This is a genomic window from Psychrobacter halodurans, from assembly GCF_017498075.1.
GTDB classification, from domain to species: Bacteria; Pseudomonadota; Gammaproteobacteria; order Pseudomonadales; family Moraxellaceae; genus Psychrobacter; species Psychrobacter celer.
Genome location: NZ_JAGBKN010000016.1, coordinates 1 through 57,671, shown reverse-complemented (window position 1 = coordinate 57,671; position 57,671 = coordinate 1). Strand labels below are relative to the sequence as shown.

The following is a 57,671-nucleotide window of genomic DNA, read 5'->3' as shown; positions in this document are numbered from 1 at the left end:
GCTAAAGGCTGGGTTTAGCGCGGATAACATCACCTTTGGGATGGGCGGCGGATTATTGCAGCAAGTCAACCGCGACACCATGAGCTGGGCGATGAAAGCCAGCGCCATTTGTATCGATGGCGTTTGGAAGGATATCTATAAGGATCCTGTGACCAGTCGTTCAAAACGCTCAAAAAAAGGCCGCTTGGCGTTGATCAATCAGACCCAAGGCCAACCAAAAACCATCAAACTCGACGACTTATCGACTGCTGACAACCTACTACGGGATGTGTATGTCGACGGTAAGCTGTTGATCGACGACAGCCTGACCACCATTCGGGAGCGTGCAGGATGGTAGCTTCTCTAAATTTATCCAAAAAAGATATGCTGCTTGCGCCAATTTATCTGTACCAAGGTATCAAGGTCAAACGTGATACGGTACGCCTCCCTGAGCCTACCGGTGAGAGATGTGGCCGGGTCACTCTAGTGTCAGCGACTAAGACGCCCGCCCAAGCATCGAAGCCTGCCCTACAGTTGATGATCGTCGGCGACTCCGCAGCAGCAGGGGTCGGGACGTTGACACAGCAAGAAGCGCTGGCAGGCAAGCTAATCCCCATTCTGCAACAACAGCCAGTTATTCATAGCCAGTTTGCTGAGATTGTCTGGTCGTTGCAGGCGACGACGGGGCACACCAGCTTTGATATTTTGCGGCGATTGTATGTGCTGTCTGCGCCCAGCCAGCCTGTTGATCTCATGGTTTTGAGCGTCGGGGTCAATGACACCACAGCAAACGTCTCCCCCGACCAGTGGCAACAGCAACTCGAGCAGATCATCGCCATTGCTCAGCGCAAGTTTGGCGCGCGTAAGATTGTCTTCTCAAGCCTACCACCGATGGCACAAATGCCAGCACTACCCGCGCCGCTCAACGCCTTTATCGGTGCCAAAGCCATGGCGCTCGATAAGGTATTACAAAACGTGTGTCAGGCTCAGGGCGGTGTACACTACATGGCGGCTGACTTTGCGATGATGGCCGAAATGCACAGCGGCAGCGGCTCCATTGATAGCGCGGCGATGTTTGCCAGTGATGGCTTTCACCCCAGCAGCTTGACTTATGGCTTGTGGGCGCAGCAGCTGGCGGCACTAATCGCACAGCTCCTTGAGCGCTAACAGATGCTGGCTGATTTGACATAAAAAAACCGCTGAATGATCAGCGGTTTTTTTTATACTGCGCCACATAACATGACGCGATAAGCGCATATTACTCAGCAGAGTCAGCCGCTTTTTTGCTACGGCCACCGAATGCACCAAAGCGTTTGTTAAAGCTAGCAACACGGCCTTCAGTAGAGGTTTTACGCTGCTCGCCTGTATAGAATGGGTGCGATGCACTTGAGATATCAAGTGGGAAGTATGGGTATTCTTTACCTTCGTACTCACGAGTGGCTTTTGTGCTGACCGTTGAGCGAGTCAAGAAAAACACATCAGCGTTGGTGTCGTGAAACAAAACTTCTTGGTAGTTAGGATGGATATCTTTACGCATAATAATCTCTCTATGTCCGATGTATGTATCAGGCGGCTTGATGAGCAATCAAACACATGCTGGCATACGTAACTGAGGCACTAAGGACATGTCTAAGAGTGGCAACTGCATCACTGGCTTATTCCAGCACCCAACACCACGCCTCTGTTCACTTAGCCTTTCCCCAGCGGGAAAATCAAACCGCGATTTTAACGGTTTTTGGCATTTGATGCAAGAGCGTGTCCCAACTTTGCGCGGCATCTTTTACCCACACTAGAGCCGTGCTGGCGCTTTTACGCCGATCCCTACTAAATTAAAAACCTGTGCTCAGCCTTCTATATTCAATATATTACATAAAAGCCTTTCTCTTCTTGTTTACCCCTTGGTTTATTGGTATATTCATATATACGGATTTATGAATATAAAGGCAAACCTCTGAGGGAGCAGAAGGATGGATACCGTACAGATAGATTTTCTTAATATCGATCAACAGTGGGACAAAAAGATAAAACACTGTCATTTTGATATATATCATTTATCGGGCTGGGTGGCGGCTTCGGCGATAGTCGATAAAGGCACGCCGATGGGACTGATGGCCACCTATAAAAACAAACAGCTTTTTTTGCCCATTATCATCCGTGAAATAGACTCAGCATACTGGGATGCAACCACCACTTACGGCTATGGTGGCCCACTGATGGACAAGTCGCTTAGTGATGCGCAGGTAGATTATATGCTGCAAGCAGTAAAGGAGCGGCTTTTTGCTAAAGGTTGCGTGTCGTTATTTATGCGCCTGCACCCTATTATCAATAAAGACTGGATACCGACGGTTGGTAAGGCTTTGACTCATGGTCTTACGCTGATGTCTAATCTGAGTCAGTCTGAGGCCGCGCACTGGAGCGAGACGCAAAACCGTCATCGCCGAGGCATCAAAAAAGCCATCAAGCACAATGTCGTGACCAAAATTGAGCGGCTGACCAAAGCCAGTGCGCTGGTGTTTTCTACCATTTATAAAGAAACCATGGCGCATGTGCAGGCCGATCAATACTACTTTTTTGATGACGATTACTTTTTTAATCTGCTAGAAAACCTACAAGAGCGGATACTACTCATCACCGCCTATCAAGACGATACGCCGATTGCGTCTGCTATTTATACCCTCTGCCGAGAGTCTGGCATCATGCAGTTTCATCTCGGCGGCACGTGCGGTGCCTACTCTCATCTGCAGCCCTCCAAGCTAATTACCCATACCGCCCGTAGTTGGGGTAGAGAAAACAACTATCACATTCTCCACCTAGGCGGCGGTGTGGGCGGAGCGCTGGATTCTTTATACGAGTACAAAAAAGGCTTTAGCTCACAAGAGTTGCTGTTTAAGACCTATAGGCTCATCATCAACCCAGACAAGTATGCCAAGCTGGTAGCCGCGCGTAGACTGACCCCAGACGAGTCACATTCAGACTTTTTCCCCTTATATAGAAAACCTGCCACTACCGTGCGTGCGGCAAAAACCGCACCAGCTGAAGCGCTCGCAGATATATAGAGCGCCCTTCACATTCGTCTTTTATACGACCATCATCTGAATCACCATCACCCTAACCGTCATAAGCCAACACAAAAAGCAGCCACCATCATGGCTGTTCTTGACTAGGGCGTATCTTTATTTTAAAAATGTGGATAAAGATAAGACACATTGCTGTCAAATAAAAAAAGTGAAGACCAGTAGCGCTGTCGCTGTATTAAGGTTTGTTCACTATATAGCGCAGGCTAAAAACGCGGCGTTTGTCTCAATGTATACTGTTACAAAAGCCGGATTATTTTACAAACATCAACGCTACTTGCAGCGGTCACCCCTTATCCTTTTGGCTAATTTTTATTCTAAAACCACCAGACTGCCTACCTTTTATACCACGGCGCCTTGTCGCTTTTACAGCCTATGGGTTGTCATGCTCTCGGCTCTACTGACAAAACTCATGCATGTACTTACGTATTTGTCATCTTATGCTCGCCTCAACTTTCGTAAAATATCCCCTTATATTAAAACAGCTTTATATAAATAATCAGCATTGACTAACAATGACGATAAGATGTTGAAGTTGACGATAGGCGCACGCATATCAGAAGCGACCGACCCTATAATCAATAAGTGCAGCCTAAGCGCGGCTCAGGCTATCAAGGATATGACAACGACAATGACGCAATACGTTTATCACAACACCAACTCTAGCCATAGCGGCATACCAGCCAATACAGCCACTGATGCAGCATCGGCGAAGACGGCGGACATGCCGCAACCGGCAAAGCGTGTGGGTATCTTAGGCGGCGGCACGGCAGGCGCGACGATTGCCATTCGCTTGGCTGCATTAGGGCTTGAGACGTATGTGTTTGAAAAAAAACAATCTCTCATCGACGGCCCACCAATGTGCCACTTGCATGCCGGCGGCAACTTGTATCGCGAAATCCCTGATGAAGACTGCGTCGCCTTACTCAAGCAGTGTATCGATATTTTGCGCTTATACCCTTATACCATCGATGTGCGCCCCACCGTGTTTGCCGTCCCGACACGCGATGAAGGCTTGCCTGAGGATTTGTTACCACGCCTTGATATTTTGACAGACGCCTATCGCGAGCTGATTGCGCAGGACCCAAACAATAAAGTCTTGGGCGAGCCCGAGGACTACTATCAGCTCTATAACCATGAGCAGTTGCTGGCGCTGGCCGAGCGTGAGCAAGTCGCCATCCCTCGCACCGTCGATGAGTGGATGATACCAGTTGCCAAGTATCTGGATTTAAACAAAGTCAAGTTCCCGCTTATCGTCGTCCAAGAGTACGGCTGGAATATCTTTCGCCTTGCCGCGTCAGCACAGCTAGCATTGGCAGAGTATGAGCACGCTCATGTGTTTACCGATACGACGGTGACACAGGTCATGCCCGTCGATTGTGAAAACTGTACAAACGCCGATCACCATGTGACCAAATGGCGCATCGACTACCAATCAGCAAGCAGCTCTACAGAGGCGGTGCAAGAAGACGCGATCGAGGTCGACTACCTGATCAATGCGTGCGGATTTCGTACAGGGGTCATCGATGATATGGTCGGTGTCGCCGTCACCCGTATGGTCGAATTTAAGTCCTCCTATATCACCCACTGGGGCGAAGCTGGTGGTCAGATACCCGAGATCATCGTCTATGGCAATCGCGGCACCCCTGAGGGCATGGCACAGCTGACGCCTTATCCTGATGGTTACTTTCAGATTCATGGCATGAGTCATGCCATTACTTTGTTTGATGATGGGTTGGTGGCGTCGAATACTGACAGCGCCCAGCCCAAGCTACCGCAGCAGTACGTACACTACATCGAGGATGGCTGGGACAAAGCGCCGCTACAAGCGCGTAGCCAACAAGCCATCGATTATGTGGCGCAGTTTGTACCGACCTTTCATAGTGCTCGTAGCGTTGGCAATGCCCTGTATGGTGGGCAGCAAATCCCTGGAGAAGACGATACTTTGCGCGTCGCTGACGTCAGCTTGTACGCCGATATCCGCTATGCCCGTGCAGAAAACGTCAAAGCCTCCTCGACCTTGATTGCAGCGGATCAAATCGTCAATGAGCTGGCTGAGCTGGGTTTGGTGACAACAGATACGCCCGCAAACCGTCACCGCTATGCTCATAAATGGCCATATCTGGCGCACAACGATAGCTTAACCATCGATAGTGTGGCTCGCGAGCTGGCTGAGCAGCGCGGTTTTCCAATGGCCATGGCAGGAGTAAACCATGGTATCCGTGAGGCCATACTGTCCAGCTTATGAGGCATCGCTGATCTTGGCTTATTTTTGCTTCTATCCCGCTCACAGCGCAGACGAAGCAAAATTCCTACTCAATAATTCAATAAAAAAGCGCAGACCACCGTTATTGGATAGCCTGCGCTTTTTGGCCTCTGAGCGTCTTGCTCTCTGAGAGCTTGAATCTCTGGGTTTGGCAGTCTGTGAGTCTTTGCACATTTTAGCTTTCGCTGCCCGCCATTTTTTCGGTATCGACAGCATCGTCGATGGTGACCACAGTCTTTAGCATCTCAATCGCTTCACCGATGGTATTACACACCACCAGACGCGCCAAATCTTCTTGCTTCATAAATCCTTGCTCAGCGGTATAGGCCAAGTGCTCTATCATTCGGTCATAAAACCCATTGATATTCAGAATAATCATGGGTTTTTCGTGCTGATAAAGCTGACGCCACGTGGCAATCTCCATGATCTCCTCGAGCGTGCCAAGCCCACCTGGTAAGGTGATAAAAGCATCGGCATACTCTGCCATGACGGTTTTTCGCGTGTGCATGGTGTCGGTCAAATGTAGGCGTGTTAACTGATTGTGAGCGATTTCGTGTTTGAGCATAAAGGTTGGAATCACACCGACCGCTTGAGCGCCGCCGTTGACGACCTCATCCGCCACCGCCCCCATCAGCCCGATGCTAGCACCGCCATAGACCAGACCCATGCCGTTTTTTGCCAGCGCAAGACCCAGCTCGCGAGCAGCTTGCTCATACACTTCATGATTACCTAGGCGCGAGCCACAATACACCGCAACCAGCGGCATGGTCAGTGAGAACTTATCGACGGCTTTTTCGATATTGGTGATATCTTGACTGGTGATTACTTCATAAGTGTCGTTATTGATTTTCATTTGCATAGTGTTTCCTTAATTTTTATATTATTGTTTTTAGGTGAGTGCTCAGTTGACAGATGACGATAAAAATGTGACAAAGCGCCGCTCCAGTCATAGCGTATAGAACTTACAAGTCATCATTGCCCACCTCACCTACCCTCATTTATCTTAACATAAGCGCTGCTGTTACATGAGCTTGATATCATCAAAGCCGCGCATCAGAGCCTCATAACGGACTGACCATCACGCCGTTAGAGCCAGCCGAGCTGCCCAAACCTTGTAGCCGCCACAACCATAAAACGCCAGCCCCCACACTATAGATCAGACCCTAAGGCCGACTCATGGAAGAACCGCAAAACTCCCTACCAACAGACAGCCATGTCATAAAAACCGATGCCCTGAGTATCATGACTGAACGCAATCAGCCGCTAGCCGCGACAGTATATCGCCCGCAACATACAACAAAAGCGGCGGTCATGATAGCGCCTGCCACTGGTATTAAACGTCAGTTTTATCACCACTTTGCCACTTATTTGGCTACCTGCGGTTTTGGTGTAGTGACCTTTGACAACGAAGGTATCGGCGAGTCGTTAAGCACCGAGCTGCCCAAATGTGACGCCTCGTTGATCAGCTGGGGACGTCATGACCTGCCAGCCGTGCTTGATGCCCTGCAAGATGAGTTTGCCGATACCACATATCACATCATCGGTCACAGTGCCGGCGGTCAGCTGATTGGCTTGATGCCAAACTATCAGACCGTACAGTCTGTATTCAATGTCGCCTGCTCGTCAGGGCAAATCAAAAACATGGACATGCCCTATAAGCTCAAGGCCATGGGTTTTATGGATGCTTTTATTCCACTTAGCAGCTTGGTGTTAGGCTATACACCAGCGGATAAAATCGGTATGGGCGAGCCATTACCGCGCGGCGTTGCTCGGCAGTGGCGCGAGTGGTGCAATGGCGCAGGCTATATCAAAACCGCCTTTGGTCACAGCATACATACTCATTTTTATGATGAGCTTAGCATGCCCGCTTTATGGCTGGGGTTTAGCGACGATGATATCGCCAACAGCGAAAATATGGACGACATGATACGTGTGTTTACCAAGATGCCTGTCGAAAAGCGTTTTTATACCCCGCAAGATTTTGGTTTAAGTCGTATCGGTCATATGCGCTACTTTAGTCGCCGCACCCATGTAAAAGCCCCAGCACTATGGCAAATGGCGGTAGACTGGTTGGAGCAGCAGTGTTAGGACATGGTTTTTTAAGGCATACGTCAATCTTTTTGCGCGTTTTCTGCTTTGACGCGTTGGCGTAGAGCAGAGTACAGCGACGGCTGCAAATTATGGATATTACCTAGCATCCACTTGATATAGCCGATGGGCACTTCGGTGATAAGTCGGCCTTTATATTTGCCAAATGGCATCCTACTAGCAGGATTGGCTCGATTGGCGATGGCATGAGCCGCGGCAAAGTCTGTCGGCGCGATTTGTAGACGCGAGCAGCAGGCTTGATACAGCAGGTAACACATACGGGCGTCACCCAGCGCATCATGGGCAGCGCAGGTCAGCTCACTTGCTGCAGACTTACCCAGCAGCTGCTCGATACATTTAGACTGACCGTAGTAGCGCCACTCTGGGAAGGCCACACGGGCGAGGCGCACCGTACAGATCAGCTTGGTAGTCGGACGGCCTATCACGCGCCAGTCAAAGCGCACATTATGGCCGATGAGGTAGGTGGGCAAATCAAACGCTTGTAGATCAAAACGCTCAAGACCCGCCACATCATCGTCGGTGATACCATGTACTTTGATGACCACCGGTGAGATGACGCGGCCACTATTAAAGTACTTCATCCACTCAAACCCCGTCGCTACGTTGATGGTAGCAACCTGAATCGGTCTTGGGTCACGGCCTTGATCGGTTTCGGTATCGATAACCAAAGCAGTATCAGTCAGACTTGGCATATTGAGGCAATCAGTCATAAAACTCGCTGTAGCACGTGGGGTATCCATAATCGATAACAGTCTGTTTTACCCAGCGCAAACAACGCACGGTATCCCATAGACTGCTTTGTTGTTTATGGGGCTAAAATCCAAAGATAACAAGCAGATATAACAATGCGATACAAACCGGATAACGCAGGTCTCTTATAATATCTATGACCATACTGACAAAGGATCGCTATGATCACCGATGGCAACAAGCCACCATCAAGGCCCAATCCACCACCGCGGCCTAGGTTTTTTCGCCGCCTGCTCAAGCTGCTGATCAAAGCAGCAGTATTGTTTATGTTGCTGTTTGTATTAGACAGATTATGGCCCAGCATCAGCCAACAAACCCAATCCTTTGTCGCCGCCAAATGGCAACAGCTCAGCTTATTGCAGCAAGATTTGCCAACAGAAAACAGCCTGCCCTCGCCACTGCCTCAGCAAAACCTAAGCGACACGTGGGGCGCAGCGCGCAGTCAAGGCCGCACACACGAAGGGATCGATATATTTGCCGCGCGGGGCACACCGATACAAGCGACGACAGCAGGCATCGTCAGTAAGGTCGGCGAAAACACCCTAGGCGGGCGTGTGGTGGTCATCGTCGGTCCTGGCGGCGCTGGGCACTACTACGCACACTTAGAGGAGTATGCCGATATCGCCCCCAATGACTGGGTCAATGCGGGTGATGTCATCGGCTATGTCGGCGACAGCGGCAACGCCAAGGGCACACCGCCGCACGTACATTATGGGATTTATATCAAAGGCAATGCGGTCAATCCCTACCCGCTTTTACAAAAATCCGAGCCTGCTCGGTAGCCTGTCATGATAAGCACGACGACTGCTTGCTTATCCATCTGACATTGGCTAATAGCCCTAAAATATTAACAGCCATCAAACCTCAGCTAATGGCAGCAGAGCGCACGTAATTTGGCGGAAATACCGCACTAAATGTCGAGCCGCCGCCTTCTACCGACTCGATTTGTAGGTTGGCTTCATGCTGGTATAAGACGTGTTTGACGATAGCCAGCCCTAAGCCTGTGCCGCCTGTGGCACGGCTACGACCCTTATCGATACGATAAAAACGCTCTGTCAGGCGGGCGATGTGCTGCGGCGCAATACCGATGCCATTATCCTCGACAGCGAAACGGCAACCCTCTGCTGTTTTGGTCCAGCTAACGGTGATATCGCCACCTTTTGGTGTGTATTTAATCGCATTGATCACCAGATTGGATAAGGCGCTGGTCAGATACATCTCTGAGCCGTACAGCCCATCATAGGTATCTATCTGTAGATGGATGCTATGACCATACTCTTGATTGTAGGCCTGTGCATCATCATAGATATGGGTTAGCAGCTTGGTCATATCGATATAATGTAGCTCATGAGTCTCTTCGATTTCGATACGCGATAGCAGTAATAAATCATTGACGATTCTATTCATGCGCGCTGTCTGCTGGGTCATCAGCTCAAAGCCGCGCTTCCAGTGCGGCGGCATGTCTGGCTGATCCGAAAAGTTTTCTAAATACCCCATCATCACGGTCAGCGGCGTACGCAGCTCATGTGAGACGTTGGCCACAAAATCGCGGCGCATCTCTTCTAGATGATGCAGACGCGTCACATCGTAGATGATCAATAGCTTTTCGTCGGCAAACGGGGTCAGTTCACACTTTAAATAACGCTCAGGCGCGCGCCATGACTTTATATGTACACCTTCGTCAGCCAGCGTCGGCGCTTGATAGTACTGGCGAAACTCAGATGCGCCAATAAAGTCAAAAATACATCGGCCTTTATCTGCTGCCTGCAATAATAGTAAATCTTCAGCGGCCTGATTCCACCACTCCAGACCATCACTGTCATTGAGTAAAATCACCGCATCGCGCAGTGCCCGCAGCGCACTTCTTATTTTTTTTAATTGATTGGTGGTGTTTTGTAGCGCTATCGGCTCTGAGATATCTTGTTCGGTACATTGCTTTGACATTATGTTACTCATCCATTTTTCGTGACCTATTTTTTTGCCCTACTTGTTATCTCGTTATCATTATGATGATTATCCCTATCAGCTAAGTGACCCTTACTGATAATCACTTACTGATAACTATGGTGATGATAGCTGGACTGGCAACAGAATTGCGGCGGCTATTTTGGCAGTATGAGCGCCTACTATTTGGCCTCAACAAAGCTTGAGAAGCGATAACCAGTACCGCGCACCGTTTGTATCAGCTTATCGCAGTCATGAGGGCGCAGCAGTTTGCGTAGGCGTTTGATATGCACATCGATGGTTCTGTCTTCGATATAGACATTGCCGCCCCACACTTGATCAAGCAGCTGGGTGCGCGTATAGGCACGCTCAGGATGGCTCATAAAAAACGCCAACAACCGATATTCGGTCGGTCCGACATCGATGATTTGCCCAGACGCCATGACCCGCTGGCTTTTGGGGTCGAGGCTTAACTTACCTATTTCAATGGTCTTGTCGGCGCTCAAAGCATTGCTACGGCGCAACACCGCTTTGATCCTTGAGATCAGCTCGCGCGTCGAAAAAGGCTTGGTCATATAATCATCTGCGCCCGCATCCAGACCGTGCACCTTGCTGTCCTCTTCGCTTTTGGCTGTCAGCATGATGACGGGTATCTCAGCGAGTAGCTCATCACTTTTGAGCATACGACAAAAATCAATGCCGCTTTTGTCCCCAGGCAGCATCCAATCTAGCAAAATCAGCGCTGGCCGATGGTCGACCACTTGTTGGTGCGCCTCTGATACGTCCGTTGCCTGCAAGCTATCAAAACCAGCCATCTCTAGCGTCATGACGACCATCTCGCGGATTGCAGGTTCATCTTCAACAATCAAAATTTGCTCATTATACATAAGGTATTCTCAGTGATAAGGGACAAAACAGACGTATAAAAAAGGGCGATAACCACTCGCCACTGCTTGCCTATTAAACGCGGTAATTGTGACAGTTTGATGACATTTGTCATTTAAGCGGCTGCTATAGACCAAGCCACTTCCCTCAAACAGATGGCACTCACCATCATGATTCACATTTGATGCTTTAGCGCACGTCTAATATAAAATTCAGTGGCCCATCATTGATACTCATAACCTGCATGTCTGCGCCAAACTGACCCGTCGCTACCTGAGGGTGCTGACTGTTGGCATAGTCGACTAGCTGAGCAAACAGTACGCGCGCTGCCTCTGGTGGCATGGCACCGCCAAAATCAGGACGCCGGCCTTTGTCAGTCTTCGCCATCAGGGTGAACTGTGATATCAGCAGCAGCCCGCCAGCGACTTGCTGGACATTTTTGTCCAGTTTGCCATATTTGGCAGGGTCATCGTCGTTTTCAAAAATACGATAGCCAAGGATTTTATCAATCATCCGTTTGGCCGTTTGTAGGTCGTCTTCAGGCCCCAAGCCGATATACGCCAGCACGCCATGCTCGATACGCCCGACACAACCCCCATCGACGCTGACGCTCGCACCATGTACCCGCTGTATCAATGCTTTCATTTATGCTCCCCTTACCAATTATGCTCATACAAACTTAGGCCGTCCATGATAAAATATCATCATTTATTTGCCTATTTATTACTCTCTCACCTTTATTTTGGTCGCCATATTATGAATGTATTCACCACCTTGCAGCAGCTTGTCCCGCAACAAAAGCTCAGTAAAGTCGCTGGCCGTTTGGCTGCCAGTCGCCACCCCTATGTCAAGCGCACCTTTATTCGTAGCTTTGCAAAAGCCTATCATATCAGCTTGGATGAGTATGAGCGCCAAAACTTAGGTGCTTATGAGAGCTTTAATGACTTTTTTACTCGCGAGTTAAAAGCAGATGCGCGCCCTATCGACGCCACGCCGCAGGGGGTTGTCAGCCCAGCTGACGGCATCATCTCGCAGCTCGGTCAGATTGACGATCATAAGCTTTTGCAAGCCAAAGGGCGCTACTATGATATCGGCCAACTGCTGGCCGATAGCGAAGATGGACATTATTTTGCCGATGGCAGTTTTGCCACAGTCTATCTGGCACCCAGCAATTATCACCGCGTGCATATGCCGTTTGCTGGCACCTTGACCAAAACCCGCTATGTGCCGGGCACGCTGTTTTCTGTCAACAACACCACGGCTGCCAACATACCTGATTTGTTTGCGCGCAATGAGCGCTTGGTGTGTCTGTTTGATACCGCCTACGGCAAAGCTGCGGTCGTGATGGTCGGCGCGATGATCGTCGCTGGTATCGAGACAGTCGCCACTGGCAAAATCAGCCGTACCGACGACATTCAAGAAGCCGAGCACGACATAAAGCTTGAAAAAGGCGATGAGCTTGGACGTTTTTATTTAGGTTCAACAGCAATAGTAGTGTTGCCAAAAGGCGCAGAAACAACATGGCAAGACAGCCTGCAAGCCAATAGTATGGTAAAAATGGGACAGTTATTGGGTATGGCTAACGCTAGATAATCTGTCTGTTTTTTTAAGACAAAACCCAGTCAAGCGCGAATAATCACGCTTGGCCGGGTTTTTTAATGGCTATCTATGTGACCATAGTTGATCAATCTAAAATAAGCACAGTGCTACTGGGATGATTTTGGGCAGCATCGAAGGGTCGCAGCACGCCTATTTGTTTTTTGGCATCGTGTGCCAGTTTTGCGCCGCTGCCGATAGGTGCCGCGGCCAGCGTTAGCCGTACCAAGCTGACCCAAGCGAACGATTTTATTGGTCATGCATCGATTAGCCAGCCTTGCTTGGTCGCATAGTCGATACGCTGTGACAGCCAGTCATGAATAGGCGAAAAGCTGTCTTTGATAAAGGCATGCGCGCCAGCCACCTGCGAGCGCGTCACCCCCAGCTCAATCCACGTCTGCCCGTTGGTATTGAGGTTGAGCAAAAACGGCAATAAGCGATCCACCACCCGTAGCAGCTGCGCTTCTTTGCTATCGCCTGTCTCCTGTGCTTCCCAGACCGCTGCTAAGTTAGCAATGCCATTGCCACGCTCCGCTTGCAAACGCGCCATGCCTTGACGCTCCTCGATATGCGCCGTATGACGCGTATTGTCGTATAAAAAAGTATCACCAGCATCAATCTCACCCAAATCATGAACCAGCGCCATCTTGAGCAGCTGCTCGTGATTGACGTCTAGCGCAAACAATTCAGCAATCGACCAACACGCCATCGCCAAATGCCAAGAGTGCTCAGCTGAGTTTTCGCGGCGGGTGGTCTGGGTGACATAGCTGCGCCGATTGACGCGCTTTAGCGCATCTAACTCTAATAAAAAATGCGTCACATCATCCATATTGATATGATCAGCAGGTGCAGTATCCGTTAAGGCATTGTCATTTGAAGGTGTCTGGTGGATTGAATGGTTGGATGGCATGGCTCTCTCTTAAGCAATCAGCAAATGTAGCGCTCATTTTAATACAAAACCCGACCCTAGACGCAAAAATAGCGCTGATAGCCTCAAGCGCTATTTTTCTATCTGACCCACACACTTGCGTCAGCACAAACAAAGCAATTTGGACAAAAGGCTATTTGATCAAATTGCTGATGGTTTTAAACGCTGGATCTTTACTACTGCGGCACAGCTCAAACAAGATAGACTCAACCGTACTGATCACTCCACCTGCACGGCGAATACGGCGAATGGCTTGTTTTTTGTCATACGGAAATCTCGAACCGACAGCGTCCCCGATGATGACCGGCTGCATACCGTTGTCTAACAAATCAAGCGCCGTTTGCATGACGCATACATGTGCCTCTGCCCCAAACAGCAACACAATACTGCGGTTTTGCTGCGCCAAATGGTGCCATGACTCATCGTTATCACACGCACTAAAGGTCACTTTTTCAAAGCTTTTGGCATTGTTATCTGCAAGCACCTCACGAATCTCAGGCAAGGTATCGCCAAGGCCTTTTTTATACTGCTCGTTGAGCATGATAGGGATATCAAGCGCCTGCAGCCCCTTAATCAGTATCACGGTTTTTTTGACGATATTTTCGTGATCATAGATATGCGGGGTAAGGCGCTCTTGGACATCGATCAGCATCGCTTGGGTGTTTTCGCGGGCGATACGATACGTGCGGTCGGTAATCATGGTAGACATAGTACACTCCTTGTATGACTGACAATGATAGCTATATTATAGTGCTGGCTTATAGGTTTTATTCATTTCATACGCTTGTTCGCTTCACTGTTATTTAGTCATAGATTTGTAGGGGCGTCAATGCAGATAATTTTTATTAACAACTTATGCACACGTTATAAACACGTGTTTGTCATACAATTTTTAGCATGCAACCATAAAAAAAACCCCAATCATAGAGATTGGAGTTTTTGTTAAATAAACCAGACTAACATTGCTCGTTAAAAGTCTTATACACGCTCAATCACAGTGGCGATACCTTGGCCAAGGCCGATACACATGGTTGCAAGGCCAAGCTCGGTGTCAGACTGCTCCATAGCGTTTAGCAAGGTAACCGTGATACGAGCACCTGAACACCCTAGTGGATGACCCAGTGCAATCGCGCCACCATTGATGTTGACGATGTCTTGCTTGTCCGTCAGGTTCAAGGCTTTAAGTACAGATAGACCTTGGGCAGCAAAGGCTTCGTTTAGCTCGATGGTTTGCATGTCATCGACGCTCATGCCAGCGCGCTTTAAGGCTTTGTTGGTCGCAGGTACCGGACCATAACCCATGATAGCCGCATCACAGCCAGCGACAGCCATGCTACGAATACGAGCGCGAGGCTTTAGACCAAGATCTTTGGCTTTTTGCGCGCTCATGACCAACATCGCTGACGCACCGTCAGAGAGTGCAGATGACGTCGCGGCAGTCACTGTACCGCCTTTAGGGTCAAAGGCTGGACGCAGTTTTTGCATTTGCTCCATCGTCGCATCTGGGCGAATCACTTCATCGACGGTACATAGCTGCAGACGGCCATCTGCATCATGGCCTTCGATACCGATGATTTCATTATCAAAGCGGCCTTCAGTGGTCGCAGCCCACGCACGGCGATGTGACTCAAGACCAAAAGCGTCTTGCTCTTCGCGGGTGATGTTGTTCATACGGCCCAGCATTTCAGCGGTTAAGCCCATCATGTTTGAGGCTTTAGCATAGTGTTTAGAGGCTGCTGGGTTGAGATCCACGCCATGCATCATACCAACATGACCCATGTGCTCAACACCGCCGATGATAAAGACATCACCTTGACCGGTCATGATTTGAGCGGCAGCGGTATGTAGCGCCTGCATAGAAGAGCCGCATAAACGGTTGACCGTTTGGCCGCCAGCAGTCTTTGGAATACCAGCCAGCAGGCCGATATTGCGGCCGATGTTTAGACCTTGCTCTAGGGTTTGGTTGACACAGCCCCAGATGATGTCTTCGACATCGTTGGTGTCAAAATCGTTGCGCTCTACCAAAGCACGCACCAATTCTGCTGAGAGATTATCAGCACGAACATGGCGGAACATACCGTTTTTAGATCTTCCCATCGCCGAGCGTACGCCATCTACGATGACCACATCTTTTGGACTTAAAGTTGTCATACTATCTTCCTTTTCAATTTTTATTGTCAGTGTTGTCGATTTAATCAGGCTCTATAGCCATCTATCACGCGATCCGTACATCAGTACGATAACTATCTGAATGCTGTCGCGGCAGGCCAGACCTGATGAAACCGACCAAAACGGTGCGTCTGCTATTTTTTATCACCGATAGCGACGTCAGCAAACGCACCCCACTTATCCTAATACGGTATGCTCGTTACGCTGTGGCGTAAAAAGTCTCGCCAGCGGCTGCCATGTCGCGAATCTTTTGCGGCGCTTCATAGGCTTTGCCAAGGTGCGCGTATTTTTCGCATAGTGCCAAGTAGTTATCGAGACCCATTTGGTCGATATAACGGCAAGGGCCACCGCGGAACGGCGGGAAACCAACGCCCATAATCATCGCCATATCGGCCTCACTTGGCGTGCTGACGATGTTGTCCTCTAGGCAGCGTACGGTCTCATTACAGAAAGCCAGCATGGTGCGGTCAATGATGGTTTGATCATCAAACTCTTTTTTGTCGCTATCTGTCGTGGTTTTAAGTAGCTCGTAAGTGGCGTCATCAGCGACTTTCTTTGGCTTACCGCGCTTGTCGGTTTCGTACTTATAGAAACCGACGCCGTTTTTCTGACCTAAGCGCTCGTTTTCATATAGATGCTCGATCGCCCCTTTATAATCAGGCTTCATGCGGTCAGGGAATCCTTCTGCCATCACTTCTGCGCCATGTACACCCGTGTCTAGACCGACAACGTCGATTAGGTAAGCAGGACCCATCGGCCAGCCAAATTTTTCCATGACTTTATCGACATGGACGAAATCAGCGCCTTCTTTGAGCAGCAAATCAAACGCGCCAAAGTATGGGAAGAGGACACGGTTTACCAAGAAGCCTGGGCAGTCGTTGACCACCACTGGCACCTTGCCCATCTTGGAGGCCAATGCCACAGTGGTCGCGATGGCTTCTTCTGATGACTTCTCACCGCGGATCACTTCTACCAGTGGCATACGGTGTACTGGGTTAAAGAAGTGCATACCGACGAAGTTTTCTGGGCGCTCAAGTGCTTCAGCTAGATAAGTAATAGAGATGGTCGAGGTATTAGATGCCAAAATCGCATCGTCTTTTACTAGACCTTCGACTTCTTTGAGTACCGCACGTTTGACGTTTGGATTTTCGACCACCGCTTCGATAACGATATCAGTCTCAGCAAAGTCACCATAGTTCAGAGTCGGACGGATACGGCTTAGCGTTTCGCCCATTTTGGCTGGGGTCATCTTGCCGCGCTCGACCATTTTGCCAAGTAGCTTGCTGGCCTCGCCCATACCCAAATCCAATTGCTCAGACTTGATGTCTTTCATAATGATTGGCAAGCCTTTACTGGCTGCCTGATACGCGATACCGCCGCCCATGATACCTGCGCCAAGCACGGCCGCTTCATTGATTTCATGTGCTTTTTTGCTGTGTTTTTTGGCCAGTTTTTTGACCAACTGATCGTTTAAGAACAAACCGACCAAGCTCTCAGCCTGCGGGGTTTTTGCCGCTTTGGCAAAACCTGCTGCTTCGACTTCGATTGCTTTATCACGTGGCAGATTGACATGCTTTTCGATCGCTTCGATCGCGATCGCAGGCGCTGGGTACTGCTTCGGATTGGCTTTAGAGAAGATCATGCCTTTGGCACTGTTAAACGCCATCGCTTGCTCAAGCTGGTTTAGCTTTACAGGATTCAGCTTCTCTTCACGCTTGGCTTGCCAGTCAAGCTCACCTGAGATACATTTTTTGACCAGGTCAATCGCGGCGTCTTGCAAATCATCAGCAGAGACGGTCGCATCTACCAAGCCTAGTTTTAAAGCTTCTAGTGGTTTTTTTGGCTTACCTGTAGCGATTAGCTCAAGCGCATTGTCGATACCGATGACACGCGTACTACGCACCGTACCGCCGAAGCCCGGGAAGATACCTAATTGAGTCTCTGGCAGCCCGATGATGGCTTTGTCGCTCATGACGCGATATTCACACACCAAGGTCATCTCACAACCACCGCCAAGCGCTGCGCCATTGATGGCAGCTACTTTTGGAAATGGCAAATCTTCAAAGCGGTTAAAGGTATCATTGATACTCACCACCCAGTCTTTGATCTCGTTTTCTGGGTTTTTAAATGAGCCAACAAACTCTGTGATATCAGCGCCCGCGATAAACACGCCTTTGCTTGAAGTGACAATAAGGCCTTTTACGTCATCGGCTTTTTCTAAAGCACTGACCGCTTCGCCAAACTGCTTGTTGGTCTCGGCATCAAACTTGTTCACGCTCTCATTTTCGGCGTTGTATTGCATGTTGGCGATGCCATCTTCTAGCATTGTCACCGTGATGCGATTTCCTTGGTATACCATTTGAAACTCCTTGCTATATAACGAAAGCTACGTTTTGGATTACAATCAATAGCCAGTTACTGTTAGTAAAATGGGTAATAGCACTGTGCGCCGATGCTGCCACCAAGACAAACATCGTCATGACGACAAACCACTAGCGGGCGCACAGTGAAGATATCTTTGTTATCCAGCGCTCATAGTAATGTACTTATTTTTACGTCGCTTGTACAACATCGTTTGGCGCTTTGTTTATATATTACAGGTATCTACTACGGCTGTCGGTGCTGATTGGGGAGCGCCATCGCATGTAGATGCAGCGATGACGGTTTGGGCAGTCCGGCTCACTCACGCCGGCGACTGCCTTTATCAGCCCATTTCCACGGCAATTAGTGTAGGGGATTATGCCCCTCACTGTCACAAGCTAATACCATACTCACAAGTCACTCTTAAGTCGAGACTCGCCTTTACCTAGTGACTAATGTGCTTTAAGTGACCAGTTGTATACTCAGTGGACAGCCGCCTCATCACAACACATTCAATCACTAAATAAAACGGGCAATACGTAACGAGGGTTGGCTGCAGGGCGTACCGCAGTGCAGATGACATTGCCTCTTGTGTTTTTTAGCATGCTCTTTGACAAAAAACTGCCAAAAATTTGGCGCGGATATTACGCGCTTCATAAGCAGGGCCAGCTATCATGCTACACTATCGCTATTTTTCTTGTCTCTTTTATAAATGGTTGGATTATGACTGTCTCTCCTACTTCTGGCTTTATGTCTTTTTTGCGTATAAATGACGGCGCGCATGATAATACTGATCACCATATCAATAATAAAACCAAGCAATTTCATCAGATTGTGCGCACGCAGATTGCCAAAGATATCGAGGTGTTATTTGCGTATGCCAAGCTGCCAAGCCCGCTGCTGGATGCCTGCCAATATGTGATGACGGGGCAAGGTAAGCTGGTGCGTCCGCTACTGGTCGCCAGCGCCTTCGCCAGCGTGAATGATAATCGCTGGCATGGCGAGGCACAGCCTATCAGCCCAGATACCTCTGAGACCATGACGCAAGGCCGCACGGCAAACCCTCTATTAGAAAGCCTGTTAGAAAACGACTCCGATTATGATATGGCGCGCCGAGCAGCATTGGCCGTCGAGCTATTACATACCTATTCATTGGTGCATGATGACTTGCCCTGTATGGACGATGATGCGCTGCGTCGTGGTCAGCCAACCGCACATATTGTCTTTACCGAGGCAACTGCCCTACTGGCAGGGGACGTGCTCCAAACCCTCGCCTTTGAGGTACTGACCGCAGAGCTGCCGACTTTTGCGCCATTTGATGCCGCGATTGCCAGTCAGCTGCTCGCGGTATTTGCGCCGCGCGCTCGCCGTATGGTCTCAGGGCAAACGCTGGATCTCAATGCCGAAGCCAACCCCGACATTACCCAAAGCCAATTAGAAGCCGTCCACCGTGATAAAACCGGCGCGCTCATCGAAGCGGCGATGCTGATGGGCGGGATTTGTGCTGGCGCGACCGCGCAAGCGCGCATGGCGCTACAAGAATGCGCCCAGCATATTGGTCTGGCTTTTCAAGTCCAAGACGATATCTTGGATGTCACCACCAGCACCGACACCCTTGGTAAACCTGCTGGCAGCGATGAAAAACTGGATAAATCCACTTATGTCAAACTGATGGGGGTTGAGCAGGCGACCAGCTATGCGCAGTCGCTGTTTAATGACGGACGCGCCGCTATCTTGCGTGAGTTGAGCGGTAATAAGGACACCAACGCCTTATTGGCACTCATCGAATGGCTATGGTCACGTAAAAAATAAGCGTAGCAATAAACATTAAAAACGATAAAGGGTGGTCAACATGGACGGTACCCCGACACCGCGTATCTATCTTGGTACCGGCGGCTATAGCGATACCGACTTGCTTGGTACGCTGTACCCAGCCGGCACCAAAAAGACAGACTTTTTGCGCGAATATGCTCGTCAATACGGCGCGGTCGAGATCAATAGCACCTTTTACGCGCCCATCGGCCAAAAAGCCTTTGCTGGTATGATCGATAAAGCCTACGTACAAACCGATAGCGAGTTGAAGTTTGCGGTAAAACTGCATCAAGACTTTACCCATGCGCGCAAAGGCACAAGCGAGCACGCACAAGCGTTTTTAAACGCCCTATCCCCACTCATCGAAGCCGATGCGCTCGCGCCTCTACTATTGCAATTCCCCCACGGCTTTGATCGTACTCGCGAGCATCGGCTGTATTTGGCCAATCTGGTCAGTTGGTTTAAAGACTATCCGTTAGCGGTTGAGTTTCGTCATAATGGCTGGCACACCCCGCAAGTGGTCGATAGCTTTATCAAACAAGGTCTGATCTGGGGTAGCGTCGATTATCCTAAAGTCAGCGGCCTACCGCCCTCGCGCTTGATATTTACCGAGCGTACTGGTTATCTGCGTATGCATGGTAATAATTTAAACTGGTGGGATGCGATGAGCGCCGCTGATCGTCATGATTATCGCTACTCTGAGGCTGAGATGCAGGACTGGGCGCAAGCCATTGCCAATCAACGCCAGCACTTTGATACCCTTTATATCTTCTTTCAAAACACCGTCAAGGCGCATGCTTATTATAATATTGCGATATTGAGAGAGGCGTTGGGTAGGTTTGGGTTTGAGGTGATCTAACAGAGTTTATGGACCTAATTAAAAACCAACCTCTTTTTATAGCACTCATACTATTGCTAATTTTGAAACATAAGGACATAGCGTGTATACAATAATAACTGAAAATGACGAATCGGCTTGGGCCGATGAAACTGGTGTTCTTTATCATTTCCCGAAAAGATACCAAAAGTACCTCAAACCAGGTACGAAAGTCATTTATTACAAAGGAACATTGAAGAACAAAAAATTTTCTAATAAAAGGTTGTCTGACGCGCCACACTATTTCGCTATTGCTAAAATCGGTAAAACCTACCCCGACAAAGAAAGTAGTAAAAATGATTTTTTTGCCACTATTACTGATTTCATACCCTTTAAAGAAGCTGTTTTAGCAAAATATGAGTCCAAATACTTAGAAACAATCCCTGATTCGAGAAAATCCAATTATTGGCGCGATGGAGTAAGAGCTATCGATGAGGATACTTATCAGCTGATTATCTCTAAAAGCAGGATCAATAAGGTTTCAGAGCAAAAAACAGCTTATATCTCAGATAAAAATGCAGAACATTATCAAGATTCGCTTGAATCTTTCAGTGAAGGTAAAGCATCAAAACGCTATGTAACTACATACGAAAGAAATCCTAAATATAGAAAACAAGCAATTGCTATTCACGGTGACTCTTGTACTGCTTGCGGATTTAACTTTGGAGAGTTTTATGGAGAATATGCAGAAGGCTTTATTCATATTCATCATATAGTTCCTGTTTCAGAATTTGAAACACCTAAAGAGATAGACCCAGAAACCGACTTAATTCCTTTATGCGCAAACTGTCATTGTGTCGTTCATAGAAAGAAAGACAAGACATTATCAATCCATGAAATAAGAACGTTAATAGCTGACAACTCTAAGTAAAAGATATAAATAGTCATTGTAAAGTGAAGCTGTATTAACAGCAGCAGAACATAAAAGAGCAGCCAAAAAAAAGGACGCCTCTCAGCGTCCTCTTTTTTAATTATAAAGTAATTCAAATACTTAGTGACTACAGATTATTTCTCAACACCCGCATCTTGACCTTTATATTTCGCATTTGCGTAGTCCCAGTTCACAAGTTTGTCTAGGAACGTATCTACATAGTCAGGACGACGGTTACGATAATCGATGTAGTAAGCGTGCTCCCATACGTCACAAGTCAATACCGCGACTTGACCGTGTGCCAATGGGTTATCAGCGTTACCAGTCTTCGCGATTGATAGTTTACCGCCGACTTTATCAGCGACAAGCCAAGCCCAACCAGAACCAAACTGTGAGGTTGCTGCGTTTTTGAACTCTTCGCGGAACTTGTCATAACTACCAAAATCTTCTTCGATTTTCGCTTTGAGATCACCAGTCGGTTCGCCGCCGCCGTTTTCTGGGGTCATGCAGTTCCAGTAAAACGTGTGGTTCCATACTTGCGCGGCTTGGTTAAACATGGTTTGCTTGCTGTCATCTTTTGCCGTGGCTTCGATGATCTCTGGCAATGTTTTGTCTTCTAGACCAGAGCCTGGTAGCAAATCGTTTAGTTTATTGACATACGCGGCATGGTGCTTGTCATGATGGTATTCTAGTGTTTCGGCACTGATATGTGGCTCTAGCGCGTCTTTTGCATAAGGTAGATCTGGTAGAGTAATGTTTGACATAATTATTTTATCCTTGCTTATTTGCCGCTCCTATCTCACCTGCCTCAAAGAGGCAAGCAACATACCGAGCTAAATTGGCTGAGTTTATTGTTTGAGATGAATTTTATCGCTTAATACTTTTGTCGTTTAATACATGATATTTTTACTCACGATATCACGTATTGTCACGAATCCAAAAGTAACATTAGTGTTATTTTTTGCCCGAAAGCCAAGTCTTTGACTTTGCGGGCGTTTATTAACTTAATATTTACAAGCTATAAGATATCATTCACTGAATCTTGGCACCTATTATAGCAACAGTACGCAGCAATATCAGTTACTAAATGTTATGGACGATACAACCTGTATAGCAATTGGTTATTTATCGAGCCACGCTATCGGGTTGTTTGGGCTTAACCGGTATAATAAATGGGCGGATGCGAGCCACTATGCATACCTACTCTATTTAGCCTAACTCATTTACTGGTAACGTCTTTTTTGTCCCTCGACTTGATGGAATGATTTTATGAGCACTACCACAGTCCGGCTATCTGGTCACCCCGTACCATCGCAAAATGAGGCAACCGCTGCCAGCCAGTGGGTACTCGCCAGTAATAACAAAGGCAAGCTTGCTGAGTTTAAACGTCTATTTGCGGCGGCAGATTTGGATGTGACGATCGTCCCACAAGGCCAGCTCGGTATCGATGATGCCATCGAGGATGGGTTGAGCTTTGTAGAAAACGCCATCATCAAGGCGCGGCATGCCAGCCGAGCCAGCAACCTGCCTGCCATTGCAGATGACTCAGGATTATGCGTGCCCGTATTGGGCAATGCGCCTGGCATCTATTCGGCGCGCTACGCAGGCGAGCATGGCAATGATGCTAAAAACAACGCCAAGCTCATCGCTGATTTGCAGCCTATTCGCGCCGCCACGCCAGATACGCCTATCAAAGGTATGTTTGTTTGTGTGCTGGTGATGGTACGCCATGCCGATGACCCGCTGCCGATTATCGCCCAAGGTCTGTGGCATGGTGAGATCTTGCAGGCAGCGCAAGGCGACGGCGGCTTTGGTTACGACCCCCTGTTTTGGCTGCCCAAGCTACAAACGACGGCCGCCAGCCTGAGCGCCGCTGACAAAAACAACATCAGTCACCGCGGCCAAGCCATTCGGCAGTTATTGGCGCAGCTAGCGCTATGACAGTTGACGCGCTCTAAAACAGCGTTAGCGCTACTGATGCATGTCATCAAACATGAGGTAAATAGAGAACGCTTTATAGGCAAACAGATAATTTTTACTTTAATAAACAGATAGATTATACTGTTCTACTTTTAAAATTTTGTTGAAGGCCGTTATTTGCCTGTATAATTCAGCAAAAAGCGTTATTATGCGCGGCATAAACGGTTTATTATTGATATTTGATAGCGTGTACTCAAACGCTGCCTGACGGCGCTTGGCCTTATGGCATTGGCGCAGTTAGGTTATAGGGACGCCTGAGGCGATTGCTTAAAGGCCAGCTGAGCGACTGCGCGCTATCACTATCCCCTATTTATTCCAACGGCAATCAGCAGCACACGCCCGTATTTTGAGGTGCGATTGTCTATCATTATTATTTAACCCTAAAGGTGTAATTAACATGGCTACAGATTTGCAAGTCACAACCAACAAGCTATCTAATAAAGAGACTCAGCTGACGGTTAAAGTCCCCGTAGAAAAAATCCAAAACAAAGTAGAAGGCCGCATCAGCCAAGTGGCGAAAACCGCCAAAATCGACGGTTTCCGCAAAGGCAAAGTGCCAATGTCGCACATCCGCTCACAGTACGGTGCTGGCATCCAGCAAGAAGTGATCAACGATGTGATCCGTGATACGGTCTTTGAAGCGATCAAAGCTGAAGACATCCGCGCCGTTGGCATGCCAAACATCGACGACGTCAAACTAGAAGACGACTTTTTGGTGTATCAAGCCACTGTTGAGATCTTCCCAGAAATCGACGTACAAGGTATCGATGAAATCGAAGTTGAGCGTCACACGGCGACCGTCAGTGACGAAGACGTCGACACCATGATCGAAAACTTGCAAAAGCAGCGTCAAGAGTATGTTGAAAAGAAAGGCAAAGCAGCCAAAGACAACCAAGTGACCTTTGACTTTGAAGGCTCTATCGACGGCGAAAAATTCGAAGGCGGCTCAGCGGAAGACTTCAAATTGGTCATCGGTAGCAACCAGATGATTCCTGGCTTTGAAGCGGGTATCAAAGGCATGAAAGCTGGCGAAGAAAAAGTCATCGATGTGACCTTCCCAGAAGATTACCAAGCAGAAAACCTAGCCGGTAAAGAAGCACAGTTCAAAATCAATGTAAAATTGGTGGAAAGAGCCAAGCTACCTGAAATCGACGACGAGTTCCTAGAGCTATTTGGCGTGACCGAAGGCGGCGTTGAGAAGCTAAAAGAAGACGTACGCAAAAACATGGAACGCGAAATCAAAAACGCTGCGCGTAGCCAAGTCAAGCAAGCGACTTTTGATGCATTGCTAGAAAAGAACGAGTTTGACGTACCAAACGCCATGCTAGAGCAAGAAATCGAGCGTCAGCGCAACATGATGATGCAGCGTTTTTCTCAGCAGTTCGGTGCCAGCGCTGACAGCTTTGACAAAGACATGCTGCCAAATGAGCTGTTTGAAGAGCAAGCGCTACGTGCTGCCCGTCTTGGCATCATCGTCGCTCGCGTCATCGACACCAAAGGCCTAGAAGTCGACCAAGAGCGTGTCGAAAACTTCATCAAAGAAGCGGCAGAAAACTACGAAGACCCAAGCGAAGTCATCGAGTACTATACCAATGACAAGCAGCAACGCGCCAACATCGAGTCTGTGGTACTAGAAGACCAAGTGGTCGACTATTTGATCAGCCAAGGTAAAGTAACTGACAAAGAAGTCAGCTACCAAGACCTGCTCGCTGCTCAGCAGCAGCAAGCGATGTAATGTTGCTCAGTCGTCCAGCCAGACCATTATTATCATCGCTAAGTCCGGGTGATCATTGGTGACGACGGCCAAGGTAATACAAAAATGCCCTAACCATTGTGTTAGGGCATTTTTCTTGGTGGATGGTTATTGATGAATGGATTACTGGCGCGTACGCCCACACTGACTGGCTTTTTATCGAGTGTTTTTCATCCTCGTTTATGACCAACCCCTTGATAAATGGTTGCAGACGCCTTATTAATAGACAGTCATTTATCAATTTTCACATTAAAAAGTTACTATTGCCTTAATAAAAAAGTTACCATTAGCTCAATTATTTTTTAGCGACACCTAGATGGTTTTATGGTGATAGTTTTATGGCATCTGGCTCGTACTAGGTATAAACGGCCGTATTTACAATGATAAGCCGTCAGCAAAGCTTGGCCACTCGCTACCCTCAAACCCTTTATTTTATGGACTTATACATAGGACATCTTTATGACAGATTATGATCGCATCACCGCCAACCCGCATTTTGATATGTTGATGAGTGCGCACAACGACGTACAAAACATCCAAAGCGCTCCGCAATCTGCCTTAGTACCCATGGTGGTCGAGCAGTCTTCACGCGGTGAGCGCTCGTTTGATATTTTCTCGCGCTTGCTGCGTGAGCGTGTGATCTTTTTGACCGGTCAAGTCGAAGACCACATGGCCAATCTTATCGTTGCTCAGTTGCTATTTTTGGAAGCAGAAAACCCAGACAAAGACATTCATTTATACATCAACTCACCAGGCGGCTCAGTCAGTGCCGGTTTGGCAATTTTTGATACCATGAACTTTATCCAGCCTGAGGTATCGACCATCTGTATGGGCGGCGCGTATAGCATGGGTTCATTCCTATTGGCAGCAGGCCAAAAAGGCAAGCGTTACTCACTTGCCAATGCACGCGTGATGATTCACCAGCCATCAGGCGGCGCGCAAGGTCAAGCGACCGATATCGAGATTAATGCGCGTGAAATCCTCAAAATCCGTGATCGCCTAAACCGCATTTTGGCTGAGCGCACCGGTCAGCCGCTTGAGAAGATCGAAAAAGACGTCGAACGTGACTTTTGGCTAGATGCGCAAGAAGCCAAAGAGTACGGTCTGGTCGATGAAGTACTAGAGCGTCGTCCGACTTCGTTGTAGGCTTTGGGCGCCGCGCCATCATCGCGATATCCGCAGCCATTTTGTTACATTTTATGCCTGAGCACTTGCTGTTTGGGCATTGATGGACATACTCAGAATACTTATAAGCTTTAAATTTTAGGAGCGCCTTTTATGGCAGAAGATAACACCCCACAGTGCTCATTTTGTGGCAAAGCCAAAAGTGACGTACAACAGCTCATTGCCTCTGACGACGCCAATATCTGTAATGAGTGCATCGAGCTATGTACCGACTTAATCGCAGACAGCGCCGAGCAGAGCGACGATAGCGATATTGACACCTCGTGGGTCAATAAAAAACTACCAACGCCAAAAGAGATACGCGCCAAGCTTGATGAGTATGTCATCGGGCAGGACGCGGCCAAAAAAGCCTTGGCAGTGGCGGTTTATAACCATTATAAACGCCTAAAAGTCAGCCAGACTTTGGCCAATGATAACAAAACAGCCAAGATTGGCGCTGATGATGCCATGGTTGAATTGGCAAAAAGCAATATCTTGCTGATTGGCCCGACCGGCTCTGGTAAGACACTGCTCGCGCAAACCTTAGCGCGCCTGCTCGACGTGCCTTTTGCCATGGCCGACGCCACTACCTTGACCGAAGCAGGCTACGTCGGTGAAGACGTCGAAAACATCGTGCAAAAACTACTGCAAGCGGCTGACTATGATGTGAGCAAAGCTGAGCAAGGTATCATTTATATCGATGAGATTGATAAAATCAGCAAAAAAGGCGACAACCCGTCTATCACGCGCGACGTATCGGGCGAAGGCGTACAGCAAGCCCTACTCAAGCTAATCGAAGGCACAGTTGCTGCTATCCCGCCTCATGGTGGCCGTAAGCATCCACAGCAAGAGCTGATCCAAGTCGATACCAGCAACATCCTCATCATCGTTGGTGGTGCATTCGCTGGCCTCGACCAAGTGATTCAGCAACGTACCGAAAAAGGCGGTATCGGTTTCAATGCGGATGTCAGCTCAAAAGACGACAGCCGCCGTAGCTCAGATTTGCTTCAGCAAGTCGAGCCTGAGGATTTGATTAAGTTTGGTTTGATTCCTGAGCTGATCGGTCGTCTGCCGGTACTGGCCGCGCTCGAAGAGCTGGATGAAGAAGCGCTGGTGCAAATCTTGACCGAGCCAAAAAACGCGCTGGTCAAACAGTACAAGTATTTGTTTGATATGGAAGGCGCTGAGATTGAGTTTACCAAAGAAGCCCTCGATGCCATCGCCAAAAAAGCCATGGAGCGCAAAACAGGCGCGCGTGGTCTGCGCTCTATCGTAGAAAACGCCTTGCTAGAAACCATGTATGAGCTACCATCGATGAAAAACGCCAAAACCGTGATGGTCGATGAGTCAGTCATCAATGAAGGCAAAACGCCTAAAATCGCTTAATCTGAGCATGACCAAAGATAGCAGGACAAATGGTAGGCTATCTTGACAATAACCCTAAAAAAGCGTCTGGCAGCAATGCTCAGGCGCTTTTTTGTGTCGGCTCGTCTGTATGCATAAATATATATGCCCAAGCGCACAAAAGGCGTATAAAAAACCCATAAGAAACCCATAAAAAATGACAGCGGCGTTTATCAAACCTTGTCAGGGAGACGCATAAATCATGCTAAGGTAGATTATCCTTCTAAGCCCGTATCTTTGGTAGCGATAGCGCGCCTGCGACATGAGGTTTAGATACCCACCAGAATGATGATGACAAAGGATTGTTTATTATGCTCAACCACATGGCCACTATGGCAAGCTCACTACGCTGCCACCTTCCTATCGCCTCTCAAAAAAATCACGACATCGCGCCATACTATCGCGATCATGTCGCTGCTATCACGGGCGCAGGCTCTGGTATGGGCCGTGAGCTTGCCATTCATTTGGCAAAAATGGGCTGTCACCTTGCCCTATCTGATATCAATCCTGAGCAGCTGGCGCAGACCAAAGCGCTGCTCATCGGCTACGATATCGACGCTTGCACCACAGTACTTGATGTCTCAGACCAAAAAGCCGTCGCAGCTTGGGCAGAGGCGGTGATGAATGAGCACGGCAAAGTCAATTTTATCTTTAACAATGCAGGCGTGGCGCTGTATTCTACCGTAGAAGGCAGTAGTATCAGCGAGCTTGAATGGGTGATGGATATTAATTTTTGGGGCGTGGTCTATGGCACCAAGGCGTTTCTGCCTTTGATTAAAAATAGTGTCAAAGCCACTGAAACGGACAATAGCAATCACACAGACAAAAACGCCCGACAGTTTTCTGAGCATGGTCATATCGTCAATATCTCCAGTCTCTTTGGACTGACCGCCCAGCCCTCACAATCTGCCTATAATGCCAGCAAGTTTGCAGTGCGCGGCTTTACCGAAAGCTTGCGCCAAGAGCTCGATATCCAGCGCTGCGGCGTATCAGCGACCTGTATCCATCCAGGTGGTATCAAAACCAACATCGCCAATAGTGCACGCGGTAATGACAGCATCAACGACATCGGCATGCGTACTGGCCCCAAAGCCATCAGAAGTTTTAATAAGTTTTTGAAGTTCGATGCCAGTGAGGCCGCTTGGCTCATTCTGCAGGCGGTAGCGACCAACCAGCGCCGCTGCCTGATTGGCAACGATGCCAAAATGATCGATGCCGTACAGCGCGTCTTTCCCTCAGCATATAGCCAGATACTAAACGACGCCAACAAACTCTCACGTAAGCTCAAACCGAGACGTGCCAAAAAACCCAATCATGGCAGATAACTTTTTCTTGTTCTATCTGGAGTCGCCTCACTATAAAACAGACACAGTACGACTGAGGGCAGTTTTGCATCGCTTCTGTCGGCGTAGGCGCAGCAAGCCAAATTGACACTCATCGCACATGAGACAGTTACCTACTGATTGTACTTAGAATTGACACAAAAAGGCGCTTAACCCATGTGTGGTTAAGCGCCTTTTTTCGGTTTGTCGCTATCGATAGCACTGCGTTTATGATTGGCGATTTTGACCTTATTTGCGAGTAGACGCTTGCGCATAATCTGTGACACTTTACGTATTTATATACTTTAACACGTTATATTTGCTACAATTATGTTTCTAGCAACTTACTGCTTATTATCTATTTATATTGTTATTTACCAGCTAAATATTCGGCTTGATTTTTTATTGATGCAGCACTTATTCCAGACATAGATTAGGCACAGTTCTATCATCATAACGGTTAAATTACCATATAAATATATATTCAGATATTATCTTTTATAATAAGGATATTCCAGTGAAAAAATTTCTAGCAATACCGTCGCCTTTTTTGTTGGCGACTATCGTGGCTGTCGGTGCCACTGGCATCACGGCCTGTAGCGACTCAGAGACCAAGGCCGTGGACCGTGTCGAAGAAGCAGAAGCCCTCGCCCGCGTCAAATCGCTTGAAGCACGCGCCGCTGAGATTAAAAACGACATGGCTGCAAACCCCGGTGCCAAACTAAACATCAGCATGCCAGATGAGTCGACCATCCCTGATAATGAGTATGGCGCCGCTGTCCGCCGAGGGTTGGAGCTTGCCAATCACACGTACCGAGAGCTGCCAAATAACGTCGGCAACAAGCTCAACTGTACCAGCTGTCACTTAGCCAATGGCTCAGAAGCCTATGCCGCACCGTGGAATGGCCTACCGGGTATCTTTCCGATTTACCGCTCGCGTGATGCTCGCGTCAACTCGTTACAAGAACGGGTCAATGGCTGCTTTCAGCGTTCGATGAACGGCACGCCACTGGATCTAGATTCAGAGGAGATGAATGCCTTTATCTCTTATATGACATGGCTATCACAAGATATGCCAATAGGGGTATCGCCAGAAGGCCGTGGGTTTGTCAAGGTCGACAACACGCTGACCCCAGACCCCGTCAAAGGCAAGGAGATATTTGCCAATACCTGTAGCACTTGTCATGGTGACAATGGTGAAGGTCAATACAATGACGACGGCACCTATGTATATCCTGCCGTCGCTGGTGAAAATTCATTCAACGACGGCGCAGGTATGGCGCGTACCTATAAGGCAGCAGCTTTTGTCAAAGGTAAAATGCCGTTTGGTCAAGGCAATACCCTAACCGATCAAGAAGCCATCGATGTGGCCAGCTACTTCACCCACTTGCCGCGCCCAGTCAAAGCCAACAAAGACAAAGATTGGCCAAAAGGCGGCGCGCCTGTTGATGTACGCCGTTAGTAAAGGCCAGTGGTTTAGATAATAAAAGCACTCAGATAAAAAGCCCAGCTATAAATAAACTGGGCTTTTTTGCGGTATGCATAACCATCATAGTAATACTTAAGGTAGCTTCATATCACCTTCTACCAGCCAGCCCATACGCCGCATCACATAAGCGACAACACCGGCAATCACGGCTGGTAGCACAAACATCAATAACACAATCGCCGTCCATAGCTGTGCGGTGCTCATCAGTCCTTGCGAGGCCTCGATGACGCCAAACACCCCGACCAACCCCGCCGTACCCATGCCAGCGCCAGTTGCGGTACATGCCAGCCCAAAGCCGACGGTCGCAATAGGGCCGACGATGGCACTCGCGATGACCGCAGGCAATAGCACTAGTGGTTTTTTTAGTACATTGGGAATCTGTAGCATACTGGTGCCAAGCCCCTGAGAGATCACCCCACTGACACCGTTGTCCTTAAAGCTCGCTACTGCAAAGCCGATCATGTGCGCCGCGCAGCCCACCACCGCCGCACCGCCTGCCAGCCCGCCAAGCCCGATAGCAATGCATATAGCCGCGCTGGAGGTGGGAAGTGTCAGCAAAATCCCCACCACCACAGCAATCACAATCCCCATCAATAAAGGCTGCAGCTCAGTGGCTGCTTGGATACCTTGTCCAATAGCGCTGACGGCAGCGACGATGGGCGGATTAAGAAGGGCACAAACCAGCAACGCCACACTACATACCACCAATGGCACCAATAAGATATCGAGTTTGGTTTTACCTGCGATCCATGTACCAGCGCGATACGCAAATACCGATGCCAAATACGCGCCAATCGGATTGCCGGGTATGGCGACAAAAGTCGCAGGAGCACCTACCTGAGCGGTAAATAGCGTCCCTGCCATTAGCGCCTCGGAGTGGGCACCGAGCATACCAGCGACCAAGCAGCTGAGCATCACCAGCGTCGGTGCTTTTAGATAGTACGCAATACCCACGCCGATACCCGCCCCCATCATGACTGAAGCCAGCTTGCCGACAGCCACCAGTGCTGGCAAATTTAACCAACCACCGATTTGCGAGATAATAAGACCAGCTATCAAGGTGACAAACAAGCCCAACGCCATGCCAGTAAAAGCATCAATAAAATACTTTTGAAAAAAAGCCTTAATGACACCGTGGGGTGCTACTGCGTGCGATACAGTCATAGCCATGCTCTTTGTAAGTTTTGGAGATAAATTGCGATCAAACAAGGAAAATAGCACCGTTAATATCGGAATATTGACCAGCTGTTTGATGATTTTTGATAAAATTTGGCCATTTTAGCCCATTTAGATAGCTATCAAGTGAATTGAAGACACGCCCTAAAATAAACGATAAAAAAGGCGTCGCTCGTACCAGTAAGCGACGCCTTTGTTTATAAACGAGTCATCCTCCTAAGCTGCCGATGCTAGCGGCGCTGTTCGACGATGATAGAGTCGATGCCGTTATTTTGTAGGCGCTGCTGGGCGGTGGTCACGGCTTGACGATTATTCATCGGCCGTGAGATGACCTGATAGATGGGCAAACCATTACCTGTGGTGTTTTTTACCACTCTTGCATCGACACCTGCCATCAGTACTTGGGCGCGGCGACGATCTGCTTCATCAGCATCACCAAAGCTATTGATCTGCAAAATGTAGGTAGCTGCCGGTTTGGCAGCCTGTACGCTAGCGGTCCCGGCACCTGAGTTATTGCTACGGTTAGCGCCATTACTATTGCTAGTAGGCGCAGGGCCATCGTAAGTGGCGTCTTCTTCGACAATGACAATCTCATCACTGTTTTCGCCAGTTGCCGCGCCATTGCCCTGATTAGGCGCTGTCGCTGTACCATCCGCGATACCGAAATTGCCTGACTCATCCTCACGACTGGCGCTACTATCCTGCGGCTGAGTGACGACCACATCCGGCTCAAAGGCATTGATATCGCCTATTGCACTGTTGCCCACCTCGGCGATGTCTTCATCAGGAATCGTCGCCATTTCTTGACTGGGCAATATGTCATAAAACTCATAATCACCATTATCCGTGTCAGTATCGACACGCGGCTGTACCTGACGGTCTGGGTCATCGCCGGCGGCACTATCTGCTGGACTAAAATCAAACAATGGCGAGAGGTAGATAAACACCCCAATCATCAAGGTCAGTATCGCCCCGACGAACATCCATAATAAGCCTGACACACTACTGGTTTTGCGCTTTTCGGTCGCGCCTTTAGGTTTTTTGGCTAGCATGGATCTGGTTCTCCCTACTGAATTTAACTATCATTAAATTACGCTTATCAGCCGTCTCTTTATACTACATGCTAGACGGGGCAGACAACCCTAACAAATTAAGTCCGTTGGACAATACTTGACGCACCGCTTTTGACAACCGTAGACGCGCCTGCATCAATGCCATCTCATCAGTGCTTGGTGTCTCACCTGATGTCAAGCTCACCGGCAAGATGCGGTTGCTGTCGTACCAGCCATGAAACAGCGCCGCCAGCTCTTTTAGATAATTGGTCAAGACGTGCGGCTCGTAGCCAGTCGCCGCGCGCGCCAAGGTCGCAGGATAGCCTGCTAGCAGCTTGATCAACTCATCTTCGTTCGGAGCGCTTAGCCTCGTTTGCTGCGCCTGACCGATGGCATCATCTACCACAAAGCCACTGTTTTCAAGCTTCTCTAACACGCGGCAGACACGCGCATGCGCGTACTGAATATAATAGACTTGGTTGTCTTTACTTTGCGACTTGGCCAGCTCCAGATCAAAGTCCACATGCACTTCAGGCTTACGCGCCACATAATAAAAACGCGCCGCATCGTTACCCACCTCAGAGCGCAGCTCGCGCAAGGTGACAAATTTGCCTGAGCGTGACGACATTTGTACTTTTTCACTACCGCGCCATAAGGCCACAAACTGTACCAATACCACATCGAGGCGCGCCTCATCGATGCCAAGCGCAGTCAGCGCCGCTTTTACCCGCGGGACATAACCATGGTGGTCTGCGCCCCAGACGTTGATGACTTTATCAAAGCCGCGGTCAAACTTGTTTTTGTGATAAGCAATATCAGAGGCAAAGTACGTCGTTTGCCCATTGGCGCGGCGTACCACTCGGTCTTTTTCATCACCAAAATCGGTCGATTTAAACCAAATATTGCCATCTTTTTCATACAGATAGCCTTTGTCGTCTAGTATCTGTAAGACGGGCTCGATCTCGCTATCGATTGAGCGCTCGCTAAACCAGCACTCATAACGCACCCCAAAGTCATTTAAATCATCTTTGATATCCGCCAAGATACTGCTCAGCGCCGCGTCTAAAAACAGCTCATAACCCTCACCTAGCAAGGATTTGCTATTGGCAATCAGACCATCGATATGCGCTTCTTTGTCGCCTGATACCAGTGTTTTTTCACCATCGGCATTGGTATCAAAGATAGCATCTGCTGGTACGTCTTTGGCGACGTCAGCGAAAGGATGAACGTAGCTGTCACCATGCTGCACCTTTAGAGTCTGTGCGATATCTCGGACATACTCGCCTTGATAGCCATTGACCGGAAAAGTCACCTGCTCGCCATTGATCTGCAAATAACGCAAGTAGGTGCTGGTTGCCAAAATATCCATTTGACGACCAGCATCATTGACGTAGTATTCACGCGTGACGTCATACCCCACCGCCTCTAGCAAATTGGCCACGCTCATACCGAACGCTGCGCCGCGGCCATGACCGACATGCAGGCTTGAGGTTGGATTGGCAGAGACAAACTCGACTTGGATTTTTTGCCCGGCAAATTGCTCGCTTAGACCAAAGCGGTCTTGTAGCTCAAAGATATCTGCTAATACTGCAAACTTGGCATCACTGTTCAAAAACACATTGATAAAACCAGGGCCGGCGATTTCGACTTGGCGGATGTCTTGATTATCAGGCAACGCGGCGACGATTTTTTCTGCCAGCATACGCGGATTACTCTTGGCTGCTTTGGCTGCCGTCAGCGCGATGTTACTGGCAAAATCACCATGGCTCAAATCCTTGGTACGGGTAATCTGGCTATTGTTTTGCCAATCAGCAGGCAAGATGTCTTGCGCCTGTAAGGTTTGAACAGCTTGGTCAAATAATGCGGTTAAGGTATCGATTTGGGCTTGTGACATAGGGTATAAACTCAGTTAAATAAACAACAAAAACGGTATAAAACATGACGAATGCGAGCAGTCGATATGGGATTATTATAATAACGACGGGCTAGGCAAAAGAGACATTAGTACTAAAAAACAAGTAACCTATAAATATAACAATCTTTGTGCTGTATTGCACTATTTACGATGAAATTAGTGTCAAAATACAACACTTTAAGCCCAATTTGCCCCTCACCCTTGGCTATCTGATAAAGACGGCGCGCACTGCGCTAAGCGTGACGAAACATCGAGCATTATGATTGTAGCGTTACTGTTGTCCAAGGCTTTGTGGTAGTTTATACCCAGTACATTCCACGCTATAATGATGGTTTGTATTGCTGTCTTGCTGTAGTGAAGCAATACGTCCCATCGGAGCCGAGTCGCCTGTCATCATCCAGACGATAAAATAATAAAGACAATCAGACAACGCGTCACCACTTTATAGGACTATTTTATGTTTGCTATTGCTGCTAGTACCATCACCAGCTGGGGATTGTACGTCTTACTACCAATATTTATCGCCTTTTTATTTTTTATTATGTGGGACATCTCTAAAAAATCTGAGGCTGGACGCGCTGGGACGTTTTGGATCTTTTTGGCACTGGGTGCTGGGTTTGTGGGCTTTTTACTCAAGCTCTTATTAGAGGTCGCCTTTGAGAGATGGTTGATCTAACCAATGCTCTAGGGCATATCCTCAATTCAACCGACAGTCATCCAAATGGGTTCGAAGCGGTTAAACAGCGACTAAACACTGCACTGTTTTACTGTGCTATTTTTTGGCAATAATGGTCGCGCGCATCGGGGCAGGATAGCCTTCTACAGTCTTTGTTCGGTCATTAGGATCTAAAAAATCTGCTAGGGAGTGATACGTCATCCATTCGGTTTGGCGCTGCTCATTGGTCGAGGTCATGGCCACATCGACGCAGCGCACGTCTGTAAACCCTGCTTTTTCAAGCCAGCCGATTAACGCTGCGACAGAGGGTAAAAAGTACACATTATTCATCTGCGCGTAGCGGTCATGCGGCACCAGTACAGTATTGGCATCGCCTTCGATTACTAACGTCTCAAGCACCAGCTCGCCGCCTTTGACCAGCTGCCCCTTTAGCTGTTGCAAATGCTCAAAGGGTGACTGGCGATGATAGAGCACTCCCATACTAAACACCGTATCAAATAGCTGACTGTGCTCAGGTAAGGCTTCGAGTGGGACGGGGATATAATGCGTTTTATAACTATCAGCCGCGCCGACAAAATGCCGAATCGCCATAAACTGATGATAAAACAAGCAGGAGGGATCGATGATAATGACCGTCTCCGCGCCAGCCCCTGCCATACGCCAGCCATGATACCCAGAGCCGCCGCCGACATCGAGCACGCGCCGTCCTTTTAAGGTGCCCAAATGCGGCGCAACTCGCTGCCATTTCCAATCACTGTGCCACTCGGTATCGATCTTGATACCTGACGCATCATCGCCGATTTGACCACCGATCTGAAACGGCCCTTTGCGCCATGGCATCAGCTGCTTTAACAGCGCCGTTGTTTGCTTGCGCTGCGAGTCACTCAGATTTGCCTCAATGGTCAATACATCAGTGTTTAGATGGGCAGCATTGACGACCAATTCTGGCAAACGCGCCACCGACGCCTGATAAGCCGGCGCGTGCGCATAGTTGGCTTTGTCTTTGATGGCACCCAGCCATGTTGGCAACTGGGTCAGCCACTCATAAGCCGTCGGCTGCTGCTGCGCAAGTGTTAGCAAGGTCAAATACAGCTCACGTTCGGCGCGCAAGATAGTGTCATTAAGCATAAAAGCGAATTACCATGTGGATCAAAAAGTAAGGTTAAAAATTGCGTCCTCAAAGAAAGGCTATTTAAACGCCACAATCGAGACAAAGTTCAAAAACTGAAACCACGTCAGATGCCGTGCAAAACCCACCTTATCCAAACGCTGATGGTGCCCGTCTAAGGTATCGGTGATAAGGACGTTTTCTAGCGCATTACGCTTGCCGCTGATTTCCATCTCGGTATAGCCATTAGCGCGCTTAAAGTCATAATAGCGCTCAACCAGCCACGCATCATACTGCTCATCAAACGCATGGGTTTTTTCAGTCAACACCAATATACCGCCCTCGCTCAGTGCGTTATAGATATTCTCTAACACTGCCACTCTATCGGCGGCTGGCAAAAACTGTAGCGTTAAATTTAAAATCACCATATCGCATGGCTCAAGTGTCACATCGCGGATATCGGCGGTGACGACTTCGATATCGTGCTCAGGATAGTTATCATTGAGCACAGTCGCCGCTTTTGTGGTCATCGCAGGCGAGATATCTATCGCTTTAATCTGTAAATCCTGCGGCGCAAACTCCCCAGCCAGCGCCATGCTAGCCGCACCAAGTGAGCACCCCAAATCATACACACGGCTGACACGGCGGCCATCATCGCCTTGCTGACGGTACTTGCAATGACGCCGAGCAAAAATAGGCAACATCGCCAGCACCTGCCCATAACCTGGTACACTACGGCGAATCATATCTGGAAAACACGCCACCACCTGCTCATCAAAAGAAAAGCGCGCCGCTTTATCGAGAGGTGTGGTAAATAAAGTGTCATGCTTGATAGTGGCAGGATTGGATTGGCTCATGGGGCGACTCGTTTTGATAATAGCAAAAGCCCATTATAACATTACTGTTTGTTACTTATCGCCATCAGATGCCCTGCTAAGCTAAATAGGTCATGCTAAGGGCAATCAATTAATGATTGAAGCAGTCGTTAAACCAACCGTATCATTGAGTTGATAGAGTCTTTAAGCAGGTCGTTGAAAGTTGAAACACGACCATCTGCGACCAACATTTACACCAGTAGCGCTATGTCACTTTTAGAGTGAAGTGATTATATAACCTGATCATCTCTTTATAATAATAGGAAAAATTATGCAAACCATTATCTTAGGCGGTGGCTGCTTTTGGTGCACCGAATCGGTCTTTTTGTCCGTAAAAGGGGTAGCGTCCGTGACCTCAGGCTATATGGGCGGCGACGCAGTATCGGCCAACTATGAGGCCGTCTGTAGCGGCACTACAGGTCATGTGGAGGTTATCAAAGTCGATTTTGATGACACTGTTGTCCCTCTGGAGGTGATACTTGATGTGTTTTTTGCCACTCACGACCCCACAACCAAAGATCGTCAAGGCAATGATGTCGGCAGTCAATATCGTAGCGTGGTGTTCTATACAGACGATGAGCAAAAACCAACCGTCGATCGCACCATCAACAAACTGCGCGATATGGGCGTCAACGTCGTCACAGAAGTCCATCCTGCTATGACGTTTTATAAGGCTGAAGAGTCGCACCAAGACTTTTTTAATAGAAACCCAGGCCAAGCCTACTGCAACTTTGCCATCCCGCCCAAACTTGCCAAACTGCGTAAAGAGTTTAGCGAATATATGGTCAATTAACTGACGCGCCATCACGGGTGCATCATTCGGCTAAAGGTCAGCTGGCAGGACGCACCTTTACGCTATGGGTCGCAGTTATTACTCACGCTTATTTATGATCAAGATAAAAAAGACGGACCGCCCTTCTCAGTAGATGAAGCAAGCATTCAGCAGTATTATGGACAGTATTATCAGATTGATGAAGTAGAAACACCTCTGCTACTATCGGCTCTATGCCTGATCTATCTGTCACAGAGCATGGCTGGCTACTCACAGCAATAGACAATCATAGAGAGATTTGATGAAAATTTTTATCAGCTTCGTCAGCCTGATGGGTTTGTTATTGGTCGTACTGCCAGGGCCATTATATAAATATGGCGTCGTGGATTTGGGTACCGCCTTTGCCGGATTTAGCTTGGCGATGCTCGCAGGCGGTGCGGCACTGATCATGTTGCTATTACAAGCGTTATTCAAACGCCACACGCTTAGCTTTCGCACCACTGTCATCACTATGCTGCTAGCGACCAGCGCGATCCTCATACCACTCACCATACTGCACAAAGCCAAAAGCGTACCCCCCATTCATGATATTTCAACCGACCTTACCAACCCGCCTAAATTTGTGGCCATCATTCCTTTGCGGGCTGACGCGCCAAACCCTGCGACATACTCTGGCACCGAGAGCGCAGCACAGCAGCGCATCGCCTATCCTGACTTGAGCACATTAAGCTACCCACAATCCAAATCTACGCTGCTCACAGCCTGCGAACAAACCGCCAGCAATCTGGGCTGGGAGCTGGTGGTGATAGACGCAGACACCGGTATTGTAGAGGCGACAGATACGACGCCTTGGTTTGGTTTTCAGGACGATGTGGTGATACGTATCACTGATGCAGGTAGCAAGCGGCTGGTCGATATTCGTAGTAAATCACGAATTGGTGGCAGCGATTTGGGCAAAAATGCAGAGCGTATTCGTCGTTTTATTAAAGAACTGGATAAGGTTTTAGAGTCGTAGCGACATCCTTTAGAAGCTTGACACGCAGCAAAAGCCACTTGTAACCTCACGCCTGCGTCAATTTATAGTAACAGGGTGCTGCGACCGCTTTTCTTTATTATGCAGATTGGTTACTCTAAGTAAATATGACGGTTTTGCACTTTATGCTGTTTTATTGCTCGCTCTTATTTATAACCATTACTTATCATCACGTCTCAGCCACTTCTCATAATAATTTTGATGTTTATAGGATATTCTCATGCGTTTGACTCCTCTTTCGACCCTATCCATGCTGGCTGCGGCTATTGGTCTGAGCTTTGCCAGCACTGCCCAAGCGGCCAAACCACCAGCGCCAGACTTGTCCAATAGCGAGTTTCAGCAGTGTCTAGATAGGCTAAAAGGCTCTAGTAAGTTTCGCGGCGTAGACAGCTTTACCTTCAACAACTATCGCCCAGCTCAGCCTGATCCGAGCGTTATTCAGTCACTTAACTATCAGCCCGAGTTTCAAAAAGATGTCTGGGACTATCTCTCGGCGCTGGTGGACAAAGAGCGCGTCGAAGATGGTATTCGTGCCAAGCACCAATGGCGTGATACGCTGCGCCAAATTGAATCGCGCTATGGCGTAAAAGCCGATCACGTCCTTGGCGTTTGGGGCGTGGAGTCCAACTTTGGTCAGACACTAGGTAAAAAACCGCTATTTGAATCCTTAGCGACTCTCTCCTGCTTTGATCGTCGCCAAAGCTACTTTCAGGGGGAGTTTGCCAATGCGCTCAAAATCGTCCAACGCGGTGATATTGCACCAAACGACATGACAGGCTCGTGGGCGGGCGCCTTTGGGCAGACGCAGTTTATGCCGAGCACCTTTTTGGAGCTGGCCGTCGACTTTGATGGCGATGGTCGTCGCGACCTCGTCAATAGCGTCCCTGATGCGCTAGCCTCTACCGCCAACTTTTTGGACAACCGTGGCTATCGTACAGGGGAGCCGTGGGGTTATGAAGTCAAACTCCCTGATGGCTACTGGGCGGCGTCCAATCGTAAAAACAAAAAATCCATGAGTCACTGGCGCAGCCAAGGTCTGACATTGGCAAATGGTAGCCCGCTGCCCTATGATTTGAGTAGTGCAGGACTGCTATTACCAGCTGGTATAGAAGGGCCGGCGTTTTTGGTTGGTAAAAACTTTGATACCTTTTACTCGTATAACGCGTCAGAAAACTACGCATTGGCCATCGCGCACTTGTCAGATCTGATCACGCGCGAAGACAGCAGCAAGACGGACTTTATCACTGCGTGGCCCACAGATGACCCAGGTATCAGCCGCCAACAAGCCAAAGACATTCAGCAAGCACTGCTCGATGCTGGCTATGATATTGGCGGCGTCGACGGCATCATCGGTGACAACACTCGTACGGCTATTCAGCAATACCAGACCAGCCGCGGTATCTTCCCTGCTGATGGCCGTGCAGGGCAAAAATTTTATCGTGCTATTATTGGCAGTGCGGCCCCAAGCCCGCGCTCGTATGGTCACTCATACTCTCAGCCCACCAATAGCCAATCCCTAAACCCAGCACCCGCCGATCGTATGGGACAATTGATCCAGCAGCAGACCACCGCGCCAAGCGCTTACTCTCAGTCGCCGCAGCCCTCTACGTCTAGCAACCCGCGCTATCGCCGCGTGATCGGCAGCGACGGTACTATCAAGCTGGTACGTATTGATGAAGGCTCATAACCGCTAGGTTTTATCGCGCTCCCTCTGATAGCAAAAAAGCCACGCTATAGCTAGCGTGGCCTTTTTATGTGTTTTAGGACGAGACCTTTAGGACGGTACATTTAACAGATAAGTCTTTAGCGTTGTCTTTTTGACAAACCTACGTTTTGATCCTTTGATTATAGTGACGCGGCGTTATACGATAGGCGGCGGATTGGGCTTACCATTGTCGCCATCCCAGTTTTCCCGTGCCTTGTCGTCTAGGTCAGCAGGGGTTTTTGGCTCCCATTTGCCATTTTCTTTCCATGTTTCATCACCCCAATCCGCATCTTCTTCTTTTCTATCCAAGTCTTTGTAGGCTTGGCTAGGGTCAATGCCGCGGCGTTTCATATCGGCAACTTGCTCTTCTAGGGTGCGAAACTGATCGGCATCATGCATGGCCTTTTCTAAGCCGTCGATTTCATGGTTTCGTTCATCATATTTAGAGTTGCTCATGTCTACTCTCCTTAATTATCCAGTGATCGTCAATGATACGTATCTCAGCGCTATTGTATGATGTGTTATCGTTTTAGTGATTTTGTTCTTTAGTCATTTCGTTCATGGCATTCGACTGTCGACTGAACGTGCGCTGACTCATGACTCTTATTATCACCAGTCCTGCTCAGATTCACAACCTCTGCCACGTATGCTTTGTATTACAAAACGTAGTCGCGCGCGCAGATGCTTGCGGTATATCTGCTCGAGACAGCTATCACTAGAGGACTGCTAAGAAAAATAAGTTACCAAAGAAGAGAAGAATGTAAAAAAGGCGATTAAGACTGAGATGAGGTGTTTTTTAGCAAGTTTTTTGCATAAAAAGTCAGCTTCCATAGCTCCTGCGATACCCGTGTGCCATATGTGGTCAGCTGTATCCAATTGGCACTGACCAGCTGACGCTGCAAGACGTTTAAGTCGTCTTGTGATATCTGACAGCGCGCAACCGCATGGACATCTGGCATGTCTTGCTTGACGTCTGCTTCAGCTTTTGATGCTATCAGTCGGTTGATGGCGGTTTGTAGACCATAGCTAGAGAACGTCGAGGGAATTTTTGATAAGGCAATCAGCACCTCTTGCCATGTCAGCGTCATCGGCCGTGTCACATCTGTCAGGTTACCCCCTGCATAGGCTTGCGCACTATAAGAGATCTCAAAGGACTCTGTCAAAACGATGGGTTTACTGACACTATCTTCTGCAAAGCTGGCTTTGGGCTGCTCATGAGGGTAGGCAAGATTATGTTGGATCAAGCTGTTTCGGTTGATGGCTTTTTTGGCGGACAGCCGCTCTGCGGTTTTTTGCGTAGTGGCTTGTTTGCTAAACTCAATGACCTCGTCACTGGCCTTTATCCAGCCGCTCGTGACTTTATGCGCAGCAATGATGGTGTAATAGGCTTGTACCAGCAGGCTTTCGATTTCATCAGCACTGTCATAGTAGTATATGCGATTGTCTTGCTTGGTCACTGCGTTGATAAATTCTTGTAACTGGCGGCTGATGGCGCTGTCTGGCGGCTGGTTTTTGATTAAGACCAGTAGAGGCTTGAGCTTGGCTTTGGCATTTAGATAGCTCAAATGCATTTGACTGACGCCGGTTTTTTGTACGGTACCGTAGCTATCACCGATTACCATCAACGCATAGTCGCAGGAGTCGATGCATTGGCGCCCATATAACGATGCCTTCGACAGTTGGCTTGACACATCATAAGTCAAAAAAGCGCGCGCCTGAAAAAATATCGCTAGGTTGTCCAATACCAGCAATTGATCATTATCAGCGCATATGACGTGGATATGATAGCGACGGTTTGGCACAATCACCTCTAAGCTTCAGTCATGACATAAGTAACGAGCAGACAAAATAGAGCACAAACATCTTGTTTTGCACAGACTAGCATAAACTTATAGAAATGGAATTATTTTATTTCGACCATAGCAGTTTCATCGTCATATAGGCGCGCCTGACACTCAAACCGCTGATCAGAAAAACCATGATAGCACTTATTTAGAAGCGTATTGCAAAACGGTCTCTTGTCCGACCAATTGTTTTATCAAAGCGCCCAACGTATCGTCATATTTGCTAGCATAAAAAGTCAACGGCAGTCGAATATTAGGCAATATTTGATGGTTTGTCGCTATCGCTCGGTGAGCGTTGTTGTCATGCTCGCCATCATCATTGCAATCACCATTGATATGGCTATTGCCATCGCTATTAATATTAGCACTTGCCAATAGCTGATTGCTCAGTAGCAACTGCTTGACCCGCTCTGCAATCGCCTGTCCTGAGTCCACCACCTGTATCGATAACTGCTGGCGCGCAATTTCTTCCAACAAAAAACCCTTAAAAAACGGATAATGCGTGCATCCAAGGACCAACTGATCGATACCAGATTGCGCAAAGACCGTAAGCTGCTGACGTAAACGCCGCGCGGTCTCGTCCTCCTCTGGCATGCCCGCCTCTACCCATGGCACTAGTAGGGGGTCAAAGTACTTAGTCACCTCTATATTATTGGGCAGGGCAAACGCATCGATAACCTTGTTTAGTAACGCACCATTTAAGGTCGCCTTGGTCGCCAGCACCGCCACGCGATGGGTATTGCTGGCCAGTACCGCCGGTTTTAATGCTGGCACCAATCCCACAATAGGCAGCTGCGGGTAACAACGCCTAGCCGTCTCTAGCGCATAGGCAGAAGCACTGTTGCAAGCGATAACGATAAGTTTGCAGCCTTGCTGATACAACCACTCGACCGCTCTTAATGTCAGCCTCTCGATATCGGTACTGTCGCGGTTGCCATAAGGGACATGTAGCGTATCTGCATAATAGACATAGCGCTCAGCAGGCAGCTGCTCGGCCAGATGCAGATACACAGACAGACCGCCTACCCCCGAGTCAAACAAGCCTATCGGTGCGTTTGGGTCGGTCTGATAAGTCGTTGCCTCAGCTGTCATCTCATGAGCAGCAGCCTGCCAGATAGCCGCTGTCTTCATATGTTTGGCTAGCACAGCCTCAGGATGCGACCTATCCACGCTTAGTGCGTTATTTTTGCTCATACCCTTCATGGCTGTACTGTCGTTTTTTTGGTCATATCGGTATCTTTATACTGCTAATTGCGTGACTTGTTGGTAGTCAATCAAACTGCTACACATATCCTGTCGCGCTTTGCTATTTATTGTTTTTGCTGCAAAGTAGCAAGAGCTTAAGCCTTTGATGGCTTAAAAAAGCATTAGTCTTTAAAAATTAGTCTTTAAAAAATTGATACCTTAAGGCATCGATAATTGATAGCTTTGCCCGCCACTTTGTAAGGTCAGTATCGTCTCGCCGTTTTGTTCTGTCAGCTCACCAATTTCAGCCAAATGATAAAACGTATTGCGGCCGATCAGCGCCATCAAGCCCTGTCTGACGTGCATATACGGACGTATCTGCTGCTCCACTGCATGTTGCTTCTGGTCTTTGGCGTTTTGCGCATTATTAGCTTGAGCGCTGCTGGCCTGAGCATGGTCGCTATGAGGCTGACTCTCGGCATGCTTGTCTGGTATATTAGGATTATACGCCTTTAATACGATTTTGTGCTCGTCATCTAAGCGAATGACATCGCCTGTGGTGGTGGTAAACTCCAACCAGCGCAGGCCTGCCTCCTCGACGATACCCACATCGTTGATCAATAACGGCGCATCTTCAACTTGAATACGAATTTTTTGTACAGGCGTCTTTAAAAAGTATTCTGTTTTGCCCTGGTTTTCTTCTTTCCACAAAATCGTGGCAAACAGATTCACCAGTGACTCTCTGGTCATTTGCCCGCCTTCATGCCACCACTCGCCATTTGCCTTAATTACCAAATCCATATCCGTCACTTGCTCAGGATGCCAGCGCTCCAATGGCGGTATGGCTCGCCCCTCGCGCGCCCCAGCAGTGGTCTTTAGATATTGGCTCAATGCGTCCATACTATTTAGGGCTGATGGCACGTCATTTGGGGCTTGCGGCGTATCGTCTTGGTGTTTATTGGCTTGCTTGTTGTTGCTATCCATCTTATGATTTCCTATCTAGTATGCAAAGTTTGGAAAATCTATCATGACTATAAATTTTAGTTTCAGGTATGATGAATCTTTATTGTCATTTTCTCATCATAATTAGGTCATTATTTTAATTTTACCTTAACATCGATACTCACAAATGCGTATCGTGTTTGTAGGACTTTTCTTTTATAATGAGTAACGATTTTTCATTTACGTGTTTTTATTTACATGGTTAAGTGGGTGCTGTATCAATGAGGCGTTTTTTAAAGCGTTGATATCTTTGCATAAATAGTTATCGCAAAGAGCCCAGCTCATTGTTATTGATACGGCGCAGACAGTTTTTATCGGGCAGCCATATGTCGAGTGACGTTAGCGCCACAAGTCTATTATTTAATTGTTAAGCTAATGATGCCCTGAGATAAGCCACCATAAGTTTAGGAGTAGGTATGCAAGAGCAAGACAATCAAAAGCCAGTCGTTGATGGCGATACGGTAGCGACAGATACGGTCGAGCAAGACGTGCAAGCACAAAGCGTGGCTGCAGAGCCTGAGATAGAACGCGAGTCTATGGAGTTTGATGTCATCATCGTCGGCGGTGGTCCTGCAGGCTTGTCTGCGGCTATTCGTCTGCGTCAGCTTGCCATTGAGGCGGGCAATGATGAGTTTATGGTTTGTGTGGTCGAAAAAGGCTCTGAGTTTGGCGCTCATACCTTATCTGGTGCAGTCATCGAGCCACGCGCGCTCAATGAGCTCATCCCTGACTGGAAAGAAAAAGGTGCCCCGCTCAACGTACCTGCGACCGAAGATCGTTTTTATTATCTCAATTCAGCCACGCGCTCGACCAAAGTACCTGACCCTTTAATCCCAGCACCGATGCACAACGATGGCAACTATATCGTCTCGCTAGGCAATGTGGTGCGCTGGCTTGCCGTACAGGCAGAAGAGCTAGAAGTGATGATGTTCCCAGGCTTCTCTGCCGCCGATATCTTATATAATGATGACGGCTCAGTGCGTGGTATTTTGACAGGCGATATGGGTGTGGCGGCTGGCGGCGAGGCCAAGCCAAGCTTTGAGCCAGGCTATGAGCTACTGGCCAAATACACCATCTTTGCTGAAGGTAGCCGCGGTCACTTGGGTAAACGTTTAATCAGCCGTTTTAGTCTCGATAAAGACGCTGATCCTCAGCATTATGGTATCGGTCTAAAAGAGCTGTGGGAAGTGGCACCTGAAAAACATGAGCAAGGCGTGGTCATGCACGGTCTTGGCTGGCCATTGACCGAAACTGGCTCGACGGGTGGCTGGTGGCTGTACTTCGACGAAAACAACCAAGTCAGCTTTGGTTTGGTGGCAGATTTGTCTTATCACAACCCATACATGTCGCCATTTGATGAAATGCAGCGCTTAAAGACGCACCCTGTTATCAAAAACGTCTTAGAAGGCGGCAAGCGTATTTCCTATGGTGCGCGCGCCCTGACCAAAGGTGGCTTAAACTCTCTACCAAAATTCACCTTCCCAGGCGGCGTGTTGGTCGGTGACGATGCTGGTTTCTTAAACCCAGCCAAAATCAAAGGCACGCACACCTCGATGAAATCAGGCATGCTCGCGGCTGAGGCGATTTTTGAGGCGCTGCAAGCTGACCGCCAGCACGACGAAGTGGTGGCTTATACCACTATGTATAAAGAGTCGTGGTTATATCAAGACAACTATGAGTCACGCAACTTCTCCCCTGCGATACATCGCATGGGTCTGTTTATGGGCGGCGCCTTTACCTTTATCGAGCACAATCTATTAAAAGGTAAAATGCCACTGACCCTGCATGACAACATCCCTGACTATGATCAGCTAGAGCGTGCCAACCATGCCTATCAGCCGACCTACCTAAAACCAGATGGTAAACTGGTATTTGATAAGCTGTCATCGGTATTTATCTCTAATACCAACCACGCAGAAGATCAGCCAACACATCTTAAGCTCACTGACCCAACGGTGCCAGTATCGATCAACCTGCCTCTCTATGCCGAGCCTGCGCGTTTGTACTGCCCAGCGGGCGTCTATGAAGTGGTCAAGGATGCCGAAGGCGCAAAATTCGTCATCAACGCGCAAAACTGCGTACACTGTAAGACTTGTGATATCAAAGATCCATCACAAAACATCACTTGGGTCACGCCAGAAGGCGGCGGTGGCCCCAACTATCCAAACATGTAATGGTGTTGAAGAGCCTTGAGCAGTCATCTGCTCACCGCTGAGCAATAAAAAACCGCCCTTAGTTTATAAGGGCGGTTTTTTAATACTTATACATTCAATGCCTCAATTAAATGACGCGACAACCCATCTTAATCTGTCCAAGCGTCACGGTTGGCTTCGTCTTTTAGTTTGACAAAATCATCAGGGTCAAATTTGATTTGTGTACCTGATTTGCCTTCTTTGATTTGACGCTCGTAGTCACGCAGTATGCGTAGCGCCACAGGAGACAAGAGCAAAATAGCCACCAAGTTGACGAGTGCCATCATACCCATGGATAAATCCGCAAAGTTCCAAATCGCAGGCAAGCTGGCGATAGCACCAATAAACACCATTCCCAATACCATAAAGCGGAATATCATGATCATCACTTTGGCGTTTTTGGCGCCTGAGATAAACTCAAGGTTCGACTCGCCATAGCTGTAGTTGGCAATGATGGAAGTAAAAGAAAAGAAGAAAATGGCAATGGCGACAAAGATAATACCCAAATCACCCACGTACTGCGACAACGCCAGCTGCGTCAGCTGAATGCCTTCTTGCTCGACATTGGGGTCGACCACGCCTGACAAAATGATAATAGAAGCCGTTGCGGTACAGATCACCAGCGTATCCATAAACACGCCGAGCATTTGCATAAACCCTTGCACCGCGGGATGGTCAGGATGGCTTTTAGCCGTAGCTGCCGCATTGGGTGCCGACCCCATGCCTGCCTCGTTAGAAAACAGTCCGCGTTTGATACCGTTGATCATAGCCTGAGCGATACCATAACCGATGACCCCGCCCGCCGCTTGCTCAAATCCGAAAGCTGATTTTACGATCAAGGCGATGGCAGCTGGGAATTGGCTAAAGTTGGTGATGATAATAAACAGTGCCAATAAAATATACAAAATCGCCATGATAGGGACGATTTTGCCCGCGATACGAGCCACCGAGCGCAACCCTCCAAACACCACAGGCGCGACCAGTGCCACCAATACAAGGCCTGTCATCCATGTTGGCACGCCAAAGGCTTCATTGGTCGCTTGTGCGATGGTGTTGGACTGTACGCCATTGAAAGCAAGACCAAAGGCCACGAGCAGACACAGTGAGAAAAATATCGCAAGCCAGCGTTTACCCAAGCCTTTTTCGATATAGTAGGCCGGTCCGCCGCGGTACACATTGTCATTGTGAGGGACTTTGTATGCTTGGGCGAGCGTCGACTCGATAAAGCTGGTCGACATACCAACCAGCGCGGTCATCCACATCCAAAACACTGCACCTGGCCCACCGAGATAAATCGCAATCGCAACCCCTGCCAAGTTACCCGTACCCACACGCGCCGCCAGCGACGTCATCAATGCTTCAAATGAGCTGATACCGCCATTTTTGCGTCCTTGGTTAGAGACGCGCAATAGCTTCCACATATGACCAAAGTGGCGAAACTGAATAAAACGTGTCACGACAGTAAAATACAGACCTGCGCCAATCAGTACAAACATCAGCAGACCATACCAAGGGTTACTGGCAATCAACCAATCGTTGTTCCCCCAGATAATACTGACACCATAATTTACGAGGCTGTTAAACCACCCTACTATCCCTTCACTCATATCAACTCCTCGTGAATATTTTTTAAAACTTGCTTATTTTTTGCGTTTTATATCAAATAAACGCCATTAAAACCAGCATACCATGCTCAGTCGTCAAATCTGCTGTGCATTTTATAGAGATTCGGTGCGCCACAACCATCACGTTTACTTATCGGTTCAAGATATTTATTTTTAAAATAAATACTGCAGGCTCCTCCCATCCTATAGAATGATAAAAGTAAACAATTTACTGCAGAAAGTAAGCCAGCGGTGATGGTTTTTACATACTGTCATCCACCTATCAGGTTTTTATTACTAATGGTTATGCAGGATTTTTGGTTTATGCCGATTTGTTTGCAGTGACGCAGACTTGAAAGTGATAGACTAAATTTTATAGGCATTGTGACTTATTGAATATTCACTTATTGTCATGATTGTTTGGCACACTAAAAACTTTAAGACGCTTGTCAGGAAGACGAGACGGTAATCAAAGACAGTGGATGGTCTGCCCCCTCCTTTCTTCCTCAAATATTGTTTGTTATAGCGCTCTTAAATACAGCGATCTTGGCAAATAGTCATCATGCTAAATCAGCACTCGCGTTATCTGATCGTCAGTGCGTGCTTGTCAGATGTCTTTATCAGACTGACGAGACTGAGATCAATCATGATATTTTAGGTAAGACAAAAGGAGTTGTCCTATGGAAAACCACAACGATCCATCCGGCTATTGGCGTGCTAATGTCCGTCTCATTTTAGGCAGCCTTATCATTTGGGCATTATGCTCGTATGGCTTTGCTATTCTCTTACGTCCTCTTTTGGCAGGTATAAAAATCGGTGGTACTGATTTGGGCTTTTGGTTTGCCCAGCAAGGTTCTATCGGGGTTTTTATCGTCTTAATTTTTTTCTACGCTTGGCGTATGAATAAGCTGGACAAACAATATGGCGTAGATGAGGAATAGATCATGAGTCAGTATGTGATTAACATTATTTTTGTGGGTCTATCCTTTGCGCTGTATTTCGGCATTGCGATTTGGGCTCGTGCTGGGACCACCAGTGAATTTTATGTGGCAGGCGGCGGCGTTCATCCTGTCGTCAATGGTATGGCGACTGCTGCTGACTGGATGAGTGCCGCGTCATTTATCTCGATGGCAGGTCTTTTGGCCGCGGGTGGCTACGGTGCCTCCACCTATCTGATGGGCTGGACAGGGGGTTATGTCTTACTGGCCATGCTGTTAGCGCCTTATTTACGTAAGTTTGGGAAGTTTACAGTACCAGACTTTATCTCCGATCGCTTTTATTCCAAGACAGCGGCGATGATTGCGGTGGTTTGTCTGATTGTGGCATCGACCACCTATGTTATCGGACAGATGACTGGTGCAGGTGTTGCTTTCTCTCGCTTTTTGGAAGTAGAGAATGACACAGGTCTTATCATTGCCGCGGTGGTGGTGTTTTTCTACGCAGTACTAGGCGGTATGAAGGGCATTACCTATACACAGGTCGCTCAGTACATCGTCTTGATGATTGCCTATACCATTCCGGCTGTCTTTATCTCGCTTGAGCTGACCGGCAACCCTATTCCAGGTTTGGGTCTTTTTTCTACGCATGCTGAGTCCGGCGTGCCTATTTTGACCAAGCTTGATCAGGTGGTCACTGATCTTGGTTTTACTGCTTATACTGCTGATGTGCCAAATAAGCTTAACATGGTACTGTTTACGCTATCACTTATGATTGGTACAGCAGGCCTACCTCACGTTATCATTCGCTTCTTTACCGTACCAAAAGTCGCTGATGCGCGCTGGACAGCTGGCTGGACGTTGGTCTTTATCTCATTGCTATACTTTACCGCGCCGGCGGTGGGTGCCATGGCCCGTTTGAACTTAAACGACACCATCTATCCACAAGGCGTTGATCAGCCGGCACTGCCTTATGAGCAGCGTCCTGACTGGATGCGCACATGGGAAGATACGGGTCTTATTAAATATAATGACTTAAATAATGATGGCCGTATTCAACGCTACTTCGATAGCGGTCTTGGTGAGGCAAAACTTGCATTAGTGGCCGCGCAAGCAGAAGGTGGCGATGTCACTGCTGCTACGGCAGAAGTCGCCAAGGCGCAAGCCGCTCACGATCAAGAGCTTGATGGACGCTTTGCTGAAGCAGGTTGGGCGGGTAATGAGCTGGATGTCAATAACGATATCTTAGTCTTGGCCAACCCAGAGATTGCTCAGCTGCCACCTTGGGTGATCGGTCTTATCGCTGCTGGTGGTTTGGCAGCCGCGCTATCGACCGCGGCAGGATTGTTGTTGGCCATCTCATCTGCCATTAGTCACGACTTAATCAAACGAAACCTCAACCCAAACATCACTGATAAAGGAGAGCTACAAGTTGCTCGAATCTCTATGGCGATTGCAATTGTAGTGGCAACGTGGCTTGGCCTAAATCCGCCAGGGTTTGCCGCACAGGTGGTGGCCTTGGCCTTTGGTATCGCTGGCGCCTCATTGTTCCCCGCGCTAATGATGGGTATCTTCTCAAAACGCATCAATAATCTGGGCGCAATCTTTGGGATGCTCGCCGGCCTTATCACGACCTTGGTATATATCTTTGTCTTTAAAGGCTGGTTCTTTATCAGTGGTACTGCCAACTTCCCCGATACCGCAGAGTACTGGTTGTTTGGTATCTCACCGCTGTCGTTTGGGGCCATTGGCGCGCTGATTAACTTTGCGGTCGCCTTTATCGTTTCTTATTCGACAAAAGCGCCACCGCTGCACATCCAAGAGCTGGTTGAAAGTGTTCGCTCTCCGCGCGGCGCTGGCGGTGCCATCGACCACTAGGCGTACGAGCCATGTTGGCTCTATAATCAAACCACGCTAAAAGGATAAATGTTGAACGTCACTTTTTTTCTTGGAATGATTATAGATATCATATGTAAAGTGTCACTCACAGGCAGGCGCTGCTTGTGAGTGATTTTTTTATCCCTTTAGGTGAAGAATAAGTCTTGGATGGTTGCCAGATTTATTTTTGCCTAAATAAAACGCAAACCGCCCTAACCCATTAAGGAGGATTTTATGCTTTTTGAGTTTATTGCCACTATGGCCGCAGCGTTTGGTATGGCTGGACTGGCACTGATCATAACTCACCTCAGTAAACTGTCGGGCAAACGCGCACCAAAGTGGCTGGTGCCACTCTTTGCAGCGGTTGGCATTTTTACCTTCCAAATTCACCAAGAATACAACTGGTATTCTCAGCAAGTCAGCAAGTTGCCCGCGGGCGTAGAGGTGGTCAAAACAGCAGAGAGTCGCACTTGGTTCCGGCCTTGGTCTTATGCCAAGCCGCAAATACTGCGTTTTATCGCTGCAGATATCAAAAATGCTCGTGCCCAAGTAGACAATGCGGATATGCGCTTAGTCACTCTTTATTTGTTTGAAAGACGTAGAAGCGTACAAAAAATCCCGCAAGTCATCGATTGCGCGGCGCCTGCGCGTGCAGATTATATATTGCCAAAAGCAGGCAGCACCCTATCACTTGATGAGCATGTGCAGCAAACCAGCACATGGCACCCATTGACCAAAGCGGATTCTTTATTTATCCGTGTTTGCACAGATAGTAATCCATAACGCCTCTACCATGTTTAGCGTATAGAGCCTACCTGATAGGTATGTTTGGAGTTGGCACCCAATAGCAGACCGGCGCACAAGCCGCCGAAATGCGCGGCAAATGAAATGCCTTGCTGCGGCATCAAACCTTGCTTGATAATCAGCCAATAGCCTGTACCCATGACAATACAAGCGAGCAGGTAGCCCCAACGTCTGGCAAATACCGCGCCGCCGATCATATACCCAATCATGGCAAAGCATAGCCCCGATGCGCCGATATGAATAGAAGACGGCGAACCGATGACCCAAGTGACCAGCCCTGAGGCAATCACCAGCTTAATCACCGTACGATAGGCATTTTTTTCAAACAAGCCAAACAAAAATAAAATCTGCAACAACGTAATGGTATTGCTCAATAAGTGAGAAAAGTTGCCATGCATTGTCCATGAAGCGACTACCCCTATCATGCTACCCACATCTAAGGCGCGCGGTACAATACCAAACACATTCCAGATGCCAAAAAAGACCGTTTCATTTAAAAAAAACATCCCCCACATCGGCATCAGCACAAAAGCATATAGTCCGATGACTTGTTTGACCCGTGTCATGATGAGAGAAAATAACTGCTGCCCATTCATATCGTGACCTGCCCTTGACTCTATGCCTTGTATTTAATGCTTACGCTATAGTTGATTCTAAATTAAACAGATACATTGTATGTCAACGTGGAACTGGTATAAATAGCAGACTGTTTTCTTTATCAGCGGCCAAATAGCTATCACCGTGTAGCAACGAGGCTGAATGATAAGGCACCAAAGCCGTTGGGATAAAACGGCGCGCTGCATCGATATGCTGGATTGAATCATCAAAAAAGATATGCGGCGCAAAGGTTCTGAGCACCGCTGTCTTTTCTAGTCCACCCAAAAAAAACGCCATATCGACATTGACGCCCCATTCTCGCAATGTTTTGATAGCCCGCAGATCGGCAGGGGCGTTGCGAGCGGTGACCAGAGCGATTTTTACCGGAGAGTAACTAAGCCCCGCCGGCAGACGCTCTTGCAGGTTTGAGAGCTTAATCAAGAACTCGGCATATGGCCCCTTCTCTATCGGCAAATCCCGCATTTTGGCTTCACGGTCATGAAAGGCGCGTAGCCCTTTTTGCTTATAAAGCAGCTCACCTGAGTCATCAAAGAGCACCGCATCACCATCAAAAGCAATGCGCAGCTGCTGAGTATCCAGCTCATAAGTATTGACAGGCGTCGCATCCAAGATGGCACACGCACAAATATTGGCATCGGCAACTTGCTGAGCGTCCTCGCGATTGGTGGTCAAAAACAAGTCCACATTAAAATCATCGATATAAGGCGCCACCGGGCTGCCTGAGATAAAAGCCGATCGAGAAATATTGAGGCCATGCTCACGAATGGCATTGAGAACCTGAATACCAGTATCAGGGCTGCTTTTTGAGACGATAACCACCTCAACCAGCGGCGCTTCTAGCTCAGTTTCTTGACTGTCAGCCTGACAGTACCTGTTCAGGTTTAGCAGCGCTTTTATCAGAGGATAGCCTGCGCCAATGCTCAAAGGATCGTTTTCGCGCTCTGTCATATAATCGCGAAACGCCTTAATGGCTGTATCAGGATGCTGCGCTAATAACTGTGACAAATAGCTCTCAGACTCCGTTAAATCAAACAGCGCCGTCGCAGAGACCGCTACAATCAACGTATTACTAAAATCAACTGCCATAATAAAAGGCTCTCACTTGTCAGGCTCCATGGTAGAGTTTATTGTAACAAGGCGCTACCAGAAGATATATGGCACTTTTATGACTAGCGCTGGCATCGATAGCGAGCGTTATCGTTCAATTATTACAACAAGAAAAGCCATATTGCTTTATAAACAATATGGCCACTTAAACACAGTTACCGTTTAGACTATTATTTGAAAAAGATAGCGTTGTCCTTCTAGATGGTTTTTGCCTACCTTGTCCCTCAGCCGCCGCCCTTTATGCTAGCAGTACCAGAGAAATCGCAGGGAACGCCACCAAAATCACCAAGCGAATCACATCGGAGACAATAAACGGCGCTACCCCTCGAAACATATCGGACAGCTTAATATGCGGAGCCATCGCCTTAATCACAAAGATGTTCATGCCCATCGGCGGCGTAATCAACCCAAGCTCTACCGTCAGTACCGCGATGATACCAAACCATACCGGATCAAAACCTAAGGCTACGATGATCGGATACACTACCGGAATGGTGATGACCAGCATCGCCAAGGCATCCATAAACAGCCCTAATAAAAAGTACATGATCAAAATACAAATCAGTACCACCATTGGACTCACTGCCAAGGTACCAATCCAGCTCGCTAAGGTATATGACAATCTAGAGACTGAGATAAAGTAGCCCAGCGCCTCTGCACCTAGTAGCATAAAAAACACCACTGCAGATAATGCTAAGGTTTCAATCAACGACTGCTTCAGTCCCTTCATACGCATGCCTTTGGCAAACGCATAAGCCCAAGAAACGAACGCCCCGACGGCAGCGCCTTCCGTTGGGGTAAACAACCCAAAGAAAATACCAGCGATAATAACGATAAAGATAAAGCTAAAGGGAATGAGTCCTGTCAACGCTATCAGCTTGGCTTTCCATGAGGTAGATTCACCGCGCTGCGCCAAGTGTGGTTTCCAGCGCACCATGATCATGACAGTGATCGAATACATGACCATGCCTAGCATACCGGGCAAAAATCCTGCAATAAACATGTCACCGACCGACTGCTGGGTCAAAATGGCATAAACCAGTAAGGCAATACTGGGCGGAATCATAATCCCAAGCGTACCACCAGCCGCTAAAATGCCGCAGGCAAAGCCTGGCTGATAGCCATACTTCTCCATTTGTGGTAAGGCCACTTTGGTCATGGTAGAGGCGGTCGCTAACGATGATCCCGAGATTGAGGCAAAGATACCCGATGAGCCGATACCGGCGATTCCCAAACTGCCCCTGACACCGCCAAAGATGGTGCGGGTTGCTTCAAACAATTTGCCTGCCATACCAGAATGAGTGGCAAAGACACCCATCAAAATAAATAATGGAATGGCACTAAAGTCATATTTGGCTAAAACGTCGACGGGGAGGTCTTTGAGCATTTGTACAGCGCCACTCGGTGCCGTCACAGCGCCAAAGCCGACCAGACCAACGCCAAGCATAGCAAGGGCAACGGGTACTCGTAAAACGACGAGTAGGATCATGACGATTAAGCCGATGGCTCCAACGATTTCTGGACTCATGCGCCTGTCTCCTCAGCGTCAAAAAACTCGCCTGTCTTAAAGATATTGATGGACTCGATCAAGGATCGAATGGCCAGCAAAGCACTTAAAAAGGCGCTGACAAGGTAAATGGGCATCATTGAAATCCGCAAATCTTGGGTGACTTTGCCAAACTCGATAGCATCAACGGCGCTCTCAAACAGCCCCCAAGCAAAGACGATACCGATGACAAAGAACCCCAGCATAAAGACGCCCATCATATAACCTTTGATAGACTTGGGCATCTTTTGGGTGAAAACATCAACAATGATTTGTGAGCGTTCGACAAAAGCGGCAAAGGCAGCTAATAGCGCAAACAGCATAAAATAAGAAACAATCTCGACGCTGCCTTTGACAGTGAAACCAAACTCACCACCGGTGAGCTTGAAGATATAACGGGCGGTAACATCTAGCATGGTGGTCAAAACGATGATGATCAGACTGATACCACCGATGAGCTGACATAGCCGTGAGATGAAGGTACTGATTTTGACCAAGTAGGCCATGCGGCGACTCCTTTAGGTTAGACCTTGCAGGCGGCGCTGGCGGCTTTGGCTTTTTCGTAAACACTATCTGCATCTAGGCCCAAAGCATTTACATCTTTGAGATATTTCTTTGTGCCTTCTAATAATGGGCCTCGCCAATCCGGATCATTTAATGGATCTGGAATCTCCACAATCTCATCGCCTTTAGCTTGGGCCGCTTTTATTGCCATATCGTCATGTTTATCAAATACTTCACCTACCTTTCTGGCAAGCGCCATGCCTGAGTTCTTATCAAGAACTTGTTTTAAATCATCAGGCAGGGCGTCGTATTTGTCCTTATTCATCGTGACCATCAGGGCAGAGCTATAAAAAGGAATATTGGTATGATATTTGGTGATTTCGTCTATTTTAAAAGCTGTCACAGCTTCCCACGGAAAGCTCAGACCATCAACGACACCGCGCTGTAAAGAAGTATACATATCATTGGCAGGCAGACCCACAGGCGAGGCTCCAGCACTTTCTATGATATCACCAGCGACCGCAGAAGGACGACGAATACGCATGCCCTTCATATCTGCTGGCGTGCGTATTAGCTTATCGGTCGTGTGCAAAGAGCCAGGTCCAGCACCATACATAAAGAGGAGATGTGAGTCTTCATACTCACCGGCCAAGGTGCCGTCATCATAGAGGGTTTGTAGCATACAGCCCATCTGTGTGGCAGAATTAGACAAACCTGGAAGCTCAGTGATCTGCGTTAATGGAAAACGTCCATTGGTATAACCATGCGCTTGTGAGCCAATATCTATGGTACCTTTAGCAGCGGACTCATAGGTCACGTCAGCTTTTGCAAGACCTGCTGAAGGGTATAGCTCAACTTTTAATCGGCCATCAGAATCAGTTTCGATTTGCTTGGCCCATGGCTCAAAGACTTCTGTACTGATTGAGGAGGTTGCAGGCCAAAAATGAGAAAAACGTAGAACAGTGGTTTCTTGAGAATTTGCTGACACACCATCGGTACTATCCGCAGATTGATTTGAACAACCAAAAAGACTCGCGGCAGCTAATGCACCAATCGAAAAAAGAGGAGCTAACTTCATTATCAATTCCTTTTGATAACTGTAAGAATAAAAGTCAAAGACAAACTTAGTATTTATCTCGTCAAATCATTTATGACGCTACAAGCCTAAAACATCCTTTTATAGACCTGTAATAAATATTACTATTTAAAATTAGCAGTTATAATGATATAAGTCAAATCATTTTGGATGCTTAAACTTGTTATTGAGTCAAAAGCCGCTTACTAGAACCAAAGCCAATAGCAGCTCACGCATAAAAAAGCCCCCTTCTACTCACGTAGAAGGGGGCTTTTTAGGAATAGGGAGCTGACGATGACCTACTCTCACATGGCCGGAGCCACACTACCATT

51 protein-coding genes (1 of these 51 running past the window's edge) are annotated in these 57,671 nt (G+C 48.1%); 25 read left to right on the top strand and 26 right to left on the bottom strand.

The window, feature by feature from the left end; all coding sequences use genetic code 11:
- Both J3491_RS08480 and J3491_RS08475 read left to right on the top strand, forming a co-directional pair.
- Positions 1-337: the final stretch of a nicotinate phosphoribosyltransferase gene (locus J3491_RS08480; protein ID WP_207969828.1), read on the top strand. The gene continues 1,058 nt to the left of window position 1, outside the view; only the last 337 of its 1,395 coding nucleotides appear in the window; its start codon lies beyond the left edge, outside the window; its stop codon occupies positions 335-337.
- Positions 331-1,146 carry an SGNH/GDSL hydrolase family protein gene (locus tag J3491_RS08475; protein ID WP_207969827.1) on the top strand — a complete coding sequence of 272 codons (816 nt, stop codon included), beginning with the start codon at positions 331-333 and terminating at the stop codon, positions 1,144-1,146. The genes J3491_RS08480 and J3491_RS08475 overlap by 7 nt, the downstream gene beginning before the upstream one ends.
- 91 nt (positions 1,147-1,237) lie before the next feature.
- Here the strand turns inward: J3491_RS08475 and J3491_RS08470 are convergent, their stop codons facing one another.
- Positions 1,238-1,516, bottom strand: a complete 279-nt coding sequence (locus J3491_RS08470; protein WP_075102544.1) for a type B 50S ribosomal protein L31 — start codon at positions 1,514-1,516, stop codon at positions 1,238-1,240.
- A 430-nt stretch (positions 1,517-1,946) separates the two neighbouring features.
- On the opposite strand from J3491_RS08470, the gene J3491_RS08465 reads away from it, so the two are divergent.
- Together J3491_RS08465 and J3491_RS08460 are read left to right on the top strand one after the other, a co-directional pair.
- Positions 1,947-3,035, top strand: coding sequence for a GNAT family N-acetyltransferase (locus J3491_RS08465; protein WP_207969826.1), 1,089 nt, complete (start codon positions 1,947-1,949; stop codon positions 3,033-3,035).
- 742 nt (positions 3,036-3,777) lie between these two features.
- Positions 3,778-5,301 carry an FAD-dependent oxidoreductase gene (locus J3491_RS08460; RefSeq protein ID WP_207969840.1) on the top strand — a complete coding sequence of 508 codons (1,524 nt, stop codon included), beginning with the start codon at positions 3,778-3,780 and terminating at the stop codon, positions 5,299-5,301.
- 193 nt (positions 5,302-5,494) lie between these two features.
- On the opposite strand, the gene J3491_RS08455 is transcribed toward J3491_RS08460, so the two are convergent.
- Entirely contained in the window at positions 5,495-6,178 is a 684-nt protein-coding gene (locus J3491_RS08455; RefSeq protein ID WP_207969825.1) for an LOG family protein, read from the bottom strand.
- A gap of 317 nt (positions 6,179-6,495) precedes the next feature.
- On the opposite strand from J3491_RS08455, the gene J3491_RS08450 reads away from it, so the two are divergent.
- Positions 6,496-7,407 carry an alpha/beta hydrolase family protein gene (locus J3491_RS08450; RefSeq protein ID WP_207969824.1) on the top strand — a complete coding sequence of 304 codons (912 nt, stop codon included), beginning with the start codon at positions 6,496-6,498 and terminating at the stop codon, positions 7,405-7,407.
- A 23-nt stretch (positions 7,408-7,430) separates the two neighbouring features.
- Here the strand turns inward: J3491_RS08450 and J3491_RS08445 are convergent, their stop codons facing one another.
- Positions 7,431-8,138 carry a putative quorum-sensing-regulated virulence factor gene (locus J3491_RS08445; RefSeq protein ID WP_243456252.1) on the bottom strand — a complete coding sequence of 236 codons (708 nt, stop codon included), beginning with the start codon at positions 8,136-8,138 and terminating at the stop codon, positions 7,431-7,433.
- A 201-nt stretch (positions 8,139-8,339) separates the two neighbouring features.
- Here J3491_RS08445 and J3491_RS08440 point away from each other — a divergent pair, with 201 nt between their 5' ends.
- Positions 8,340-8,960 (top strand): M23 family metallopeptidase, encoded by a 621-nt coding sequence (locus J3491_RS08440; RefSeq protein ID WP_243456250.1) that lies wholly within the window; start codon positions 8,340-8,342, stop codon positions 8,958-8,960.
- An 82-nt stretch (positions 8,961-9,042) separates the two neighbouring features.
- Here the strand turns inward: J3491_RS08440 and phoR are convergent, their stop codons facing one another.
- From phoR to dtd, 3 genes are all read right to left on the bottom strand, one after another.
- Positions 9,043-10,134, bottom strand: a complete 1,092-nt coding sequence (gene phoR, locus J3491_RS08435) for a phosphate regulon sensor histidine kinase PhoR (RefSeq protein WP_243456248.1) — start codon at positions 10,132-10,134, stop codon at positions 9,043-9,045.
- A 170-nt stretch (positions 10,135-10,304) separates the two neighbouring features.
- On the bottom strand, positions 10,305-11,009 hold the full coding sequence (gene phoB, locus J3491_RS08430) for a phosphate regulon transcriptional regulator PhoB (RefSeq protein WP_207969823.1): 705 nt from the start codon (positions 11,007-11,009) through the stop codon (positions 10,305-10,307).
- Between the two features lie 187 nt (positions 11,010-11,196).
- Positions 11,197-11,652, bottom strand: coding sequence for a D-aminoacyl-tRNA deacylase (gene dtd, locus J3491_RS08425; RefSeq protein ID WP_207969822.1), 456 nt, complete (start codon positions 11,650-11,652; stop codon positions 11,197-11,199).
- Between the two features lie 111 nt (positions 11,653-11,763).
- Between dtd and asd the strand changes: the two genes are divergently transcribed.
- Complete coding sequence (gene asd, locus J3491_RS08420; RefSeq protein ID WP_207969821.1) at positions 11,764-12,600, top strand: archaetidylserine decarboxylase; 837 nt, start codon at positions 11,764-11,766, stop codon at positions 12,598-12,600.
- 259 nt (positions 12,601-12,859) lie between these two features.
- Here asd and J3491_RS08415 read toward each other — a convergent pair whose 3' ends face one another.
- From J3491_RS08415 to fadB, 4 genes are all read right to left on the bottom strand, one after another.
- Positions 12,860-13,513, bottom strand: coding sequence for an HD domain-containing protein (locus J3491_RS08415; RefSeq protein WP_207969820.1), 654 nt, complete (start codon positions 13,511-13,513; stop codon positions 12,860-12,862).
- Positions 13,514-13,664: 151 nt separating this feature from the next.
- Positions 13,665-14,240 carry an isochorismatase family protein gene (locus J3491_RS08410; protein ID WP_207969819.1) on the bottom strand — a complete coding sequence of 192 codons (576 nt, stop codon included), beginning with the start codon at positions 14,238-14,240 and terminating at the stop codon, positions 13,665-13,667.
- Between the two features lie 269 nt (positions 14,241-14,509).
- A complete protein-coding gene (gene fadA / locus J3491_RS08405; RefSeq protein ID WP_075102534.1) occupies positions 14,510-15,682 on the bottom strand; it encodes an acetyl-CoA C-acyltransferase FadA in 1,173 nt (390 codons plus the stop codon).
- 217 nt (positions 15,683-15,899) lie between these two features.
- Complete coding sequence (gene fadB, locus J3491_RS08400; RefSeq protein WP_075102533.1) at positions 15,900-18,059, bottom strand: fatty acid oxidation complex subunit alpha FadB; 2,160 nt, start codon at positions 18,057-18,059, stop codon at positions 15,900-15,902.
- Positions 18,060-18,811: 752 nt separating this feature from the next.
- Between fadB and J3491_RS08395 the strand changes: the two genes are divergently transcribed.
- The 3 genes from J3491_RS08395 (at position 18,812) to J3491_RS08385 (ending at position 21,621) form a co-directional block, all read left to right on the top strand.
- On the top strand, positions 18,812-19,873 hold the full coding sequence (locus tag J3491_RS08395; protein WP_372046642.1) for a polyprenyl synthetase family protein: 1,062 nt from the start codon (positions 18,812-18,814) through the stop codon (positions 19,871-19,873).
- A 40-nt stretch (positions 19,874-19,913) separates the two neighbouring features.
- Positions 19,914-20,732 (top strand): DUF72 domain-containing protein, encoded by an 819-nt coding sequence (locus J3491_RS08390; protein ID WP_207969818.1) that lies wholly within the window; start codon positions 19,914-19,916, stop codon positions 20,730-20,732.
- A gap of 82 nt (positions 20,733-20,814) precedes the next feature.
- Positions 20,815-21,621: an HNH endonuclease gene (locus J3491_RS08385; protein WP_075102531.1), complete on the top strand. Its 807-nt coding sequence runs from the start codon at positions 20,815-20,817 to the stop codon at positions 21,619-21,621.
- A gap of 134 nt (positions 21,622-21,755) precedes the next feature.
- Here the strand turns inward: J3491_RS08385 and J3491_RS08380 are convergent, their stop codons facing one another.
- Positions 21,756-22,385 carry a superoxide dismutase gene (locus J3491_RS08380; protein ID WP_075102530.1) on the bottom strand — a complete coding sequence of 210 codons (630 nt, stop codon included), beginning with the start codon at positions 22,383-22,385 and terminating at the stop codon, positions 21,756-21,758.
- A gap of 505 nt (positions 22,386-22,890) precedes the next feature.
- Between J3491_RS08380 and rdgB the strand changes: the two genes are divergently transcribed.
- From rdgB to J3491_RS08350, 6 genes are all read left to right on the top strand, one after another.
- Positions 22,891-23,562: an RdgB/HAM1 family non-canonical purine NTP pyrophosphatase gene (gene rdgB, locus J3491_RS08375; protein ID WP_075102529.1), complete on the top strand. Its 672-nt coding sequence runs from the start codon at positions 22,891-22,893 to the stop codon at positions 23,560-23,562.
- A gap of 436 nt (positions 23,563-23,998) precedes the next feature.
- Positions 23,999-25,336: a trigger factor gene (tig, locus tag J3491_RS08370; RefSeq protein ID WP_075102528.1), complete on the top strand. Its 1,338-nt coding sequence runs from the start codon at positions 23,999-24,001 to the stop codon at positions 25,334-25,336.
- 525 nt (positions 25,337-25,861) lie between these two features.
- Positions 25,862-26,500: an ATP-dependent Clp endopeptidase proteolytic subunit ClpP gene (gene clpP, locus J3491_RS08365; RefSeq protein WP_172953052.1), complete on the top strand. Its 639-nt coding sequence runs from the start codon at positions 25,862-25,864 to the stop codon at positions 26,498-26,500.
- 132 nt (positions 26,501-26,632) lie between these two features.
- The gene (clpX, locus tag J3491_RS08360; protein WP_100749003.1) at positions 26,633-27,904 is read left to right on the top strand and encodes an ATP-dependent protease ATP-binding subunit ClpX; all 1,272 of its coding nucleotides are present in this window, start codon (positions 26,633-26,635) and stop codon (positions 27,902-27,904) included.
- Between the two features lie 329 nt (positions 27,905-28,233).
- Positions 28,234-29,247 (top strand): SDR family NAD(P)-dependent oxidoreductase, encoded by a 1,014-nt coding sequence (locus tag J3491_RS08355; protein ID WP_075102526.1) that lies wholly within the window; start codon positions 28,234-28,236, stop codon positions 29,245-29,247.
- A 514-nt stretch (positions 29,248-29,761) separates the two neighbouring features.
- On the top strand, positions 29,762-30,706 hold the full coding sequence (locus J3491_RS08350) for a c-type cytochrome (RefSeq protein ID WP_075102525.1): 945 nt from the start codon (positions 29,762-29,764) through the stop codon (positions 30,704-30,706).
- Positions 30,707-30,805: 99 nt separating this feature from the next.
- Here J3491_RS08350 and J3491_RS08345 read toward each other — a convergent pair whose 3' ends face one another.
- From J3491_RS08345 to argS, 3 genes are all read right to left on the bottom strand, one after another.
- Entirely contained in the window at positions 30,806-31,897 is a 1,092-nt protein-coding gene (locus J3491_RS08345) for a PTS sugar transporter subunit IIC (RefSeq protein WP_075102524.1), read from the bottom strand.
- A 242-nt stretch (positions 31,898-32,139) separates the two neighbouring features.
- Entirely contained in the window at positions 32,140-32,961 is an 822-nt protein-coding gene (locus tag J3491_RS08340) for an SPOR domain-containing protein (protein ID WP_075102523.1), read from the bottom strand.
- Between the two features lie 64 nt (positions 32,962-33,025).
- Complete coding sequence (gene argS, locus J3491_RS08335; RefSeq protein ID WP_075102522.1) at positions 33,026-34,855, bottom strand: arginine--tRNA ligase; 1,830 nt, start codon at positions 34,853-34,855, stop codon at positions 33,026-33,028.
- Positions 34,856-35,333: 478 nt separating this feature from the next.
- Here argS and J3491_RS08330 point away from each other — a divergent pair, with 478 nt between their 5' ends.
- Entirely contained in the window at positions 35,334-35,552 is a 219-nt protein-coding gene (locus J3491_RS08330) for a DUF2788 domain-containing protein (protein ID WP_075102521.1), read from the top strand.
- A gap of 96 nt (positions 35,553-35,648) precedes the next feature.
- Here the strand turns inward: J3491_RS08330 and cmoB are convergent, their stop codons facing one another.
- Entirely contained in the window at positions 35,649-36,680 is a 1,032-nt protein-coding gene (gene cmoB / locus J3491_RS08325) for a tRNA 5-methoxyuridine(34)/uridine 5-oxyacetic acid(34) synthase CmoB (protein ID WP_207969817.1), read from the bottom strand.
- 60 nt (positions 36,681-36,740) lie between these two features.
- A complete protein-coding gene (gene cmoA / locus J3491_RS08320; RefSeq protein ID WP_075102519.1) occupies positions 36,741-37,517 on the bottom strand; it encodes a carboxy-S-adenosyl-L-methionine synthase CmoA in 777 nt (258 codons plus the stop codon).
- Positions 37,518-37,806: 289 nt separating this feature from the next.
- On the opposite strand from cmoA, the gene msrA reads away from it, so the two are divergent.
- The 4 genes from msrA to J3491_RS08300 all read left to right on the top strand — a co-directional run bounded on the left by msrA (position 37,807) and on the right by J3491_RS08300 (position 41,027).
- Positions 37,807-38,328, top strand: coding sequence for a peptide-methionine (S)-S-oxide reductase MsrA (gene msrA / locus J3491_RS08315; protein WP_075102518.1), 522 nt, complete (start codon positions 37,807-37,809; stop codon positions 38,326-38,328).
- Positions 38,329-38,589, top strand: coding sequence for a hypothetical protein (locus J3491_RS08310; protein WP_083608642.1), 261 nt, complete (start codon positions 38,329-38,331; stop codon positions 38,587-38,589).
- A 19-nt stretch (positions 38,590-38,608) separates the two neighbouring features.
- Positions 38,609-39,322, top strand: a complete 714-nt coding sequence (locus tag J3491_RS08305; protein ID WP_207969816.1) for a DUF1499 domain-containing protein — start codon at positions 38,609-38,611, stop codon at positions 39,320-39,322.
- Positions 39,323-39,560: 238 nt separating this feature from the next.
- Positions 39,561-41,027 carry a lytic murein transglycosylase gene (locus J3491_RS08300; protein WP_207969815.1) on the top strand — a complete coding sequence of 489 codons (1,467 nt, stop codon included), beginning with the start codon at positions 39,561-39,563 and terminating at the stop codon, positions 41,025-41,027.
- Between the two features lie 174 nt (positions 41,028-41,201).
- Here the strand turns inward: J3491_RS08300 and J3491_RS08295 are convergent, their stop codons facing one another.
- From J3491_RS08295 to J3491_RS08280, 4 genes are all read right to left on the bottom strand, one after another.
- Complete coding sequence (locus J3491_RS08295; RefSeq protein ID WP_075102515.1) at positions 41,202-41,501, bottom strand: hypothetical protein; 300 nt, start codon at positions 41,499-41,501, stop codon at positions 41,202-41,204.
- A 317-nt stretch (positions 41,502-41,818) separates the two neighbouring features.
- Positions 41,819-42,847: a DUF4062 domain-containing protein gene (locus J3491_RS08290; protein WP_207969814.1), complete on the bottom strand. Its 1,029-nt coding sequence runs from the start codon at positions 42,845-42,847 to the stop codon at positions 41,819-41,821.
- Between the two features lie 186 nt (positions 42,848-43,033).
- Positions 43,034-44,083, bottom strand: coding sequence for a glutamate racemase (gene murI / locus J3491_RS08285; RefSeq protein ID WP_207969813.1), 1,050 nt, complete (start codon positions 44,081-44,083; stop codon positions 43,034-43,036).
- A 210-nt stretch (positions 44,084-44,293) separates the two neighbouring features.
- The gene (locus J3491_RS08280) at positions 44,294-45,058 is read right to left on the bottom strand and encodes a DUF1285 domain-containing protein (protein WP_207969812.1); all 765 of its coding nucleotides are present in this window, start codon (positions 45,056-45,058) and stop codon (positions 44,294-44,296) included.
- 554 nt (positions 45,059-45,612) lie between these two features.
- On the opposite strand from J3491_RS08280, the gene J3491_RS08275 reads away from it, so the two are divergent.
- Complete coding sequence (locus J3491_RS08275) at positions 45,613-47,250, top strand: electron transfer flavoprotein-ubiquinone oxidoreductase (RefSeq protein ID WP_207969835.1); 1,638 nt, start codon at positions 45,613-45,615, stop codon at positions 47,248-47,250.
- 128 nt (positions 47,251-47,378) lie between these two features.
- Here the strand turns inward: J3491_RS08275 and J3491_RS08270 are convergent, their stop codons facing one another.
- Complete coding sequence (locus J3491_RS08270; RefSeq protein ID WP_075102512.1) at positions 47,379-48,875, bottom strand: alanine/glycine:cation symporter family protein; 1,497 nt, start codon at positions 48,873-48,875, stop codon at positions 47,379-47,381.
- 677 nt (positions 48,876-49,552) lie between these two features.
- Here J3491_RS08270 and J3491_RS08265 point away from each other — a divergent pair.
- The 3 genes from J3491_RS08265 (at position 49,553) to J3491_RS08255 (ending at position 52,468) form a co-directional block, all read left to right on the top strand.
- Entirely contained in the window at positions 49,553-49,813 is a 261-nt protein-coding gene (locus J3491_RS08265) for a DUF4212 domain-containing protein (protein WP_100748990.1), read from the top strand.
- Positions 49,814-49,816: 3 nt separating this feature from the next.
- A complete protein-coding gene (locus tag J3491_RS08260) occupies positions 49,817-51,685 on the top strand; it encodes a sodium:solute symporter family protein (protein WP_207969811.1) in 1,869 nt (622 codons plus the stop codon).
- A 234-nt stretch (positions 51,686-51,919) separates the two neighbouring features.
- Positions 51,920-52,468, top strand: coding sequence for a hypothetical protein (locus J3491_RS08255; protein ID WP_207969810.1), 549 nt, complete (start codon positions 51,920-51,922; stop codon positions 52,466-52,468).
- Positions 52,469-52,482: 14 nt separating this feature from the next.
- On the opposite strand, the gene J3491_RS08250 is transcribed toward J3491_RS08255, so the two are convergent.
- The 5 genes from J3491_RS08250 to J3491_RS08230 all read right to left on the bottom strand — a co-directional run bounded on the left by J3491_RS08250 (position 52,483) and on the right by J3491_RS08230 (position 57,342).
- On the bottom strand, positions 52,483-53,085 hold the full coding sequence (locus J3491_RS08250) for a rhomboid family intramembrane serine protease (RefSeq protein ID WP_207969809.1): 603 nt from the start codon (positions 53,083-53,085) through the stop codon (positions 52,483-52,485).
- Positions 53,086-53,167: 82 nt separating this feature from the next.
- On the bottom strand, positions 53,168-54,193 hold the full coding sequence (locus tag J3491_RS08245) for a 5'-nucleotidase (RefSeq protein WP_207969808.1): 1,026 nt from the start codon (positions 54,191-54,193) through the stop codon (positions 53,168-53,170).
- A gap of 259 nt (positions 54,194-54,452) precedes the next feature.
- Positions 54,453-55,742 carry a TRAP transporter large permease gene (locus tag J3491_RS08240; protein WP_100748985.1) on the bottom strand — a complete coding sequence of 430 codons (1,290 nt, stop codon included), beginning with the start codon at positions 55,740-55,742 and terminating at the stop codon, positions 54,453-54,455.
- Entirely contained in the window at positions 55,739-56,266 is a 528-nt protein-coding gene (locus J3491_RS08235; RefSeq protein ID WP_100748984.1) for a TRAP transporter small permease, read from the bottom strand. Before J3491_RS08235 ends, J3491_RS08240 begins: the two co-directional genes overlap by 4 nt.
- Positions 56,267-56,283: 17 nt before the next feature.
- The gene (locus tag J3491_RS08230) at positions 56,284-57,342 is read right to left on the bottom strand and encodes a TRAP transporter substrate-binding protein (RefSeq protein ID WP_207969807.1); all 1,059 of its coding nucleotides are present in this window, start codon (positions 57,340-57,342) and stop codon (positions 56,284-56,286) included.
- Between the last annotated feature and the right edge of the window lie 329 nt (positions 57,343-57,671).

Bases quoted from the DNA above. Each gene is read 5' to 3' on its own strand.
- J3491_RS08340 (WP_075102523.1), bottom strand. From the start codon at position 32,961: ATGCTAGCCAAAAAACCTAAAGGCGCGACCGAAAAGCGCAAAACCAGT.
- clpX (WP_100749003.1), top strand. From the start codon at position 26,633: ATGGCAGAAGATAACACCCCACAGTGCTCATTTTGTGGCAAAGCCAAA.
- fadA (WP_075102534.1), bottom strand. From the start codon at position 15,682: ATGACAACTTTAAGTCCAAAAGATGTGGTCATCGTAGATGGCGTACGC.
- cmoA (WP_075102519.1), bottom strand. From the start codon at position 37,517: ATGAGCCAATCCAATCCTGCCACTATCAAGCATGACACTTTATTTACC.
- J3491_RS08475 (WP_207969827.1), top strand. From the start codon at position 331: ATGGTAGCTTCTCTAAATTTATCCAAAAAAGATATGCTGCTTGCGCCA.
- J3491_RS08260 (WP_207969811.1), top strand. From the start codon at position 49,817: ATGAGTCAGTATGTGATTAACATTATTTTTGTGGGTCTATCCTTTGCG.
- tig (WP_075102528.1), top strand. From the start codon at position 23,999: ATGGCTACAGATTTGCAAGTCACAACCAACAAGCTATCTAATAAAGAG.
- J3491_RS08330 (WP_075102521.1), top strand. From the start codon at position 35,334: ATGTTTGCTATTGCTGCTAGTACCATCACCAGCTGGGGATTGTACGTC.
- cmoB (WP_207969817.1), bottom strand. From the start codon at position 36,680: ATGCTTAATGACACTATCTTGCGCGCCGAACGTGAGCTGTATTTGACC.
- J3491_RS08460 (WP_207969840.1), top strand. From the start codon at position 3,778: ATGCCGCAACCGGCAAAGCGTGTGGGTATCTTAGGCGGCGGCACGGCA.
- clpP (WP_172953052.1), top strand. From the start codon at position 25,862: ATGAGTGCGCACAACGACGTACAAAACATCCAAAGCGCTCCGCAATCT.
- J3491_RS08295 (WP_075102515.1), bottom strand. From the start codon at position 41,501: ATGAGCAACTCTAAATATGATGAACGAAACCATGAAATCGACGGCTTA.
- J3491_RS08235 (WP_100748984.1), bottom strand. From the start codon at position 56,266: ATGGCCTACTTGGTCAAAATCAGTACCTTCATCTCACGGCTATGTCAG.
- J3491_RS08450 (WP_207969824.1), top strand. From the start codon at position 6,496: ATGGAAGAACCGCAAAACTCCCTACCAACAGACAGCCATGTCATAAAA.
- J3491_RS08455 (WP_207969825.1), bottom strand. From the start codon at position 6,178: ATGCAAATGAAAATCAATAACGACACTTATGAAGTAATCACCAGTCAA.
- murI (WP_207969813.1), bottom strand. From the start codon at position 44,083: ATGAGCAAAAATAACGCACTAAGCGTGGATAGGTCGCATCCTGAGGCT.
- J3491_RS08275 (WP_207969835.1), top strand. From the start codon at position 45,613: ATGGAGTTTGATGTCATCATCGTCGGCGGTGGTCCTGCAGGCTTGTCT.
- J3491_RS08390 (WP_207969818.1), top strand. From the start codon at position 19,914: ATGGACGGTACCCCGACACCGCGTATCTATCTTGGTACCGGCGGCTAT.
- J3491_RS08355 (WP_075102526.1), top strand. From the start codon at position 28,234: ATGCTCAACCACATGGCCACTATGGCAAGCTCACTACGCTGCCACCTT.
- J3491_RS08440 (WP_243456250.1), top strand. From the start codon at position 8,340: ATGATCACCGATGGCAACAAGCCACCATCAAGGCCCAATCCACCACCG.
- J3491_RS08305 (WP_207969816.1), top strand. From the start codon at position 38,609: ATGAAAATTTTTATCAGCTTCGTCAGCCTGATGGGTTTGTTATTGGTC.
- J3491_RS08255 (WP_207969810.1), top strand. From the start codon at position 51,920: ATGCTTTTTGAGTTTATTGCCACTATGGCCGCAGCGTTTGGTATGGCT.
- J3491_RS08470 (WP_075102544.1), bottom strand. From the start codon at position 1,516: ATGCGTAAAGATATCCATCCTAACTACCAAGAAGTTTTGTTTCACGAC.
- dtd (WP_207969822.1), bottom strand. From the start codon at position 11,652: ATGAAAGCATTGATACAGCGGGTACATGGTGCGAGCGTCAGCGTCGAT.
- asd (WP_207969821.1), top strand. From the start codon at position 11,764: ATGAATGTATTCACCACCTTGCAGCAGCTTGTCCCGCAACAAAAGCTC.
- J3491_RS08265 (WP_100748990.1), top strand. From the start codon at position 49,553: ATGGAAAACCACAACGATCCATCCGGCTATTGGCGTGCTAATGTCCGT.
- rdgB (WP_075102529.1), top strand. From the start codon at position 22,891: ATGAGCACTACCACAGTCCGGCTATCTGGTCACCCCGTACCATCGCAA.
- J3491_RS08415 (WP_207969820.1), bottom strand. From the start codon at position 13,513: ATGCCATCCAACCATTCAATCCACCAGACACCTTCAAATGACAATGCC.
- J3491_RS08300 (WP_207969815.1), top strand. From the start codon at position 39,561: ATGCGTTTGACTCCTCTTTCGACCCTATCCATGCTGGCTGCGGCTATT.
- J3491_RS08380 (WP_075102530.1), bottom strand. From the start codon at position 22,385: ATGTCAAACATTACTCTACCAGATCTACCTTATGCAAAAGACGCGCTA.
- J3491_RS08445 (WP_243456252.1), bottom strand. From the start codon at position 8,138: ATGACTGATTGCCTCAATATGCCAAGTCTGACTGATACTGCTTTGGTT.
- argS (WP_075102522.1), bottom strand. From the start codon at position 34,855: ATGTCACAAGCCCAAATCGATACCTTAACCGCATTATTTGACCAAGCT.
- J3491_RS08230 (WP_207969807.1), bottom strand. From the start codon at position 57,342: ATGAAGTTAGCTCCTCTTTTTTCGATTGGTGCATTAGCTGCCGCGAGT.
- J3491_RS08410 (WP_207969819.1), bottom strand. From the start codon at position 14,240: ATGTCTACCATGATTACCGACCGCACGTATCGTATCGCCCGCGAAAAC.
- J3491_RS08250 (WP_207969809.1), bottom strand. From the start codon at position 53,085: ATGAATGGGCAGCAGTTATTTTCTCTCATCATGACACGGGTCAAACAA.
- msrA (WP_075102518.1), top strand. From the start codon at position 37,807: ATGCAAACCATTATCTTAGGCGGTGGCTGCTTTTGGTGCACCGAATCG.
- J3491_RS08345 (WP_075102524.1), bottom strand. From the start codon at position 31,897: ATGACTGTATCGCACGCAGTAGCACCCCACGGTGTCATTAAGGCTTTT.
- phoR (WP_243456248.1), bottom strand. From the start codon at position 10,134: ATGAGTAACATAATGTCAAAGCAATGTACCGAACAAGATATCTCAGAG.
- fadB (WP_075102533.1), bottom strand. From the start codon at position 18,059: ATGGTATACCAAGGAAATCGCATCACGGTGACAATGCTAGAAGATGGC.
- J3491_RS08280 (WP_207969812.1), bottom strand. From the start codon at position 45,058: ATGGATAGCAACAACAAGCAAGCCAATAAACACCAAGACGATACGCCG.
- J3491_RS08240 (WP_100748985.1), bottom strand. From the start codon at position 55,742: ATGAGTCCAGAAATCGTTGGAGCCATCGGCTTAATCGTCATGATCCTA.
- J3491_RS08395 (WP_372046642.1), top strand. From the start codon at position 18,812: ATGTCTTTTTTGCGTATAAATGACGGCGCGCATGATAATACTGATCAC.
- J3491_RS08270 (WP_075102512.1), bottom strand. From the start codon at position 48,875: ATGAGTGAAGGGATAGTAGGGTGGTTTAACAGCCTCGTAAATTATGGT.
- J3491_RS08465 (WP_207969826.1), top strand. From the start codon at position 1,947: ATGGATACCGTACAGATAGATTTTCTTAATATCGATCAACAGTGGGAC.
- phoB (WP_207969823.1), bottom strand. From the start codon at position 11,009: ATGTATAATGAGCAAATTTTGATTGTTGAAGATGAACCTGCAATCCGC.
- J3491_RS08245 (WP_207969808.1), bottom strand. From the start codon at position 54,193: ATGGCAGTTGATTTTAGTAATACGTTGATTGTAGCGGTCTCTGCGACG.